Source organism: Pseudomonas sp. MF08817 (genome assembly GCF_059862705.1).
In genome coordinates this window covers 1-57,671 of the sequence record NZ_JCBCUY010000011.1, presented here as the reverse complement: position 1 = coordinate 57,671, position 57,671 = coordinate 1, and the positions used below count along the sequence as shown (strand labels likewise).

The following is a 57,671-nucleotide window of genomic DNA, read 5'->3' as shown; positions in this document are numbered from 1 at the left end:
AAGATCGAGCGCCCGCGCTTGCCGACGATGTTGACGATCGCCCCGGAGGCCGGCAGGGCCGCGCTGAGGATCGCCAGCATGCGCTCCTTGCCGTCGAGTTCCTTGCCGGTCATCCAGTCGCGGCCGGTGAGGGCGCTGTAGCCGTTGACGATGTTGGAGATCACCGGGATGGTTTCCACCACGTCCTTGAGGGCGCTCAGGCCAATGACTTTCCAGTCGAAACCGCCCTTGGGTTCACAGGGCAGTTTTTCGCCCTTGGCCTCGCTGGCCAGGCCCCATGCGGTATCGGGCAGCGTGCTCAGGGGCTCGAGGGCTTTTTTGGTGGCGTCTTCGAGTTTCTCGCTGTATTTGCTGGCGTGCGGGTCTGGATAAATCGTGGTCGGCACCAATGGGCCGATACTCAGGCGCTGGCTCGGCCGGTAGCCTTTGCTGGATTTGCCATCGTCCACGGTGCTGAGCACGTAGTCGCGGCCGACGAACTCCAAGGGCTGGCCGGTGGGGTTGTGGATCACCACCTGGGAGTTGCTGGCGCCGCCGTCGTGGTTGTTTTTCACCGCCAAACCGTTCTCGGTCAGGCTGTAGTCGGCCAGGCTCTGGCTGTTGTCGCCCGCCTCGGCAGCCATGCGCTCGCCCAGGACGTTCATCGCCGCCAGGGAGGCGTCCACCGCTTTGTCGTCGATGCTGGCCGGAATCAGCGCACGGCTGATGTTGGAGTCCTTGAGCAGCGGCACCGCGGACTTGAAGTACGGGTTGTTGAGCAGGTCGGATTTGCCGCCACCCAGCTTCAGCCCGGCGGTCTGGGCCAGCTCCAGAGCGCTGCGTGGGTCGCTCAGGTCGGCTTCAAGGAAGGCTTCGGCTTTCTGCTGCAGGCCGTTGGCCTGGGCCATCACGCTGTTGGCCTTGCTCAGCATCGAGGCGGCGTTGCCAGGCAGGTAGTTCTTGGCGTGCTCCAGGGCTTGCTTCTTGAACTTGTCGCCCACGCAGAACGACGACAGCTCGGCCAGGCCGCCGGGGTGGGCGGCTTCGATGAGTTTTCTCTGGGTGTCGCTCAAGCGGTCCGGCTCGCACGGGGTGTCGCGCAGCCACCAGACCAGCCCTTGCATGGCGTAGTGGGCCTGCGGGTTGACCGCGGCGTACTTGTGCAGGTCCTGGGACAGGGGTAGCAGCGCCGGCGGCATGTAGTTGGCGGCCGGGCGCAGGCTCATTTTCGAGCCGCGCCACGGGGCGGCCAAACCGTGGTCGTTGCAGTAGGTGAGAATCGCCGCGCCGACAGTCATACCGGGCGGGATGACGATGCTGTCCATGCCGTTCTTGTTGCGGGTCATTTTCAGCGCGGCTTGCTTGCCTTCGCGGTAGGCGCGGCTTTTAGCGATGTAGCGCACCATCGGCACCACGGTACGGCTGACTTCGCGCAGTTCGTCGGCGCTCAGTTCGGTCTTTTGCCCGTACTTGGCCAACAGGGCCTTGACCTGGTCGCCGTAGCGCTGCACTTCGCCGGGTTTGGTCGGGTCGTACACCGGCAAGTCGTCCAGGGGTTGGCGCTCGATCAGTTTCTTGGCGGCCAGGGCGCGCTGCTGGTCCTGCTCGCTCCAGCTGCGAAAGTCCATGCCTGTGCGCCCGTTGCTGCTCAGGCCCAGGCTGGCGGCGGTGTCGTTGGCCATGCCGGTGACCGAAGACAGCGAAGCCAACAGCGAACCGGAGGCATTGCTCAGGTCGCTGGCGGAACCGGGTGTGGTGTCGTTGGATTTGAGGTTGCCGGGCAAACAGCCGACGAGAAAACTGCACAGGGTGATCGCCGCGCTGGCCCGAAGAAACCGCGACGACCGTAACTGCATGATGCTCATAGCATTTCCATTGGCTATTCGAAGAGTGATGCCATATTAATGGCACGGCTTCGCATCGCACAATGCGCCTAGCGAAATCGGCTTGCTACACAAACAGGCTTACTTGGGCGCTGATGCCCATTATTTGTCCCAGGTGGCCGGGCAATCGGTACAGCCTTCCATGTTGCTGTCCTGGAAGTTGGCGTAGTGCTGGCGGGTGCCGGTGAGGGTGGCGTGTTCCAGGTTGCTTTCGCCGAACTTGGCTTCTTGCAGGTTGGCGTCGCTGAGGTTGGCGCCTTTGAGGTCGGCTTTGCTCAGCCAGGTCATTTCCAGGTCGGCGGCTTGCAGGTTGGCGTTGTGCATTTTCGCCCCGGAGAGGCGGGCGAATTCCAGGTAGGCGCCGGTGAGGTTGGCGTCCTTGAATTGGGCGCCCTGGGCAAACATGCCCCAGCCCTGCACGGCCAGCAGCTTGGCGCCGCTGAAGTCGGCCAGGCGCAGGTTGGTCTGTTGCAGGCTGGCGCGGGTCAGGTTGGCGCCTTGCAATTGGGCTTTTTCCAGGTTGGCCAGGTCCAGGCGCGCGTGGCGCAGGTCGGCACCGCGCAGGTCGGCGCCACTGAGGTTCATTTTGCGCAGGTCCTGGTTGCTCAGTTTGGCGTTGCGCAGGTCGGCGCCAGGGCATTGGCTGGATTCGGCGATCACGCAACCGTTGATGGTCAGTGCGCTGTCGCCACCGTCATCGTCCGTGGCGGCGAGGGCCAGGGGGGCGGTGAGGGCGAGGATCAGAGGCAGGTAGTTCATGACGCAGGACTCCTGGGGTGAAGGCTTGGGGCCGTTGGGCTGTGCCTGTATGGGGGCGGGCAAGCCCGCTCCCATAAGTGAAACAGACCCACGGCCACCTCGTGGCAGCCGTGGGTATCGGCTTACTTCTGGGCGACCTTGCTGTCCCAGCTCGGGATCTTGAAGACCCAGAACGAGCCGCCCTGTGCCACCGGTTTGGTCAGCTCGGCCATGTCGCCGCCCCACAGCGGTACCGCGCCGCCGTAGCCGACGGTGACACCGATGTACTGCTCGCCATCCTGTTCCCAGGTGATCGGCGGGGAGACGATGCCGCTGCCGGTTTGGAACTTCCACAGTTCCTTGCCGGTTTTCGCGTCGAAGGCCTTGAAGAAGCCGTCGCCGGTGCCGGTGAACACCAGGTTGCCCTTGGTGGCCAGTACGCCAGCCCACAGTGGCAGTTGCTCTTTATGCTCCCAGACCACCTTGCCGGTGGTGGGGTTCATGGCGCGCAGGGTGCCGACGTGGTCGTCGTACATGCGTTTGATGCGGAACCCCATGCCCAGGTAGGCCGAGCCTTTTTTGTAGTTGACCTCTTCGGTCCAGTATTCCTCTTTCCACTGGTTGCCCGGGATGTAGAACAGGCCGGTGTCCTGGCTGTAGGCCATAGGGTTCCAGTTCTTGCCGCCCAGGAACGGTGGCGAGACCTCGACCGGTTTGCCCTTGGTTTCACCAGGCAATGGTTTGGCCGGGCGCTGGCCTTCGTTCTCTACGGGGCGGCCGGTTTTCAGGTCGATGTGGCTGGCCCAGGTGATGTTGTCCACGAACGGGAAGGCGTTCTGCAATTTGCCGTTGTTGCGGTCCACCACATAGAAGAAGCCGTTGCGGTCGGCGTGGCCGGTGGCCTTGACGACCTTGCCGTCCTTGTCCTTGTAGTCGAACAGCACCAGTTCGTTGTTGCCGGAGAAGTCCCAGGCATCGTTGGGGGTGTGCTGGTAGAACCACTTCACTTCGCCGGTGCTTGGGTCGACGCCGACCTGGCCGGAGGTGTAGAGGCTGTCGTAGTCGTGGGGGTTGCCGTCCTTGGCGGTGCGCGCCCAGGTGTTCCACGGCCCTGGGTTGCCCGCGCCAACGATGATGGTGTTGGTTTCGGGGTCGAAGCTGGCGCTCTGCCAAGGGGCACCGCCACCGTGGCTCCAGGCTTCGACCTTGCCGGTTTCGGTGGTCGGGTCGTTCGGCCAGGATGGCGCCTTCACGTCGCCGGTGGGGGTGCTGTCCTTGCCGTTGAGGCGGCCCATGTGGCCTTCGACGAAGGGCCGCATCCACACTTCTTCGCCGGTGTCCGGGTCGCGGGCGTAGAGCTGGCCGACCACGCCGAATTCATCGCCGGAGCTGCCGTGGATCAGCAGCACCTTGCCGCTGGTCTTGTCTTTAATCAGCACCGGGGCGCCGGTCATGGTGTAGCCGGCGGCGTGGTCGCCGAATTTCTTGTTCCACACCACTTTGCCGGTGTTTTTGTCCAGGGCGATCAGGCGCGCATCCAGGGTGCCGAAGTAGATTTTGTCGCCAAAGATCGCCGCGCCCCGGTTGACCACGTCACAGCAGGGGCGAATGTTGTCCGGCAGGCGATGGTTGTAGGTCCACAGGCGCTTGCCGGTTTTGGCGTCAAGGGCAAATACCCGCGAGTAGGAACCGGTGACGTACACCACGCCGTCGTTGACGATGGCCTGGGACTCCTGGCCGCGCTGCTTTTCATCACCGAAGGAGTACGACCAGGCCGGGGTCAGCTTGAATACGTTCTTGTCGTTGACCTGGGCCAGGGGGCTCCAGCGCTGGGCGTTGGTGCCCATGCCGTACTGCAGCACATCCTTGGTGGTCAGGTGGTCGTTGGCGATGTCTTCCCAGGTGACGTTCTTGGTGGCAGGGGCAGCGGTAGTGGCGGCAGTGGCACCGGCCGACAGCGACAGACTGCTCACTAGCAGGAAGGCCTGCACGGCGAGGGTCAGCGGGGAGAGGGCGGGTAACGATCTTATTGTCATGGTTGCGGTTCCCAGTGGAGGTTTTGGCCCGACTAAGATGGAACGCCAACGCCTGGGCAGATACGGAAAAAGTCCCGCCCTTGCCGGGAAAACTTCCCGGGCGGGACCTGATTTGGGCCCTCGCCACAAGGCCTGCTACCAAGGGAGTAGAACGCGGCCACCAAAGCAGCATACGGGCCTGCGCAAGCGGTTCCTAAGATGAGCCACGACCTCTGTAGCCAGGGGTAGCGTGCACTCTTGAGGACCTAATAATGACAACAACCCCACGTAATGCCTTGCTCCTCGCCAGCCTGTTGGCCGGCCTGATGGGCGCAGGTTCGGTGATGGCCCACGGCAATGTGGTGCCCCAGGCGGTAGAAACCAAAGGCCTTACGCCGATCAAGGATGCCGGTGTGGCGCTCGATGGCGACGGTTGGGCGGCGGTCAACCCCTACCGCACTACAGGCGAGCGCGAGAAAGCCGTGGAAATCGGCTCCTCGGCCTACAACCAGAACTGCGCCGCGTGCCATGGCCTGGAAGCCAAATCCGGCGGTATCGCCCCAGACCTGCGCATGCTCGACGCCGGCGAGGTCGGGGACGAGTGGTTCGTCGAACGGGTGCGCCACGGCGCGGTGCGTGATGGCCGCGTGTACATGCCCAAGATGGCCGACTACTTGAGCCAGGAAGCCTTGTGGGCAGTGCGCACCTACCTGGACAGCGTGCACGTCGAGGAATAAACCCTGAGCCCGCTCGCCGTCTTAAACGCTGCACGAACCCACAGGAGTGGTCGATGAACTGGCGAGCGTATTGCCTGTTGGCCTGCTGGCTGCCTTTGGCGGCCGTGGCCGAACCCGTGACGCCGGGCAAGGACCCGGTGCCCTCGGTGATGTGGGCCTTCTATCACAAGCAGATTCTCAACGACGCGCCCTTCGTTTTCGATGAGCGGGTCAAGTTGTTGGCGCCGCCCTTCGCTGAAGACGCGCGGCAAGTGCCCCTGGAAATCGACGCTCGGGCCTTGCAGGGTGAAGTGGTGAAGATCCTCGCCTGGGCCGAACTCAACCCTTTGCCCCGGATCGTCGATTTCGAGCCCGGGGAGGGCGTGTTGCCCTGGTTGTCGATCCGTATCCGCATCGAGCAGGCCACGCCCTTGCGTGCTGCCGTGCTGACCCGCGATGGCCTGTGGCACGTGGGTTCGACCCTGATCGACGCCGCGGGTGGCGGTTGCACCGCGCCCAGCGTGGTGCGCAGCCAGCCCGGCTGGGAAGACCACATCGGCGAAGTGCTGGGCGGGCGCTACCCGCGCGGCGAGTTCAGCCGCTTGCGCCTGCAAGTGGCGCACCCGATGGACAACGGCATGGTCGGCGGCATCCCGGAATTCTTCCTCAACCACGCCCAGTTGCAGGACAGCGCCGGCAAGGTCCTGGTCAACCTGACGCTGTACCCGGCGGTGAGCGAAAACCCCAGCCTGGGCTTTGACGTGGCGGGGGCCGGGCAGACGCGGCTGGTCCTGCGCGATAACAGCGGCAATCAATTCGATGCGGCGATTCCCTGACGATATAAGGAGCGCGCCATGCGCTGGATGCTGCTGTTGTGCCTGGCCGTCAGTTGTGCAGCCACGGCGGACCTGGACTACCACCTCAAACCCCGGCAGATCGCCGAGCACACCTGGCTGCTGGAGGGCAGCACCGCCAACTTCGCCAAGGACAACGGCGGCAATATCGTCAACACCGGGTTTATCGTCACCGAGGCGGGCGTGGTGGTGATCGACACCGGACCCTCCAAGCGCTACGGCGAAGCCCTGCGCGCGGCGATCGCGACGGTCACCGACAAACCTGTGGTCGAAGTGCTGCTGACCCACCACCACCCGGACCACGTATTGGGCAACCAGGCCTTCGCCGGCGTGCCCATCAGTGCCTTGCCGGGCACCGCCGAGCTGTTGCAGCAACAAGGCGATGCTATGGCCGAGAACCTGTACCGCATGGTGGGCGATTGGATGCGCGGTACCGAAGTGGTGCTGCCCAACCGCTCGGTGGAACCTGGCGTGCGCACGGTGGGCGGCCATCGCCTGCGCCTGCTGGGGCTGCATGGGCATACCGGCGCGGACCTGGCGATCCTGGACGAGCGCACCGGCGTGCTGTTCGCCGGCGACCTGGTGTTCTACGAACGCGCCCTGACCACCCCCAACACACCGGGCCTGGAGGTGTGGCGGGCGGACATCGCCACCTTGCAGGCACTGCCCTGGAAAACCATCGTCCCCGGCCACGGCCCGCTGGCCACAGACTCCAAGCCGTTCGTGCAGATGGACGACTACCTGAGCTGGCTCGACCTTCTCATGCGCGACGGCGCCGCCCAGGGCAGCGACATGGCCGAGATGATCCGCAGCCCCATCCCCGAACGCTTCGCCGCCATCAGCCTGAGCCGCTACGAACTGATCCGCAGTGTCAGCCACCTGTACCCGCGCTACGAGCGCGAGCGGATGCAGCGGGTGGACGACCAGCGGCCGTGAGGACGGTGGCCGCGCAGTTCGCCCGGGTGGCGATCCGGCGCTGGCGATCGAGCGGCCGCCATTTAGGTTGGATGTTGCACAGCCATCGCCTGTAGTAAGCGGGCTTGCCCGCTTACTACTAAATAACGAGGAGCCCCCCTGCCAACGGCGCATTCGTCTGGAGGGCGGGGCTCTCTACCATCGATTCATCGCTTGCCCACCCGGCAGGCATCGACCCAACCGAGGCCCTACATGATCTACGCCCAACCTGGAACACCTGGCGCCGTTGTGACCTTCAAGCCACGCTACGGCAACTTCATCGGCGGTGAGTTTGTCGCCCCGGTCAACGGCGAATACTTCACCAACACTTCACCGGTCAACGGCGAGGTGATCGCCGAGTTCCCCCGTTCCAGTGCCGCCGATGTCGAAAAAGCCCTGGACGCCGCCCATGCCGCCGCCGATGCCTGGGGCAAGACCAGCGCCCAGGACCGCTCCCTGGTGCTGCTGAAAATCGCCGACCGGATCGAGCAAAACCTGGAAATCCTCGCCGTCAGCGAAACCTGGGACAACGGCAAAGCCGTGCGCGAAACCCTCAATGCCGACGTGCCCCTGGCCGCCGACCATTTCCGCTACTTTGCCGGGTGCATCCGCGCCCAAGAGGGCGGCGCCGCCGAAATCAACGAACTGACCACCGCCTACCACTTCCACGAGCCGCTGGGCGTGGTGGGGCAGATCATCCCGTGGAACTTCCCGCTGCTGATGGCCGCATGGAAACTCGCCCCGGCCCTGGCCGCGGGTAACTGCATCGTGCTCAAACCCGCCGAACAGACGCCGCTGTCGATCATGGTGTTCGCCGAATTGATCGCCGACCTGCTGCCACCGGGCGTGCTCAACATCGTCCAGGGCTTTGGCCGCGAGGCGGGCGAGGCCCTGGCCACCAGCAAACGCATCGCCAAGATCGCCTTCACCGGTTCCACCCCAGTGGGCGCGCACATCATGCATTGCGCCGCCGAGAACATCATTCCCAGCACCGTGGAGCTGGGCGGCAAATCGCCGAACATCTTCTTCGAAGACATCATGAACGCTGAGCCCGCGTTCATCGAAAAAGCCGCCGAAGGCCTGGTGCTGGCGTTCTTCAACCAGGGTGAAGTGTGCACCTGCCCGTCCCGCGCCCTGGTGCAGGAATCCATCTACGAGCCGTTCATGGCCGAGGTGATGAAGAAGATCGTCAAGATCAAGCGCGGCAACCCGCTGGACACCGACACCATGGTCGGCGCCCAAGCCTCTGAGCAGCAGTACGACAAGATCCTCTCGTACCTGAAAATCGCCCAGGAAGAGGGCGCCGAACTGCTCACCGGCGGCGCGGCGGAACGCCTGGAAGGCGACCTGGCCAGCGGTTACTACATCCAGCCCACGCTGCTCAAGGGCCACAACAAAATGCGCGTGTTCCAGGAAGAAATCTTCGGCCCGGTGGTGGGTGTCACCACGTTCAAGGACGAAGCCGAAGCCCTGGCCATTGCCAACGACAGTGAGTTCGGCCTGGGCGCCGGCCTGTGGACCCGCGACATCAACCGCGCCTACCGCATGGGCCGGGCGATCAAGGCCGGGCGCGTGTGGACCAACTGCTACCACCTGTACCCGGCCCACGCCGCGTTCGGTGGCTACAAGAAGTCTGGCGTCGGCCGGGAAAACCACAAGATGATGCTCGACCACTATCAGCAGACCAAAAACCTGCTGGTGAGCTACGACATCAACCCGCTGGGGTTCTTCTGAGTCACCCCACCTCGGGGTGCCAACGGGTGTAGCAGCGGGCTCGCCCGCGCTGGAGTGCGAAGCGCTCCCCTGGGGTGGGCCTGCCTTGCCACCGACCAGGGCCGCTGCGCGCCCCGGCGCGGGCGAGCCCGCTTGCTACGCCGTACCCTGTTAGCCCGGCCTTTTGGTATCTCCTACCAACGCACCGCCCAAGCTCCTTCCAAAGTAGCATTCGGCCCCGCCGCGGCCCGTGTGTTAATGCCTCTACCGGAATCGCCCGGCACAAGAAGAGGACTGCCCCATGTGGACTAAACCCGCGTTTACCGACCTGCGCATTGGCTTTGAAGTGACCATGTATTTCGCCAATCGCTAAGGGACCGCCCGGCCAGCCGTGGGCTTGGTCGGGCTTGTTTCGCGGAGCCTGCAACCATGCATATCAGGATTCTCGGTTCTGCCGCCGGTGGCGGTTTTCCGCAGTGGAACTGCAATTGCCGCAACTGCGCCGGGGTACGCAATGGCAGCCTGCGCGCGCAGCCGCGCACCCAGTCCTCGATTGCCCTGAGCGACAACGGCGTCGATTGGATTTTGTGCAACGCCTCGCCGGACATTCGTGTGCAACTGGCCTCGTTCCCGGCCCTGCAACCGGCCCGCCGCCTGCGCGACAGCGCGATTGCCGGCATCATCCTGCTGGACAGCCAGATCGATCACTGCACCGGCCTGCTGAGCCTGCGCGAGGGCTGCCCGCACGCGGTGTGGTGTACCGAGATGGTGCATCAGGACTTGACCCGCGGTTTCCCGCTGTTCCCCATGCTCAGCCACTGGAACGGCGGCCTGCAGTGGCAGCCTATCGCCTTGGACGGCGCGCCGTTTACTGTTCCCGCATGCGGTCATCTGCAGTTGCGCGCCATTCCCTTGCGCAGCAGTGCGCCGCCGTACTCGCCCCATCGCGGCAACCCGCACCCGGGTGACAACATCGGCCTGTTTATCGAAGACCTGCGCAGCGGCGCTAGCCTGTTCTACGCCCCGGGCCTGGGCCAGGTGGATGAAGCCTTGCTGGGCTGGATGGGCCGGGCCGATTGCCTGCTGCTGGACGGCACCCTGTGGCGCGACGACGAAATGCGCCGCTGCGGGGTGGGCGACAAACTGGGCAGCGACATGGGCCACCTGCCGCAAAGCGGCCCCGGCGGCATGCTTGAGGTGCTGGAAGGCTTCGGCGCGCAGCGCAAGGTGCTGATCCACATCAACAACACCAACCCGATCCTGGACGAAGACTCCAGCGAACGCGCCCTGTTGACCCAGCGCGGTATCGAAGTGGCGTTCGATGGGATGGATATTCACCTGTAGCCCCGTAGTGGGCGGGAGAGGGCTGTGGAGGCGAACCTGTGTGGCGCGGGGCTTGCCCGCGATGAGGCCGGTACAGCCACCGCATCTATGGCGGTTGCAATGTAGCTATCGTGAGCAGGGCTCCCACAGAGCAGCCACACCGGCCACACGGGGCCGCGCAGCCCAACCCTTTGGTCTGATTGCATTCGTAACAAGATGCTTTAGGCTGGCCGGTATCTTCAAAACAATAAAAAGGCTTTCCATGAGCCAGCACCTCAGCCAACTGCGTAAGTTCGTTTCCCCTGAAATCATCTTCGGCGCCGGTTGCCGGCATAACGTAGGCAACTACGCCAAAACCTTCGGCGCACGCAAGGTGCTGGTGGTCAGCGACCCGGGCGTGATCGCCGCCGGCTGGGTCGCGGATGTCGAGGCCAGCCTGCAAGCCCAGGGCATCGACTATTGCCTGTACAGCGCGGTATCGCCCAACCCACGGGTGGAGGAGGTGATGCTGGGCGCCGAAACCTACCGCGAGAACCATTGCGACGTGATCGTCGCCGTGGGCGGAGGCAGCCCGATGGATTGCGGCAAGGCCATCGGCATTGTGGTCGCCCACGGGCGCAGCATCCTTGAGTTCGAAGGCGTGGACACCATCCGCGTGCCGAGCCCGCCGCTGATCCTGATCCCGACCACCGCTGGCACGTCGGCGGACGTCTCGCAGTTCGTCATCATCTCCAACCAGCAGGAGCGCATGAAGTTCTCCATCGTCAGCAAGGCCGTGGTGCCCGATGTGTCGCTGATCGACCCGCAAACCACCCTGAGCATGGACCCGTTCCTGGCCGCCTGTACCGGCATCGATGCGTTGGTGCACGCCATCGAGGCGTTCGTCTCCACCGGCCACGGCCCGCTCACCGACCCCCATGCGCTGGAGGCCATGCGCCTGATTAACGGCAATTTGGTGCAGATGATCGCCAACCCCACGGATATCGAACTGCGCGAGAAGATCATGCTCGGCAGCATGCAGGCCGGGTTGGCGTTTTCCAATGCGATCCTTGGCGCAGTGCACGCCATGTCCCATAGCCTGGGGGGCTTTCTGGACCTGCCCCATGGCTTGTGCAATGCGGTGCTGGTGGAGCATGTGGTGGCGTTCAATTACAACTCGGCGCCGGATCGTTTCAAGGTCATTGCCCAGACCTTCGGCATCGACTGCCGTGGCCTCAACCACCGGCAGGTTTGTGCGCGCCTGGTGGAGCACCTGATTGCCCTCAAGCATTCCATTGGCTTTCACGAAACCCTGGGCCTGCATGGCGTGCGCACCGCCGACATTCCGTTCCTGTCCCAGCACGCCATGCACGACCCGTGCATCCTCACCAACCCGCGCGAATCGAGCCAGCGTGACGTCGAGGTCGTCTATGGCGAAGCCCTCTGAGGAACAGCAACGGGCCCTGGCCGGGCTGCTGGGCCTGGGCAGCCATTCGGCGCGCAAGAGCCACTACCCGGAACTGGCGGCACGCCTCGATGACCTGGAAACCGAACGCAACCGCTATAAATGGCTGTTCGAGCATGCGGTACATGGGATCTTCCAGGCCAGCCTGCAAGACGGCATGCGCGCCGCCAACCCGGCCCTGGCCTGGATGCTCGGCTACGAGACGCCCCAGGACGTGCTGTTTTCCCTGACCGACCTGGCCAGCCACCTGTTTGTCGGCGGTGCCGAGGAGTTGCAGGCCATCGGCGCGCGTCTGCAACTGCAACGCAGCCTGCTGGGCTACGAAACCCAGTTGCGGCGCAAGGACGGTAGCCAGCTCGACGTGCTGATGAACCTGTTGCTCAAGCCCGACCAGGATGGCCTGGTGGAAGGCTTCGTCACCGACATCACCGATCGCAAACTGGCCCAGCAGCGTTTGCAGCAGCTCAACGATGAGCTGGAGCAACGGGTCACGGCGCGCACCGATGAGTTGCTCGAAGCCAACCGCAACCTGCAACAGCAGATCGAACGCCGCGAGCAGATCGAACGGGCCCTGCGCGATGCCCGCGACGCCGCCCAAGCGGCCAACCGCAGCAAGGACAAATACCTCGCCGCTGCCAGCCACGACCTGCTGCAACCCCTCAACGCCGCGCGTTTGCTGATTGCCACTTTGCGCGAACGGGCGCTGCCGGAGGCGGAGCACACACTGGTGGAGCGCACCCATCAGGCGTTGGAAGGTGCCGAAGACCTGCTCACCGATCTGCTGGACATCTCCAAACTCGATCAAGCGGCGGTCAAGCCGGATATCGCCCTGTATCGCCTCGATGAACTGCTCGCGCCGCTGCTCTCGGAGTTCCAGTCCGTGGCCCAGGCCTCGGGCCTGGAGCTGCGTGGCCGGGTCGGCGACTTCGCCATCCTTACCGACCTGCGCCTGATGACCCGCATCCTGCGCAACTTTCTCAGCAATGCCTGCCGTTACACTGAACACGGCACCATCCTGTTGGGCGCCCGGCGCCGGGGCGATGTGTTGCGGGTGGAGGTCTGGGACACCGGGCGCGGCATCGAGGCCGAGCGTTTGCAGTCGATCTTCCTGGAGTTCAACCAACTCGACGTCGGCCGCGCCGCCGACCGCAAGGGCGTGGGCCTGGGCCTGGCCATCGTCGAGCGTATCGCCAAGATCCTCGACTACCGGGTGCGGGTGCGCTCCTGGCCGGGGCGCGGCTCGATGTTCAGCATCGATGTGCCCATCTCCCGCGAAGTACCCATGGCCCTAAACCTGGCCGCGCCCCAGGCAGGCACCGGCAACCCACTGCCGGGGCGGCGTTTGCTGGTGTTGGACAATGAAGTCAGCATCCTGCAGAGCATGAGCGCGCTGCTGGAGCAATGGGGCTGCGAGGTAGTGACCGCCACCGATGAAGTGGCGGCGCTGCTGGCCCTGAACGAACGGGCGCCGGAACTGATCCTTGCCGATTTCCACCTGGATCACGGCATCGTCGGCTGTGACGTGGTGCGCCACCTGCGCGAGCACTTTGGCCTGCGCATCCCGGCGGTCATCGTCACCGCCGACCGCAGCGACCCGTGCCGCCGCGCCCTGAAAAAACTTGGTGCGCCGCTGCTCAACAAACCGGTCAAGCCCGGCAAATTACGCGCGGTGCTCAGCCAGTTGCTGGGGTAGGGCTGCTCACCCCTGCGCACCGCGCGCCTGAAACAACGCCACCTTGCCGCAAAGCACGACCTGCACCTCACGAAAGTGCAAGCACAGTTGCTGCTCAAGCGCCTGCTGGGTGTCATTGCGATTGCCGAAGATGCCCTTGCGGTTGTACAGCGCCATCAGTTTTCGGCCCAGGGCGTTATGGTTCGTGCTGTCGCCCAAGATGGTCGCACCATAGATCACGCCGTCAGGCGCAAGGTGCGTCTTGAGGTGTTGGAACACCACCCCCTTGTCCATCAGGGTGCCGGGCAAGCAATGCAGCAGGTAAAAGAGGGAAATCGAATCGAAGGCCCCCTCGGGCTGGGGAGGCAATGGCGTCATTACATCGTGCTGAATCAACCGCGTGTCTGCGCGCCCCAGTCGATGACTGGCGGCGTGCAGGCTGTTGGCGTTCAGGTCCAGCAAAGTGAGAGGCCCCTGCGCGCTGGATGCGGCGTGGCGCAGGTAGTAACCGGTGCCGACACCCACGTCCAGATGCCGCGGGCCCATGTGCTGCCTGAAGAAAGGTAGGAGCACCGTGGGTGTAGGGCAGCGCCAGGCAAACCGGTTGGACAGGCCCAGTACCCATGCGTCATAGAGTTTGAGCATCAAAGGGGAATAAACGGCGGCGCCTTTTTCTGTGGAATGGGGCATGGTCGGGCCTCTGTCTGAGTGATAACGCGGGCACGCTAGCACAGCCAAAAGCCTGGCTTAGGCCAGTGTCACTACCGGATGTAACGACACTGAACGATTGTGATCCGCGCTTTGACGCCTATTTTTGCGCGGTCATCACGCGGCCTAGGGCTACGATTGACGTAGCCCGCCTGCGGCTGCGCTCTCAAAACTGCGCGGCGTCCAGGCCGAACAGTGAGGCGCTGCCGGCACGAATGGATTGCTCCAGGCTCAAGATGCGCGGCAGCAGGCGCTGGATGTAGAAGTTCGCGGTGGCGACTTTGGCGCCATAAAAGCCTGGGTCTTGGGCCAGCTTCTGCTCGGCGACCTGCGCCATGCGCGCCCACAGCCAGGCGTAAGCGACATACCCGAACAGGTGCAGGTACTCCACCGACGCCGCGCCGACTTCGTTGCGGTTGCTCGCGGCCTGGGTGTGCAACCAGCCGCTCAGGTCCTCCAGGCGCTGTACCGCGTCGAGCAACTGCGCGGCATAGGGGGCGTTGGGTTGCTGGGCGAACTGACGGATTTGCGCGGTGAACTGGCGCAACGCGGCGCCGTTGTCAGGCAGCACCTTGCGCCCCAGCAGGTCCAGCGCCTGGATGCCGTTGGTGCCTTCGTAGATTTGCGCGATGCGCACGTCGCGCACCAATTGTTCCTGGCCCCATTCGCGGATGTAGCCATGGCCACCGAACACTTGCTGGCCGTGGATGCAGCTGTCCAGGCCGGTGTCGGTGAAAAACGCCTTGGCGATGGGTGTCAGCAGCGCGACCTGGCCCTGGGCGATATCGCGCTCCTGGGCATCGTCGGAGAATTTCGCCAGGTCCAGTTGTTGCCCGACATAGCTGGCGAAGGCGCGCCCGCCCTCGGTCATGGCCTTCATGGTGAGCAACATGCGCCGAACATCGGGGTGCACGATGATCGGATCGGCCACCTTATCGGCCGCGACGGCGCCGCTCGGCGCGCGGCTTTGCAGGCGCTCGCGGGCGTAGGCCACGGCGCTTTGATAGGAGGCTTCGGCGCAGCCAATGCCTTGAATGCCGATGGACAGGCGTTCGTAGTTCATCATGGTGAACATCGCCGCCAAGCCTTTGTTGGCTTCGCCCACCAGCCAGCCACTGGCGCCGTCGAAGTTCATCACACAGGTGGCGGACGCCTTGATACCCATCTTGTGCTCGATGGAACCGCAGCTCACCGCGTTGGGCTGGCCCAGGGTTCCGTCGGCATTGACCAGAACCTTGGGCACCACGAACAGCGAGATGCCTTTGGGCCCGGGCGGGGCGTCGGGCAGCTTGGCCAGCACCAGGTGCACGATGTTTTCCGTCAGGTCATGATCGCCGCCGGTGATGAAGATCTTGCTGCCGGTGATGCTGAAACTGCCGTCGGCGCGGGGCTCGGCGCGGCTGCGGATAAGCCCCAGGTCGGTGCCGGCATGGGCTTCGGTCAGGCACATGGAACCGGCCCAGCGGCCTTCGTACATGGGCGGCAGGTAGAGGTTTTTCAACGTCTCGCTGGCGTGGGCGTCCAGGGCCAGGCAGGCACCTGAGCTCAAGGCCGAGTACAAGGCGAAGCTGGAGTTGGCGGCGTAGAGCATTTCTTCAAACTGCACGGCAAGCATCTTGGGCATGCCCATGCCGCCGTATTGGGTGTTCCCCGACAGGCCCACCCAGCCACCTTCGATGTACGTGGCATAGGCTTGCTTGAAACCGATGGGGGTGGTGACTTGGCCTTCCTGCCATTGGGCGCCTTCTTCGTCGCCGCTACGGTTCAGGGGCGCGATCAGGTGCGAAGTGACTTTACCCGCCTCTTCCAGGATGGCGTCGGCGATACCCGCATCGATGTTCTCGGCCAGGGCCGGCAGGCGCGCCCACAGGGCCGGGGCGTCGAAGACTTCATGGAGGACGAAGCGCAGGTCGCGCAGAGGGGCGTTGAACGGGGGCATAGGTGAACCTCGACAGAACGGTTGTGCGGTGGCAGCGGCGGGGCAGATGCCGCCGCCGGCCAGTTGACAGAGGGGGCGGGTTACAGGGCCTTGGCCCAGTCGCGCAGCATGTACTTCTGGATCTTGCCGGTGGAGGTTTTGGGCAACTGGGTGAACACCACCGTGCGCGGGACTTTGAAACCCGCCAGGTGCTCGCGGCAGAAATGGAGGATGTCGGCTTCGCGAACATCCTGATGATCGGCCTTGAGGGTGATGAAGGCGCACGGCGTTTCGCCCCACTTTTCATCAGGGCGGGCGACCACGGCGGCTTCCATCACGCCGGGGTGGCGGTAAAGCACGCCTTCGAGCTCGATGGTGGAAATGTTCTCGCCACCGGAAATGATGATGTCTTTGAGGCGGTCCTTGATCTCGACATAGCCATCGGGGTGGCACACCGCCAGGTCGCCGGTGTGGAACCAGCCACCCTCGAAAGCCTCGGCGGTGGCCGTGGGGTTCTTGAGGTAGCCCTTCATCACCGTATTGCCGCGCATGAACACTTCGCCGATGGTCTGGCCGTCGCGAGGGGTTGGCTCCAGGGTCTTGGAGTCGCCGACCATCACGCCTTCCAGCGTGGGGTAGCGCACCCCCTGGCGGGATTTGATCTGGGCGCGCTCGTGCAACGGCAGCGCATCCCATTCGGCATGCCAGGCACAGAGGGTCACGGGGCCATACGTCTCGGTCAGGCCATAGACGTGGGTCACCTTGATGCCCATCTCTTCCACGGCACCAATGACCTTGGCCGGTGGCGCCGCGCCGGCCACCATGGCGCTGACTGGGTGGTCGATGGCCGCTTTTGCCGATTCCGGCATGTTCACCAGGGCATTGAGCACGATCGGGGCACCACACAGGTGCGTGACCTGGTGTTCGCGGATCAGGGTAAGAATTTTTTGCGGGTCGACCCGCCGCAGGAACACATGCACCCCGGCCAGAGCGGTGATTGTCCAGGGGTAGCACCAGCCGTTGCAGTGGAACATCGGCAGGGTCCAGAGGTACACCGGGTGATTACCCATGGCCCAGGTCATCTGGTTGCCCAGGGCATTGAGGTAGGCGCCGCGGTGGTGATAGACCACGCCTTTGGGGTTGCCGGTGGTGCCCGAGGTGTAGTTCAGCGAGATGGCTTGCCACTCGTCGAGTGGCCATTGCCAGGCGAACGCCGGGTCGCCTTCTGCCAGCAGCGCTTCGTAGTCCAGGTCACTGACAGCCTGGCCCTCACCGTACTCCGGGTCGTTGACGTCGATGACCAGCGGCGGGTGATCGAGCATGCCAATGGCGGCGTGGATCACGTCGTGGAATTCCCGGTCGGTGATAAGCACCTTGGCTTCGCCGTGCTGCAGCATGAAGGCGATGGCTTCGGCATCCAGGCGCACGTTGAGTGGGTTGAGCACGGCACCGATCATCGGCACGCCAAAATGAGCTTCAAGCATTTCGGGAATGTTGGGCAGCATCAAGGCCACGGTGTCGTTCTTGCCGATGCCGCGCCCGGCCAACGCCGACGCCAGGCGGCGGCAGCGCTCGTAGGTTTGTGCCCAGGAGCGGCGGATCGAACCGTGGATCACGGCGGGGTAGTTGGGGTAAACGCTGGCGGTACGCTCCAGGAAGCTGAGCGGAGACAAGGCGATATGATTGACAACCGAAGGGCTTAGCCCTTGTTCATAGATGGACATATGCGGGTACTCGATGGCTGATTGTTAGCTCTATTCGGTGGCGCTTGAGCATCGTTGCCGTGGCCACCGTTGATATCCGGGGTGCTTTATATAACAAGCGCCTCTTGATATGGAAGTACAACCTATGGCGTATAGTATATGTGCTATATGCGGCTCGTCTGAGGCCAAATGCTTGCAGCCAGCGCGCCAGGGCCGATATATCCTTGGCGCCCCCCACGAAGCGGACCCGTAATGACCCTGACCCCCGTTCGATTGCACAGCTGGTTGCGCCTGCAGCGTGAGGGCGTGCCGTTGGCTGCGCGGGCCGATGCCTTGTGCCGTGCGTTGCAGGATCGCCCGCAAGTGCGCCGCGCGGTGTATTTGAGCTGGCAACCCCAGGCCGGGATCTACAGCCATGAAGGCGCCGCCCAGCATTTTCCGCCGGGCCAGGGTGATCCCTCGCAGGCCAGCGACCACGTGTTGTTCGAGCGCTTGCTTGAGGCCGGGCGTTTGGACCTGGACCAAGTCCGGCAACTCGATTGCTGGTTGGCCGGCCGCTTGCGCCGCGCCGCCATCAGCCATGGCCAGGTCATGGACTTGGCCTTGCAACCGGGCCAGGACGGGTTGCTGCTGGTGCACTTGCGCGAAGGCGTCGATGGCGCCTGGCTGGGCGGGGTGCAGGACTGGCTGGCGACCTTGCTCCACAGCGTCAACGACATGCTGCGCGGGTCGCCGCTGCTGGGGCACGACCCGCAGCCGAGCCTGCTGCTCGACGCGCAAGGTCGGCCCCAGGAGTTCAATGCGGCCTTGTTGGCGCTACTGGCGGAGCAACCGCTGAGCGAGGCGCTGGACTTTCTACCGATCAACCATCGGATGCTGGTGCATGCGTGCCTGGACCAGCAGCGGGCCATCGAAGAGGTCGAAGCCCCGTTCCACGGCCGCATCCTGATCTGGACGTTCATCCCCGCCCCTCAAGACAACCGCGTGCTTGCCCGTTGCCGCGACGCCACCACGCAAGTGTTGGCCGAACGCGAAGCCGCCAAGGCGCGGCGGCTGTACCGGCTCATCATTGAGAACACCACGGACCTGATTTCCCGGCACACCCCCCAAGGCTGCTTTCTCGATGCTTCGCCGGCCTCCTGGACGTTGCTCGGCTACTGGCCCGAAGAGTTGCGCGGGCAAATGGCCCAGGGCTTGTTCCATGGCCAGGACCTGGCCAGCCTGGTCCACAGCGCCCGCGATGCGTTGGAGCAGGAGGGTTACCACACGATGACGTACCGCATCCGCCATCGGCAGGGGCATTACCTGTGGTTCGAGACCGCTTGCCGGGCGATCCGTGAAACCTACACCGGAGCGGTGGTCGAGGTGGTCAGCGTGTCCCGCGACGTGACCGCCCGGGTGCAGGCCGAAGAGAACAAGCGACGCCTGGCGGCGGTGGTCGAGGCCAACACCGACCCGGTGCTGTTCATCGACCCCGAGGGCCAGGTCACCTACCTCAACCCCGCGGCGCGGCGGGTGCTGGGCATCGACGAGCAACAACCCATGCCCACCCTGGCGCAGTTGTTCGCCAGCGCCGACCTGGCGCGGCTACAACGCGACGGTTGGAGCGGTGCCGAGCGCGATGGGGTGTGGAGCAGCGATGCGCGGCTGCAACCCCTGGGCCCGGGCGCTTCTGTGGCGGTGTCGCTGGTGCTGCTGGCGCACCGCTCGGCGGGGGGCGAACGCTACTACTCCCTGGTGGCGCGGGACATGACCGAACGGGAATTGCGCGAAGCGCAACAGCGCCGCCATCAGGACGAACTGGCGCACACGGCGCGCCTGGTAACCCTGGGTGAACTGGCCTCCGGCATCGCTCATGAGATCAATCAACCCCTGGCGGCCGTGGTCAACTATGCCAATGCCAGCCAGCGCTATTTACAGACGCTGGACTCCAACCCCCAGGCCGCCGCTCGGGTGGCCCAGGGCCTGGAGCGCATCACCCATCAGGCCACGCACGCCTCGCAAGTGATCCGGCGCCTGCGGGCCTTTTTACGCAAGGGGCAGCGGCGCACCCAGGCCCTGGACTTCGCCGAGGTGGCCCGCGAAGCCGTGCGTTTGTGCGCCTGGGAGGCGGGCACGTGGCAAGTGACAATCGAGGACCGGCTGCCCGATAATCTGCCGCCGGTTTATGCCGACCGGGTGCTGCTGGAGCAGGTCCTGCTCAACCTGCTGCGCAATGCCATCGACGCCAATCGCGAACAACACCCCGGCCAACCCTCGTCGATCGTGCTGAGCGCAGGGCAGGGCGGCGCCGCTGCCGTGGAAATCCATGTACGCGACCAGGGCCCGGGCGTGAGCGAAGCTGAACTGGAGCAGATGTTTACCCCGTTCTATACCAGCAAGGCCGATGGCCTGGGGCTTGGGTTGTCCATGAGCCGCAGCATCATCGAAGGCTTCGGCGGGCAACTGCAGGCCCGGCGCGAACCGGTCGGGCTCACGATGGGCTGTCGCTTGCCGCTTGCCGGCCCCACAAAACAACAACAGGAATAATGCAATGGCGGGTGTCGCGGAACACGTGGTGTATGTGGTCGATGATGACCCAGGCATGCTCGATTCAACGGTCTGGCTGCTGGAGTCGGTGGGCCTCAAGGCCTTGCCCTTTACCAGTGGCGTGGCGTTTCTCGAGGCCTGCGATGCCAGCCTCGAGGCTTGCGTGCTGCTCGATGTACGCATGCCCGGCATGGGCGGGTTGAACGTGCAGGAAGAAATGCGCGTGCGCGAACTCGACCTGCCGATCATTTTTGTCAGCGGCCACGCCGATGTGCCGATCGTGGTGCGTGCGTTCAAGGCCGGCGCCCATGACTTCATTGAAAAACCCTACAACGAGCAGTTGCTGCTCGACAGCGTGCAACAGGCCCTCAGCCATAGCGCCGCCAGCCGTTCGGGCAGCCTGGGCCACGACGCCTTGCGGGCACGCTTGCTCACCCTGACCCCCCGTGAACGGGATGTGTTGCTACCCCTGGTGCAGGGCTACACCACCCGGGAAATTGCCGAGCAGTTGGGGGTCAGCGCCAAGACCGTCGACCTTTATCGCTCGCGGGTGATGAAGCGCATGCAGGCCAACACCTTGCCCGACCTGGTGGGCATGGCCATTGCGGCGCAACTGGTGGACCCGCTGAAGCTGCGTTGAACCTTTGCCTGCACATGAAAGAGCCCTGATTAATCAGGGCTCCAGGGCGCCGGGGGAACGGCTAATGGACCAGGGCCCCCGAGGGTAGGGGTGTTTCGTGAGGCGCCAACGCTTGCACTTGAACATCGCTGACGCCATGGGCCTCCACCATGTTCCTCACGGCGTGGCAGAGCATGGTGTAACCCTGCGCATCGATGTAGCAAAGCCCCAGGCTGTCGGCCAGGTACTTCCAGGCATCGGCCTCGTGCATTTCGGGGGCGGCGATATTGAGGGTGCACTGCTGCCCGCAATAGGTGTAGCTGATTTTAAAGTCGGTAAACCTAGGCATGATTTCACCTTGCTGTATGGGTGACGACTCTCAAGAGCAACCGCAAACGCGCCATCCTAGGTTTTTTTAACCTTGAAGCGGCTCAGTTCCTGTTGCATCAAGGCCGCCCGCGCCGAAAGGTCCCGCGCCGCTACCGCGCAATCTTGTGAGTTGGCCTGGTTCTGCTGGGTCACCGCATCGATTTGCTCCAGGCCGATGCTTGCCTGTTGCAACCCTGATGCCTGCTCGCTGGATGCCTGGTAGATCAGCGACACCAGGCTGGAGACCGAACTGGTGCCGCTGACGATGCTTTTGAGCGACTCGGCGGTGCGGCCCGCGATAATCATGCCCCGTTGGGTCTTGGTCGAAGAGTCGGCGATCAGTGCGGCGGTTTGCTGTGCGGCTTCGGCGCTGCGGGCGGCCAGGCTGCGGACTTCGTCGGCCACCACGGCAAAGCCGCGGCCCAACTCGCCGGCCCGGGCGGCCTCGATGGCGGCGTTCAGGGCCAGGAGGTTGGTTTGCGCAGCGATGTTGTCGATGGTGGTGATGATGGCGGTGATGTCCTTGCCCGCGTTGTCGATCTCGGCCATGGCGGCGATCAACTCGCTCATCAGTTTGTCGCTTTCCCCGGCATCGGCCCGCGAGGCGAGGGATTGCTCATCGGCTTTCTTGGCATTGGCCGCGTTATCGGTGGTCTGGGCCGCCATTTGCGTCATCACGGCGCTGATCTGGGTGATGGAAGAGGCCGAGTTGGACGCACCGTCCGACAACGACTGGCTCAGGTCGGTCACCTGGGCCGAACTGCCGGTGATCTGAGTGGCGCTGAGCTGCACCTGGGTCATCAGGTTGTTGAGGTTGCTGACCATTTTCTCCAAGGCTTTGCCGAGGGTGTCCTGGGGTGACGATAACTGCACTTGCAGATCCAGGTCGCCTTCGGAAATGCGCTCGGCTACGCGCACTTGGCGTTGCAGGCTTTCAGACATGTCGTTGAGGGCCAGGGACAGTTGGCCGACTTCGTCCTCCGATTGCTGGACCAGGCGCCGGGAGAAATCCCCCAGGCTGATGCTGGCCGCCAACGCCGCGGCTTCGCGGATCGGGCCGACGATTTTGGCCGCGGCAAACCACAGGGCCACCAGGGCCAGCAACGAAATGGCCAACCCTACGCACACCTGCCAGATGCTGTTGTGCAAGCTGCGCTGTTGCAGCTCATGTTCCAGGGCAATGGCTTGGGCCATGACCACCGCTTTGGGCAAACGAATCATCACCGCCCAGGGCTTGCCGGTGCGCCCCAACTGGATGGGCATCAGCACTTCAATGTCTTGGGTCTGGGGGTTGAGCAGGCTGTCGCCGCGCCCGCTTTGGATATTGCCGAGCACTTTTTCCCAGGATTGCGGCAACAGCGCCTTGATGGGCTGGCCGATCAGGTCGGTACGCTGACTGTCCGCCACCACCAGCCCCTGGTTACTCAGGATCGACACCGACCCCTTGCCACCGTAAAGGTCGGCAGACATTTGCTCGCTGAGCTTCTGGATGAAGGCAATATCGAAATCAGCCCCGACCACGCCATAGAACTTGCCATCGGCCACGATCGGCACCGAGAGGGTGGTGAGCCACACCTGCTTGCCTTGGACGATATATGGGATCGGGTCGAGCACGCTTTCCTTGAGGGTGGTACGTGGCCCGCTGTACCAACCGCCCTTGGGCACGCCGTTGGGGTGGCGGTCGGGGGAGTCGTATTCCACCAGTGGCTGCACCGCGATGTGGTTGCCGGCACTGCGCGTCCAGTAAGGCGTGAAGCGCCCGGTGGTCGGGTTGCTGCCATCCGAGGCGTTGCGAGAGGCCCCATCTTGGCCATCCAACGCCTCTGGCTCCCAGCATGAATAGGTGCCGTTGAAGTCCGGGTTGTCCTTGAGCACGCTGAGCAGCACGTTGTTGATTTGCTCGCGGCCCATGGCCAAGGGGCTTTGTGGGGTTTTACTCGCAGCAAAGGTGTTGGCCATGGTCCGTGCCGCATCCAGGGCATTTTGCAACTTGGCCTGAATAGCGTTGGCGCGGGATTCAGCCAAGTTTTGAATTTCTCGGATAGTTGATTGTTCAACTAATTTTGCAACTTCGGCGGAGACATATTGCTCATTGGCCCGCGTGCTGAACAACCCGTAAATCACCAGGCTGGCCGAGGAGACAAACAGGCATATACCTGCGGTCACGCAAATGCGTGCTTGTAATGACTTAAATTTCATATAACCCCCTGCCCACTATTCTTTCGCCCAACTTAAAGGGCGGCATCTTATTTTTTTGCACGACACGGCGAATGCTTATCAAATCGTTTGCTGTTTACGCCCTCTGGCCAGTCAGAGTGCGATACCGCTATTTATTGCAAGGGCTCATAACTTGGCGCAATCGCCGTGCCAGAGCGCTTGGGTATTGATGAAGCCATATTGTTTTGCCAACACGCGCTCGACGATTTTTTCAGTCTGCGGATGCTCGCTGATGTTGATGATTGTCGGGGTGATGTAGGCATTCAGGTGGGTTGAGAAAAACACTTTGACTTTGGGTGCCAACAACAACCCCGGAACTTGTTCGGTGACCACGCCAATCAGCCCGCTGCCCAAACGAACCAGCGAACCTACGGGGTAAATACCCACCGACTTTACAAACGCCTGAAATACCACGGTGTCAAAGTGATGCTTCCATTCCGACATTTTTTGCAGGGCGATGGCAGGGTCCCAGGCTTCGTTGTAGGGGCGGTCCGAGGTGACTGCGTCATACACATCGCAAACGGCTGCAATGCGCGCGAACAGGCTGATCTGCTCACCGGCCAATTGATCGGGATAGCCGGAACCATCGACCTTTTCGTGATGATGCAGGCACACGTCCAGCACCAACTCGCACACAGGAACCGAGGTACGCAACAGTTGTGCGCCTAACTCGGGATGCTGACGAATGATGGCGAATTCATCGGCCGTCAACTTGCCGGGTTTGTTCAGCAATGTGGCGGAAACCGCCAACTTGCCCACGTCGTGCAGCAAGCCAGCGAGGCCGGCCTGGTGCACCAGTTCTGGGGAAAGTTCCAGTTGTTGGGCCACGGCAATCATCAGGGCGCAGACCGCAACGCAATGCATGTAGGTGTATTCATTGGCGTTTTTGAGCCGCACCAGGCTGATGAACGCATTGGGATGACGGGCAATGGACTGGCGTATGTCATCGACCAAGGTGTCTGCTTTATCTACCGTTATCGCGCGGCCCATGCGCGCATGGCTGAACATTTCCAGCATGGCCGAGCGCGATTGCACATAGAGCTTTTTGGCCGTGGCCAACTCTTCTTCCAGTGTTACCGGCGCTATGTGGCACGGCTCAGGCGCCTCGCCCGCAGCGGTGCTCGATTCAGGGGTAGGGCGCTGTTGGCCCTGCCAATAGGGCGATTCGGAACACGAGTCGCACCGTTCACCCTTGGGTATCCCTTGGCATGGGTCACTGAGCTCTTTGAGTTTCAACATGGCACACCCCCGGTGTGTTCGCGTCCCTGTTCCCCTTTAAAACGTCCTTGGTTTCAATTGAAGTTGAGTATTTACGGCTGAGTGGTTTCGCGGATGCGGGCAACGACCCGGCCGGCCAGATCGTCGGGGCGGAACTTGGCGAGAAAGTCGCTGGCCCCCACTTTCTTGACCATCGATTGGTTGAAGCTGCCCGACAGCGAGGTGTGCAAGACGATGTGCAAACCCGCCATGCGCGGGTCGCTGCGAATCTCTGCGGTGAGCGTGTAACCGTCCATTTCGGGCATTTCGATGTCCGAGATCATCATCAGAAACTCTTCTTCGGGTTTGCGCCCCTCATCCAGCATCGCCCGCAGGTAGTTCAGAGCCTGTCGACCATCATTTAATGCGACGACCTCAACCCCGACGGTTTCCAGGCAACGGGTGACCTGCTTACGGGCCACCGATGAATCGTCCACGGTCAGCACCCGCAGTGTGCGCGCCAGTTCGGTCACGGCGGTATTGACCACGCCTTCTGAAATTTCTTCGCTGGTAGGGGATATCTGGGCCAGCACTTTTTCGACATCGATGATCTCGACCAATTGATCGCCGCAGCGGGTCACCGCCGTTAGGTAGTTGTCGTCGCCACTGCCCTTGGGTGGCGGATGGATATCCTCCCAGTTCAAGTTAACGATATGTTCTACCGCATACACCAAAAAGCCCTGGGTACGGGTGTTGTACTCGGTAATGATGACGAACGCCGATTCAGGGTGTTCTACGCCCGGTAACCCGGTGGCCATGGCCAAGTCCATGATCGGTATCGAAGTTCCCCGTATATTGGCTACGCCACATATGTTGGGGTTCGACTTAGGTAGTATGGACAGGCGAGGGCAACGAATAACTTCGCGAACTTTGAATACATTGATTCCATATAACTGATTCGCATTAAACCGGAAAAGCAGGAGTTCCAGGCGGTTCTGGCCTACCAGTTGTGTACGACTGTCGATTGACGCCATCACCCCAGTCATATGTTCCCCTCGCTTTAGGTAGCCAACATACATGGCACATTGAAATCATAGTAAGCGAGATGTGAAAACGCCGTGAAGTAAATTTTTACATTTTCTTCTTCGAGTACCTTTGGTCGTTTAAGTAAGCGGGTAACGATCAGGACTAATTATTGTGTAGCTAGCTAACTTACCTAATGTTTTTTAATGGCCGCCGGGTAAATAAACGCCCGGCGCCATTAAGCTCGATCTAGGCCCGAGGAAAGGCCAGGGTCGCGCGCAGGCCCGTGCCAGAGCGGTTTTCCAACGTGACCTGGCCCCCCATGCGGTCGGCAATGGCCTGCACTATCGTCAGCCCCAAGCCCGCGCCTTCGTCATTGCCCCGGCTATAAAACCGCTCGAACAAGCGTTCGCTTTTCGATTCATCGATGCCCGGTCCCTGGTCCTCGACCGTAAGTTCAAAGTGGTCGTTGTCCTGCTTGAGCGTGACGGTGACCACCCCTTGTTCAGGCGAGAAGTTGGCGGCGTTGGTCAGCAGGTTGTTCAGTGCGATGTCGATGGCGGCTGCATCGACGTGGGTCAGATAGGTGCCGTCCTGGGCCTCGAACTCCAGCTCCAACCCTTTGCTCAACAGCCAAGGGGTCATTTGCACCAGGCTGTCGCGTATGGAGGCCTTAAGGTCGATGCAGGGCAGGGAGGTGGCACTCGCGGCTTGTGGTTCGAGGCGGGCCATGGTCAGTAATTGGTTGACCAGGCGACTGGTACGATCCACGCCACTGATTAGGTGCTGCAATGACTCGCGGCGTTCTTGCTCGGTGCCTGCTTCCAAAAGGTTCTGCGCATGAACCCTCAGCACCGCCAGTGGCGTGCGCATCTCATGGGCCGCGTCAGCGATGAAGCGATGCTCGCGGCCCAGCACTTCCTGGATTTGCGCGAGCATCCGGTTCAGGGCCGCTTGCATGGGTTCAAGTTCTGTCGGCAAGGGCATCAGGTGCAATGGCTCCAACGAACCCGAGTGACGGGCGCGCAAGGTGGCCGCCATATCCTCCAGGGGCTTGAGGCCCCAGCCGATGGCCAGCCAGACCATCGCCGCCAGAATCAGGCTGCCGAGTATGTTGGGCCACAGGGTATGGCGCACGATCCGGCCCACCAGGTCCGAGCGCACATCCTCACGCTCACCGACCCAGATGCGCAGGTTGTTGCTGCTGTCTTGCAGCATGAATGCGCGCCATTGGCGCTGGTGTAAATCCACAATGTCGCTGAAGCCCGCTGTCGCCGGGGGCGAAGTGAAGGTGGGGGCGCTGGCGGTATGCACGAGGACTTCGCCTTGCAGGTTCCAGACCTGGAAGGCGATTTTGCTCTCGTAGGGGTGGCCGTTGACCTTGGGCGCCGCCTCGCTCAGCGCTTTATTGAACGCCTGATACAGTTCGGCGTGCTCCTTGCCGGCCAGCGGCATGCGCATCACCCCTTGCAGCAAACGGGCGTTCTGCGCCAATTGGGCGTCATACACTTCGGCGATTTCGTGATTGCTGTCGTGCAGGTTGAACACGCTGAGGATCAACAGGCCGGTGAGCATCAGGCCAATCATCAGCGTCAGGGTGCGGCGCCGAATGGAGGTCACGGGCGCTCCTCCACCAAGTAGCCAACACCGCGCACAGTGCGGATCAGATCACTGGCGAATTTTTTGCGCAGGTTGTGGATGTGCACTTCCAAGGTGTTGCTTTGCGCCTCTTCATTCCAGCCATACAGCAGTTGCATCAAGCGCTCGCGGGTCATTACCCGCCCTGGCGGCGACAGTAATTCGTACAGCAGTTGATATTCCTTGGGGGTCAGGACCACGGCCTCACCCTGGTAGGTGACCTGCTGGGTGCTGGGGTCCAGGCTGATGCCCCGATGTTCGATGAGCACCCGTGCTCGCCCGGCACTGCGCCGCAGCAGCGCCCGTAGGCGGGCTTTGAGCTCGGCGAGGTCAAAGGGTTTTATCAGGTAATCATCGGCGCCGGCATCCAGCCCGGCGATGCGGTCATCGGTCGCATCGCGGGCGGTGAGGATCAGCACCGGTAAGTTGGAACCGCTCTGGCGCAAGCGGCGCAGTACCTCCAAGCCGCCCATGCGTGGCAAGCCGAGGTCGAGCACCGCCAGGTCGAAGGTTTCACTGAGCAGCGCGTGCAGGGCGCTGCTGCCGTCCTTGAGCCAGTCAACGGTGTAGCCCTCGCGCCCCAGGGCCTGATGCAGGCCTTCGCCCAGGGCTACGTCGTCTTCGATCAGTAATACGCGCACAGCAGCTCCCGTCAGTTGAGTTTTGCGTTGACGTCCATCAGCAACGCCTCGATCTCCTTGCGCCGCCCGTTGTCGGCGGTTTCCCGGCCGGGGCGTGGCGCTGCCTGCAACGCCTTGAGTAGGGCCGCCTTGGCCTCGCTGTAGCGCTTTTGACGGTAGAGGTGATCGCCCCAGAAGTACAGGCTGTCGATGCCATCGGGGTTGAGTTGCAACGCTTGCTTGAGCAACTGCTCGGCTTTGTCGGCGTCCCCAAAACCGATGGGCCAACCGGGTACGCGGTCGTACAGCGCGCCCAGGCTGGTGTAAGCCGAACCTTGCAGGGCTTTTGGGTCCAAGGCCAGAGCGTGCTCCAGGTCGGCCCTGGCCGCCTTGACTTTGCTCAGCGCGCCCAAGCCGCCCTGGGCGCCGGCCCAGCTACTGCGAACAATGCCCGACCAGATCCACGCTGGCGCGGCGCACTGGCGCTCCTGGGTAAATGCCAAGGCTTGGTCGGACAGTTGCTCGAAGGCCTGGGCTCGCTGCTCGGCGGGCAATTGGTATTGGATGTGTGCCCAGCGTTGCTGGATGTTGTCCAGGCGCTGTTGACAGGCGCTGTCCAGGGCCCAAGCGCCCTGGCTCAGCGCCCCCAGCAGTAAACACGCGACACGTTTTTTCATGGCTTGAGGTTCTCAGGGTCGGTTTTATGGCTCAGGTGGCGGATGAGCGGCAATTGCTTGCGCAAGCCGCGGTCCACCAACTGGGGTAGCAAACTGTTTAGGCGCACAAAGAACCGTTCCGGCCAGCCCAGGTACAGTTCGCGACGATCACCGCTGATGGCATGGATCACGGCGTTGGCCACGGTGTGCGGGTCGTCGACATTGGCTTTGAGGGCTTCGTTCAAAGCCCGGGCCGCCGCGCCGTTCATGCTGGTACGAGTGGCGCGCGGGGCGACATAGAGCACATTGACCCGGGTATCGGCCAGCTCTCGGCGCAACGCCTCGGAAAACCCGCGCAGGGCGAATTTGGTGGCGCAGTAGGTGGCGTAGCCGGGATAGCCGATGGAGCCATAGGTGGAACCGACATTGACCACCATGGCGCTATCGGCCTCTTTGAGCAGCGGCAGCAGGAGCCGGGTGAGGCAGATCGGGGCGCTGACGTTCACCGCCAGCAGGGTGTTGATCTCGCTGTCCTCCAGCTGTTCGAGCATGGCGAAATGGTTGACCCCAGCGGCGTTAATCAGCAGGTTGATGCCGCCAACGGCCTGGGCCGCGCTCAGTACCTTGCGTCGATCGGTAAGCTGGGTCAGGTCGGCGCTGACCCAGCACAAGTGCTGTGGGTACTGCTCGATCAACGGCGCCAGCGCTTCCCCGCGCCGCGCCACCGCCAGCACGCGGGCACCACTGGCACACAGGGCGGCGGCAATGGCCACACCGATGCCGCCGCTGGCGCCGGTCAGGATGACTCGGGCTTCACACAGGCGCATGGTGGTGCTCCCCATCGTGCGGCAGGCCACGGAACATATCGGCGTACAACCGGTACACCACTTTGCTGGCATGGATCACGGCGGCCTGGTCATCCGGGTCCTCGAGCCTGTCCATCAGGCGGCGGTAGGTCTGCATATGCTCGATATCCAACGAGCCATGGGAGCTGAGGTAGCTGAACGCGGTGGGCGGCAAATCCAGGTGTTTGGCGATGCTGCCTGCCGCGTGGGTGGCCAGGGCGATACTGGTGCCTTCGAGCACATTGACCATGCCAAACAGGCCCACGGGGTTGTCCCGGGCGATGAGGTCGTAAAGGAAGCTGACCATCAGCTCGATCGGCAGTGACGGGCGGCCATAGCGCACGGCATTGCGGTCACCGCCGCACACGACGATGTCATCGAGGATCCATTGCTCATGGCCGTATTCGTCCTCGATGTAGTCGCATACCGCTTTGCGCAGCCATTCCAGGTGCGAGGGCAGGCGCGCGCCACAGGCCATCATCAACGGGACGGTATGACGCACGTGGTAGTAGGCCTGGGCCAGAAACGCCCGATAGCTGTGCAGGCTGACCTTGCCCTCCAGGGCGTCGCGGATGATGGGCAGGTTGAACAGCTCATGGCGTTCGTGGTGGGTGGCTTCTTGCAGGGTTTCAAAAAAACTCATGATGGAAATTCCTCGTTGAGGGTCAAACAAGTGAGTTGGGCGTGGTAACGCGCCACGATGGCGTCGCGGCGTGGCCGCCCATTGGCAGTGAGCAGGCCGTTGCTTGCGGTGAACGGTTGATCCAGGCGCGTCCAGCGGTGGACTTGGGCGTAATCGGGTAACCCCTGATTGGCCCGAGCCACGGCGGCGTCCATCTGGGCATCGCTGCAATCGGGACGATGGGGCCAGAGCAGGGCGTGGTTGTGGGGCATGGCTTCGCCGTAGACGAAGGCTTGCGCGATATGGCGGCCCTGAGTCAGTTCGGCCTCGACCCACTCGGGGTTGACGTTGCGCCCGAAACTGGTGACGAACTGGTGCTTCTTGCGCCCTTTGAGGTAGAGAAAACCCTCGGCGTCGAACTCGCCAAGATCGCCACTGGGCCACCATTCGTCGGTATGGGGAGGCTGGCCCAGGTAGCCGAGCAGCGCCGAACCCTTGATGAGCACTTCACCGTCTTCGGCCAGTTTGACTTGCAGGTGCGGTAATGGCCGCCCGACGCTGCCGGGCCGGCAAGCCTGGGGTCGATTCAGGCAAACCACGGATGCGCACTCCGACAAACCGTAGCCTTCATATACCGGCAGGCCGACTTGCTGGGCACGGGCCAGGAGTTGCGTGGATACCCGCGCGCCACCGACCGCGACAAAACGCAACGAGCGAGGGTTGAAGGCGTTTTGTTCGGCGGCGCTGACCAGCAGCAACAGCAACTGCGGCACCAGGATCATGCTGTGCGGTGCGCGGGCGGCCAGGACACCGAGCAGGCGAGGCACATCGACGCCACTGGCGCCCTGGATGCCCAGGGTTTTGAGGCCGGGCACGCTCACCGTGGCGCCGGCCAGCAGCGCTGCGTAGCAACCGAGGTTTTCCAGGAGGATGGCCAGTGGCAGCAGGGTCAGGTGATGCTGGGGTGCGGTGGGTTGGCTGGCCTGTTCCAGCTCACGCACCACACGCAGCAGGCTGTGGGCGCTTAGGCACACGCCCTTGGGCGTGCCGGTGGTGCCAGAGGTGAACGTCAGCTTTGCCGTGCCGGCGGGGACCTGCCCGGGGCCGGCGCGATGCTTGCGCCACAACCCGCCAAGGTTGACGTAGCCCGCAGCCTGCAGTTCGGCATCGAGTGCCGGTTCGCCGATCACCGTATCGGCCTGGCTTTGGTGCAGGCAATGGCTGCGTTGGGCGGGGCTGAAAAAGGGCGGCAGGGGCAGGCACGTCAGCCCCTCGAACAGTAGCGCGAGGTCCCAAAGCAGCGCGTCCACGCCATTGTCCAGCGCCAGTGCGACCACGTTGGCCTGCTGCGCGCGTAACTGCTGTTGGCGCGAGATGACTTCGGCGTACAGGGTGGCGTAGTCCAGTTTCAAGTCATCGCCCCACAGTGCCGTCGTGTTGGGCCGGTGCTCGGCATGGTTGCGCAGCACCTGTTTGAAGCGTTCCAGTTCAAGCGACATGAGAGGCCTGCGCGGTGGCGGTCGGCAAGCCGAGGCGGTTGAACAGGCCAGTGCTGCGCAAGTGCGCAAAACCGGCGCGGATATTGCCAACATGCACCTGTGGCTGGCTCTCGTAGTAGCTGCCCCAGGCGTGGCGCTCATCGCCCAGACGCATCGGGTCGGCGGCACAGAGGGTGATGGGCTTGAGGCCCAGGCGTAGAAAACTGTTCACCAGGCCAATGCTGCCGGTGAACGCGACCCACTCCAGGCCTCCCATCGCCAGCAGATACGTGATTGCGATGATGCTCAGGCGCGCGCTACCGGTATCGGCGGCGGCGAGGTTGCCGACTTCCACAATGGACTGGCGGCCGACCGGCTGCCCGTCTGCGGCGCTGATGAGCTGTTCTATGGGGGCGTCCAGGTAGCGCTCCAAAAACAACGCCTCGGTGCCGGCCAGGCGTACGCCGGCCACGGCACACAGCCCATCCGATGGGCTGCTGACACCGAACAGGTGCGGCATGAAGTGCTGGATCTGCGCGCCATGGGCTTTGTGAAAACGCTGCCGGATAAACGCTTCGTAGACAGGCCGCAGGCTGTCGCCCGGCATGGCGCTGGCCAGGCTCAGGGGTGAAGCCTCTGCCTGGCCCAGGTGCAAGGGCAGAGGGATGTTCCAGTCAAAATCGGGCATTGGACGGTGCCTCCCAAGGAATGTGTTGGGGGCAGTATTGGAGGCGATTCTTAATGGAGTCTGAAGATCGTCCAAATGATTCGGGACAGGGGCGATGGATCTGAGGGGCTGTAACGATCAATCATTATTTATTTTCATATAATGTGTTTTTGTATTAGGATCGCCGCCAAGGTGATGGAATCGAGGGCTTGGCCATGGATATACAGCAACTGCGCAGCAATGCCGAAGCCGCGGGGCAACTGCTCAAGGCCCTGGGCAATCCCGAGCGGCTGCTGTTGTTATGCCAGTTGAGCGAGGGTGAGCGCAGCGTCAGCGAGCTGGAGCGTTTGCTTGATATCCAGCAACCGACCCTGTCCCAGCAACTGGGGGTTTTGAGGCGTGAAGGGCTGGTGGCCACGCGGCGTGAGGGCAAGCACATTTTTTATCGCATCGACAGCCCGGCCGCTTTGGCGGTTATCAATACGCTGTACCAACTGTTTTGTGCGCAGGAGCCTCAATGATGATCGATTGGGCCAGCTTCACCCCCTGGACGTCACTGGCGGGGGGCGCGTTGATTGGGCTTGGCGCCAGCCTGTTCGCCATGATGAATGGCCGCATCGCCGGCATCAGTGGGCTGCTGGGTGCCGTGCTGGAAAAGCGGGGCGAAGGGCGCGGCGAAAAAGCACTGTTTCTCCTTGGCTTGATGCTGTCGGCCGCGCTGTGGTGGAGCATCGCCGGGCGCCCACTGGTGCAGTTTCAAAGCGGTTGGGCCGGGCTGTTGCTGGCCGGCTTGCTGGTGGGCGTGGGAACCCGCTATGCCTCAGGCTGTACAAGTGGCCATGGCGTGTGCGGGTTGGCGCGCCTGTCCAAACGCTCCTTTGCCGCGACGCTGTGTTTTATGGGCGCCGGTTTCGCCGTGGTGTTCATTACCCGTCACTGGATAGGAGCCTGAGCATGCGTGGGTTGATGGCGTTGTGTGCCGGGGTTCTGTTCGGCCTGGGGTTGCTGCTGTCGGGCATGATCAACCCGGCCAAGGTGCTCGGTTTTTTGAACCTGGCGGGGCCGTGGGATCCCTCCCTTGGGCTGGTCATGGTCGGCGCGATCGGGGCGGCCCTGGTGCCGCTGCAATGGAGTGCCCGGCAAACCCGATCGCTGCTGGGTTCACCGATGCGCATGCCTTTGGCACGAACCCTTGATCGGCGTTTGATCGGCGGCAGCCTCGTCTTTGGCATCGGCTGGGGCATCGCCGGTATCTGCCCCGGGCCAGCGATAGCGCTGCTATTGAGCGGCCACTGGCAAATCCTGCTCTTCGTCCTGGCGATGATGGCGGGAATGGCGATGTACAACGGCCTGGAACGCTGGGCGTCACCTTAGAAAATAATGGCTATCTGCCACATGCGTTCTCACATAAAATAGCTTGCGCAGGGATGCAGGTTAGCCATCACCCAGGGAGGCGCCTTTGTCGGGCCGGTGTTTTCGTCACCCTACCTGCGAGCCAGAGATTACTTGGGCCGCTATTTCTTGCGCTCTATTGGAAATGCCCCAAATGTCGTCCCGGCCCGTCCCTAAGTGCAATTTGCGCACCCTGATCCTACTGTTCTCGTTACTGGCCAGTTTTGTCACCCTGTTCAATGACCTCTACGCCACCTACCGCATCCAGCGCGAGGCTCTGGTTCGTAACTCCCTGGAAGCCAACCGGGCTTATGCGGCCAAGGTGGCCCTGTCCATTGGCCAAAACCTGGGCGCCGACCTCGACCGGTTGAATTACAGCGCCAAGGTTTTAGGCCAACAGTTCTCATCCGAAACGATTCGCAGCGAGGAAGTGCGGCGGCTGATCGAACAGGATCAAAGCTTCAATACGACGGTCGTCGCTAACGCCCAGGGCGAGGTGTTGGCCGCCTTTCCAAAATTGCTCAATGTCAAAGGCCAAACCATCCGTTTCAAGGAAGCGCTGACCCGCAGGCAAGGCATGATTAGCCCGGCCTTCAATTCCCTCGCCGGCAATTTGATCGTGTTTATCTCCCAGCCAATCTGGGGGCCAGGCGGGGAGTACCTGGGGCTGGTCGGCGGGACCATTTACCTGCGTGAGGCCAATGCCCTCAGCGAGGTCGCGAGCCGACATTTCCAATGGGACAATTCCCAGGTGTATCTGGTGGACGATAAGCGTCACCTGCTGTTTCACCCGGACGCGAGCAGGATTGGCGAGGTCGTGGGCGCCAACCCCGCCATCGATGCCGTGCTCCGGGGTGAAAGTAGCGCCGCGCACATTGTCGACTCCAAGGGCGTGGAGATGCTCGCCGGTTATGCGGCGGTGCCTAAAAGCGGGTGGGGCGTGGTCTCGCAACAGCCCATGAGCGTCCCGGCCGCCGCGTTGCGCGAGCTGATGTACCAAGTGGTATTGAGGGTTATCCCGATGAGCCTGGTGGGTATTTTCCTGCTCTGGTGGGCCGCGGCACGCATCAGCCACCCCCTGAAGCGGCTGGCGGACCTGGCAGAGAACATGGATAACATCCAGGACATCCGCAAGGTGCGGGCCTGGTATTTCGAGGCGTGGCGCATCCGCCGGGCCATGATAATGGGCAGGCTGCTCACCCAGGATCGCATCGGCAAGCTCAATCACCAGGCGTTGAGCGACCCCTTGACGGGGTTGGCGAACCGGCGCGTGCTGGAAGATTGCCTGCGCGATTGGGAACTGCTGGATAAAAGCTTCGCGGTTATCAGCATGGATATTGACCACTTCAAGCGGGTCAACGATGAGTTTGGCCACGATGCCGGCGACAAGGTGTTGCAGGCATTCGCCAGCCTGCTGCGCCAGAACTGTCGCGACCATGACGTTCCCTGTCGCGTGGGCGGCGAAGAGTTCATCCTGCTGCTGCCATCGGCCACGCTGGCTGAGGCTACGGAGGTCGCGGAACGGATCAGGCGTTCGATGGCAGAAACGGTGTTCCCTCCCGCGGGCCATGTCACGCTCTCACTGGGCGTCTCGTGTTGGGTACCGAGTCAGCAGGATGTTCATGCCGCGCTTAAAGAGGCTGATGAGCTTCTTTACCGAGCGAAGCAGAGCGGCAGGAACCGCGTCATGTGTCAAGGCACGGCGGCTTCGGCGACGACAAGCTGAGGATGGCGCAAGACACCTGTGTCATACGCCATCCACTGTTGGATAACTCAGGTCAGACCTTGAACCGCCCGACCAACCGGTTCAGTTCAATAGCCAAGTTGGACATCTCGCCACAGGCGCTGGCGGTCTGACTGGCGCCCGCCGCACTCTGGATAGACAACTCGCGAATACTGGTCAGGTTCTGGTCGGCTTCACGGGCAACCTGGGCCTGCTCTTCAGAGGCGGTGGCGATCAGCAGGTTGCGCTCGTTGATCTGGCCAATAGCCTGGGCGATCTGTTTGAGCGACGCATCCGCACTCTGCGCCACCGTAATGGAGTTGTTGGCCATCCCCGCACTGGTGCTCATCGCGCTGACCGCTTGGGATGAGTCCACCTGAATGGCGGTAATCATCTGCTCGATTTCCTGGGTCGATTGCTGGGTGCGGTGGGCCAACGCTCGAACTTCATCGGCTACCACGGCAAACCCACGGCCTTGCTCACCGGCGCGGGCGGCTTCGATGGCGGCGTTGAGTGCCAACAAGTTGGTTTGTTCGGCAATCGCGCGGATCACTTCCACCACTTTGCTGATGTCTTGAGCCCTGGTGGACAACGCCTTGACCTGCTCACCGGTGCTGGCCACGTTTTCAGCCAAGCCTTCGATGGCCTTCAAGGTTTGCGCCACGTTCTCGATGCCGGAATGGGTGAAGGCCATGGATTCTCGCGACGATTGCGCGGCGGCTTCAGCATTGCGCGCCACCTCGTCTACCGCAGCACTCATCTGGGTGACCGCGGTGGCGGCCTGGTTGACCTCATCGTTCTGGCGCACCAGGCCTCGGCTGGCATCCTCGGTCACGGCGGTCATTTCCTCCGAGGCCGAAGCCAGTTGCGTGGAAGAGTCGGCGATCTGCGAGATGGTCAGGCGCAAGTTCGCCTGCATTTTCGACAGCGCGGCCAACAAACGGCCGGCTTCGTCACCGCCGTCGACTTGAATGTCCTTGGACAAATCGCTGCTCGCGATGCGCTCGGCGACCGCCAGGGCAACGCTGATAGGTGAGGTGATGCTGCGGGTCAGCAGCGTGGCAAGTACGACGGTCAGCAGCACGGTCAGCGCGAGGAGGGCGCCCACCAGCGTCACGCCACTGGTATAGATAGACGTGGCATTGACCCCAGCAGCCTTGGCGCCCTCGGAGTTGAAGTCCGACAGTTTAATCATCTTCTCTTGCAGCGAGTTGGTGAACGGGCTGATACGGGTATTTATCAACGTGACAGCGGCGGCGTTGTCGCCGCTTTGCAGCAGTGGCTCCAGGACGTCCAGCAGTTTGAAATATTCCTGCGTATCCGCCGCCACCGCGTCATACAACTCACGCTCCTGCGGCCCCGTAATCAGAGGTAAATAATCGCTGACGCTGCTGGCCAGCGCCTTGCGATAGCCACTCAATGCAGCCATGCGGGCTTGGCGCTGTTGCTCATCCACCGTGGCGGTGATCCGCAGGCTTTCCAGACGCAGGCGCAGAGTACCGGCCTCCATCTTGCCAATCTCGCGCATGCTGGGCATCCAATTGTTTTCGACATCCTGTTCGGTCTCTCGCAGCTTGCCCATTTGCAGCACGGCAACGATCCCCAGGGCAAAAACCACCAGGACAATGAGAGAGAAAAATACGGCTGACCTTGGGGCAAGGTTCAATGTCCTGATGTTCATGTGTAGGCCTCTTTTTTATAGCATCGCCAGATAATGGCGATTCAATATCACTGTAGACCTTGGCGTGTCGTGAAAACATCCTATCGATGTGAAAATGTTGTTGCCCCACTGGACACGCCCTGCATCCGACGGGCGGCACAGACGCAGGTCTTGAGCTTGGCCTTCGGGTCCGGTTTGGGTGCTTAAACAACGTCGTCGATGAGTATGTGGTACGTCCCCCGGCTGCATTGCTCGATACGCGCCTGGACCTTATAGACGCTGCGTAGCATGTGCTCGGTGATGACCTCGTAGCAGGGCCCGCTACCTGGGCTGGTGCCATCAGCGATGACCAGCACTTGGTCTGCAAAGCGCAGCGCTTGGTTCAGGTCATGGATGGCAATGAACACAATAGCTTCCTGTTGGCGCGCGAGTGTGCGCATAAAGCTCAGAACCTGCACTTGGCGATGCATGTCGAGGGCGCTGGTGGGTTCATCCATCAATAGGATTTCTGGCTCGCGCACCAGGGTTTGCGCGATGGACACCAATTGCTGTTGTCCGCCACTGAGTTCACCCAGGTTGCGAAAGGACAGGCTGCTGATGCCCAGCGCAGCCAGAATCTCATCCACCCGCTTCAACTCGTCATCGTCAACCGCCCATCCCGACGTCAACTGTTTGCGCGCCAGTAACACCGACTCGTAGACCGTCAACCGCGCACTGGCATTCAGGCCCTGCGGCATGTAGCTGATGGCGGCCGGGCCCTTTTTCGAGCCCTGCAAAATGACCTGCCCGGGGCCGTCGATCAAACCGGCCATGCGTTTGAACAGCGTCGATTTCCCTGCGGCGTTAGGCCCGACTACCGCGACGACCTGACCGCCGAAAAACATCGCCGTCGATACCTCGCGAATGATTTCGCGCTGGCCGTAACCGGCACCGAGGTTCTCCAGTTGCAGCGTCACCATGAGTTTTTCTTCCCGCCGAGGATTAAAGAGATGAAGAACGGCACGCCGATCAATGACGTGACCACGCCAATGGGGAAGATCGCCCCTGGAATCAAGGTTTTGCTGACCACGGAGCTGGCCGACAGAATCAGCGCGCCGGTCAGCAACGAGGCGGGTAGAAAGAAGCGTTGGTCTTCACCGATAAGCATGCGCGCGATGTGAGGGCCGACCAGGCCGATGAAGCCGATGGTGCCCACGAACGCCACGGGAAACGAAGCGAGCAGGCTGACCATAATCAGCGTCTGAAAGCGTAGGCTGCGCACATTGATGCCGAAACTGGCCGCCTTGTCATCGCCAAGGCGCAAGGCCGTCAAGGCCCAGGCGCGTTTGGCAAAAATCGGCAGCGTAATCAGGATCACCACGCAGATCACCCCCAGTTTCGGCCAAGTGGCTTTGGTCAGGCTGCCCATCGTCCAGAAGACCACCGCAGCCACGGCTTGCTCAGTGGCGAAGAATTGCACCAGGGCTAACAGCGCGTTAAAGGTGAACACCAGCGCAATGCCAAGCAGCACAATGGTTTCGGCCGTGACGCCGCGCCGCATGCTGAGGAAATGGATCAACAGCGCCGAAAGCATGGCCATGATGAAGGCATTGAGCGGCACCATGAACTGCGCCGCCAGTGGGAACAACGCCACACCAAACGCCAGCCCCAACGCGGCGCCGAAACTGGCCGCGGCAGAGATGCCCAGGGTGAAGGGGCTGGCCAACGGGTTGTTGAGGATGGTCTGCATCTGCGCGCCGGCCAAGGACAGTGCCGCACCGACGGCGACGGCCATCAGCGCGACCGGCAGGCGAATATCCCACATCACCACGCGCACCTGGGGCGAGGCGCTGTCCGGGGAAATCAGTGCCCCGACGACTTCGCCCAGGCTATAACTGGCCGGCCCCAGCGCCAAATCGAGTAGTACGCTGCATAACAACAAGAGCACCAGCCCAGCCAGGATCAAGCGCTTGCGCGTCACCAGGCGACGATAAGCCTCGCGCTGGACAACCACGGCCTCAGTCAACGAGCTCATGGTTTGCCCCCCGGTTCGCGCAAGCTGACAAAGTAGCCGCCCGCATACGGCACTGGCAGGAAGCGCTCATGCAGTTCGCGAAATGACGCATCCGGGTCGAGATCGGCAAACAGCTCGGGGTGAAACCATTTCGCCAACTGCTGGATGGCCACGAACTGATATGGGCTGTTGTAGAACTGATGCCAGATGGCGTGAAAAGCTTGAGGCTCCTGGGCCTTGATACCGGCGTAGGCAGGACGCTGGGTGTACCAGGCGAGCTTCCTGCGTGCCTGATCCATGTCCGCGCCCGGACCGACACCGACCCAGTGGCCGCCAGGGGCAAAGGCTTCCCAGTTGGCGGTGGTGACCACCACGTGAGCCGGGTTGGCGACGATCACTTGCTCGGGGTTCAACTGGCCGAACGTGGTTGCAATCATGCGCCGGGCGATGTTGTTACCACCGGCCATATCGACGAACAGCCCGAAGTTCTCGTTACCGAAACTCAGGCAGCAATCATCGGTATAGCCGCCGATACGCTCGATGAACACGCTGGGGCGCGGCGGGTGGTGTTTTTCGATGACGTCGGTGACGCGGTGGATCTGTTGGTTGCGAAAGTCGATGAAAGCCTGCGCCCGTTGTTCCTTGCCCAACAGTTGGCCGAACAGGCGCATGGTCGGCTCGGTGTTCTGCATCGGGTTGTTGCGAAAGTCGACGTACACCACCGGGATGCCCAGCGCGTCGAGCTTTTCGATGTAGCGGGCATCTTCAGTGGCGTGTTGCGCCTCGACGTTGAGGATGATGACGTCAGGGCGCTGGGAGATTGCCTGCTCGAGGTCGAAGGTGCCGTCTTCAAAACCGCCGAAGGTGGGGATTTTGGCGATGTCGGGGAATTTGCGCAGGTAGGCGTTGTAGGTATCCGGGTCGGACTGAATCAAATCCTTGCGCCAGCCCACGATCCGTTCAATGGGGTTATGGGTGTCCAGGGCCGCCACCAGGTACAACTGGCGACCTTCGCCCAAAATTACCCGCCTGACCGGCAGGTGAACCTTGACCTTGCGCCCCAGTAGGTCGGTCACCTCGGTGCGTGCCGTGTCCACCTCGGTGGCGTGAGCGGTGCGCGCTAGACCTAGCAGCCCTACCAGTAGCAGCGCAGCCAAGGCGTAGCTGCGTCGATTAAAAATCACCATGGTCAAAGCCTTTGTAGAGTCAGATCGGCCAGCAGTCCACACCGCCACCGGGCTGAACGTTTTAGAAATCGACAGTTGCCGACAGTAATAAAGTGCGCGGTGAGCCTTGAGAGAACGCGCCATAGGAAGCGACGCCCGACCAGTACTCGTGGTCCAACACGTTCTGCACGGTGGCGCGAAACGTGGTCGCCCGTTCGTCGATGCGCGTGGTGTAACGCGCGCCGACATCGAAGCGAGTCCAGTTGTCGAGTTGCTGCGTGTTGGCTTGGTTGACGTACTGGCTGGCGGTGTGGATCGCACCACCGGTCAGCGTCAGCCCCTCGACCCATGAGGTGTCCCATTCGGCCCACAGGTTGGCTTGCACGTCGGGAACACCGACCGGTTTATTGCCCCGGTTACCCGCCACCGAGGTTTTGCTCAGTTGTGCATCGAGCAGGGTGACGCCACCGAGCAGGCGAGTACCGGGAGCGACGTCGCCAAACAGGCTCAATTCCAGGCCACGGTTGCGCTGTTCGCCCTGTACCGAAAACACCCCGCGGGCCAGTTCACCGCTGGGTTTGGTGATCTGGAACAGGGAGAGGGTGGCACTGAAAGTGCCATAGTCGGCCTTGACCCCGAGTTCGTGCTGACGGGAAACGTAAGGGGCAAAGATCTGCCCGGCATTCGATGCCGTGGACGGCGCAATCTCGCCCTTGCTCAGGCCTTCGATGTAGTTGTAATAGAAGGAAATGTGGTCCCAGGGCTTTAACACCGCGCCATACAGCGGCGTGATGCGGCCATCGTCGTAGGCGCTGGTGACCACACCGGCGGCGCTGTAGTTATCGGACTTGATGTTCTGCTGGCGCAGGCCCAAGGTCAGTAGCACCCGATCATCGAGCACCGACAGCGTGTCACTTAGCGCCACGCCAGTCAGTTCGCTCTCGGAGACTTTCGGTGTGGCCGGCTCGGGGATAGAGGGCTTTGGGCGGTCCACCGGGCGATAGATATTCGACAGGATCGGTGCGCCGGAGTTGATCCCGCGCGACAGCACGTCGTGATAACGGCTGGCTTGCAGGGCCGTGCTGTGACTGACCGGCCCGGTGTCGAATCGCAGCCGTGCGCCAGCGTCGAGGGTGTAGCGCGCGACTTCAAACTTGTAATAGCCGGGAACCGACGAGGTATCGCCCGCAGCATTGACGATGGTTGGCGTCTGGTCGGACACCCGCGCGACGTCCGACTTGCCACCGCCGGCATGGGCGAAGACCGTCAGGGCATCGTTCACGTCGTATTCGCCACTGAGCAGGGCGGATTTGTCCCGAGTACGCGACCAGCCCCATTGCTGACTGACATTGATATGGCCGTTGGCCGCCGAGGGAATGTCCATGTCCGGGGCGATCAGAAAGGGCCGCGAGGCAGCGTCGAACCGTTCTTCCTGGTTGAGCCAGTCGAGGCGGATGCGCAGGCGTTCACCTTGATAATCCAGGGCCAGGGCACCGATATCGACATGGCGCGATTGATCGTCGATCACGGTATCGCCCACCTGTGTGCTGCCATTGAGGCGTATGCCGAACCGGCGTTCCTGGCCAAAGCGTCGGCTGACGTCGAGGTGGCCGCCCAGTTGCGCGTCCATGGCGTAGCTGGCGGTGAAACGGGTCAGGTCTTGCTCCAGGGAGCGCTTGGGCACCACGTTAATCACACCGCCGACCGCGCTATTGGGCGACATGCCATAGAGCAGGGCACCGGGGCCCTTGACCAGTTCGATGCGCTCGGCGTACTCGGTGAACACCCGGTAGTTGGGCGCCACCCCGTAGACGCCGTCGAACGCCAACTCACCCAGATTGCCCTCGCCGACGGGAAACCCACGCACAAAAAAGGAGTCGACGATGCCCCCGGTCTGCCCCGTGGAGCGCACCGAGGAGTCACGCTCCAGTACATCGGCGACAGTGACGGCCTGTTGATCTTTTATCAGCGCCGAGGTGTAGGTACTGACGCTGAAGGGGGCATCCATCACATCGGTATTGCCGAGGACGCCCAGGCGCGCGCCGCTGGCCACTTGGCCACTGGCATACACCGGCGGCAAGGCATCGCTGCGTTTATTGGTGCCAATCACCGCCGTTTCACCCAGTGTCAGCCGGTGCTGGACCAGGGTGTAGCTGCCATCGCTGCGCAAAACCATGGCCAGGCCGCTGCCTTGCAGCAGCCGATCGACAGCCTCCTGGGTCGAGAACCTGCCAACCAGCGCAGGGCTGCTCAGGCCGTCGGTCAGCGAGGGCTGAAATGACAAGGCAATGCCGGCGCCCACGGCGAAACTCGACAGGGTCGCGCCGAGCGGCCCTAAAGGAATGTTGTAGGTACGCACCGCCAAAGCGTCCAGCTGCATCGGCCCGTTGGCCAGGGCAAACGGGCTGACGCTTGCGATCAGGACAAGGCTGAGCAACGCACTGCAAATGACTGGTTTGAGCTGGCGATCCGGACGCAGAGGGCGTGCAGCAGGCATGAATGGGTGAACCTATGAACAGGACGGTTAAAGGTCTTCTTCCTAGTAGCCAGCCGAGAGCAAAAAAAGTATCAGTGCTGCGGCGTTTTTTTTTTCGCCAGCTCTTTTTCGCCGGTTCAGGCGGGAGACAGCATGACCCAGAAGCCGTCCAGACGGCCGCTGACCAGGATCGGGTAGGTTTGCGCGAGCATGCTCAAGGTGCGCTGGGTATCACCGATGGGGTAGGCGCCGGAAATACGCAGGCCAGCGATTGCCGGGTCGAGGCGCACAAAGCCACGGTGATAGCGCGCCAACTCGTCGACGAAATCCGCCAGGCGCATCTTGTCGGCCATCAACATGCCTTGCGTCCAGGCGCCGACATAGCGGTCGGCGGCGGTGACCTGGCCAAAGGTGTGGGCAGAAAAATCGGTGCGCTGCCCGGCGCTGACGATCAGGGGTGTTCCCTGGCGCTTGTCTGCCAGGTGCACCTTTACCGCACCTTCGAGTACGGCAAGGTGAGTGCGCGGTTGCCGTTCGCGAACCGTGAAGCGCGTACCTAGCGCTTGCATTCGACCCTGGCGGGTGCTGACCAGAAAGGGCCGCGGCGAGGGTGAGGGGTCCGGTGCGGTCTGCACCAGTATTTCGCCTTCGCGCAAATGGATGAGGCGTTGGCGGGTGTCGAACAGCACGTCGATGGCGCTGTCGGTGTTGAGGGTGATTGTCGAACCGTCCGCCAAGGCCAGCTCGCGGCGCTGGCCGACAGCGGTGCGATAGTCTGCCGACCATTGCTGGGACTGCGCCAGCTTCCAACTGCCCCAGCCAGCGGGCAGGATCGCCAGGATCATTGCCAGTTTGCCCAGCGCGGCCCGGCGTTGCGGGCTGTTTGGGCGGTCGAGCGCGGACATCGCCAACGACGGCGGAAGCCCGCCTAGCTTGCTCTGCAGCACCTGCGCCCGCGCCCAGGCACGACTACGCTCGGGGGTGCTGGTTTTCCAGTGTTCCCACTCACCGCGTTCCGTGTCACTGAGTTCGCCCTCACTCAGGCGGATCAGCCAGTCGGCGGCTTCTTCGAGGGCCTGCTGAACGGGGGGCGACGTATTGCGCTGGGTGAGCATTCACTCCACCAGCAACAGGCACTGGACGAAGGCTTGTTTCATGTAGCGTTTGACCGTAATCAGCGAGACACCCAGTTGCTCGGCAATGTCGTCGTATTTCAGGCCGCTGATCTGCGACAGCAGGAACGCACGTTTGACCGGCGGCGGCAACGCGTCGAGCATTGCGTCGATTTCGTGCAGGGTCTCCAGCACCATGAAGCGCATTTCCGGCGAAGGCACCTGGGGTGCAGGCAGATGCGCGAGGGCGTCCAGGTAGGCGCGTTCCAGAGCCTTGCGTTGATACCAATTGACCAGGATGCCCTTGGCCACGCAGCTCAGGTATGCCCGGGGCTGCTCGATGACGGTGACGCGGGAGGCGAGGATGCGGGTGAAGGTATCCTGCGCCAGATCCGCCGCATCCATGGCGTTACCCAATTTTTTTCTCAGCGTCGCGTACAGCCAGCCATGATGGCCGCTGTACAGGGCTTCGATCGCGCGCAGGTGATTGTCGTTATTCGCGGGAAGGGTTTGGCTCATGGCTGCAGATTTTTATGCAATTGAGAAGTATTCCCAATGCTAGTTTACAAACCGACTGCGACGCAAGCGCGGATTGGTGTCGCCATCAGACGCTCGGCAGACCGTCAAGTGCCGCGATCATCGTGTCGATTTCCGTTTCGGTGTTATAGGCATGAAGGGACGCGCGACTGACCTCCCGTAAGCCCCTGTGCTGCATATCGAGCAAGGTCGAACGGAACGTCGAGGTCGTCACGTTGATGCGCTTGTCCTGTGCCGCCAGCCACTGCTGTATCTGCGTGGCGCTGTTGCGCTGATGAGTGAATGTGACGATGCCCGAGGTGAGGCTGCCAGTGTCGCGCAGTGTCACGCCCGCAAGATCCGCCAGGCGTTGGCGCAGGTAGCCGGCCAGGTGTTGAATCCGTAGCCACATTGGCTCAATGCCTTGAGCCAAGGCGTATTCCACGGCGCAACCAAGCCCCAGCTTGGCGGCGACGTTGCACTCCCAGTTCTCGAAGCGGCGGGCATCGGCGCGGATCATGTAGGTATTGCTGGTTTGCAGCGAGGCGGCATGCAGGTCGAGAAACACCGGCTCCAAGTTCTGGCACAACGATCGTTCCACATACAAAAAACCCATGCCGCGCGGTCCGCGCAGGTACTTGCGGCTGGTGGCGGCGAGCATGTGGCAACCGATTTTGTGTACATCGATCGGCATCTGCCCGACAGCCTGGCAGGCATCCAGCAGAAACAGCACACCGGCAGCGCGGGCGAGGGCGCCGATCTGTTCGATCGGTTGTACCGGCCCGCCGTTGGTGGCGATGACCGGCAAAGAGATCAATGCGACACGCTCTTCCTCAAGCAGGGTCTTCAAGGCCGGCAATGACACCTGGGCGTGTTCGTCATTGGCAATGACGCGCACTTCAATACCGCGCTGTTGCTGCATTTGCAGGTAAGGAATGTAGTTACCGGCATACTCGGTGGACGAGGTCAGCACTACATCACCGGGTTGCAACGGCAATGAATAGAAGGCCATGTCCCAAGCCCGAGTCGCGTTCTCGATCACGGCAATTTCGTCCGGCTGGGCGTTGATAAGCCGCCCTATGGCGCCATACACGTTCTCCAGTTCGGCGGCGCATTGCCCGGCCGCTTCATACCCGCCCAGGCTGGCTTCGAGCTGAATGTGGCGGGTCATGGTTTCGATCACCGGCGCCGGCATCAGTGCGGCGCCGGCATTGTTGAAGTGGATCAGTTGCGCGACAGCGGGCGTATCGGCGCGCAGTTGTTCAATGTTCAAAGCACAGGCTCCTGGATCAATCCCCGGGCGGGGCATGGCTCGGTTGCATGGCTGCCGGCCAGTAGCGCAGCGCGATAATCGGGAGCAACGCCACCCCGTAGGTCAGGCAAACGAACAGGTAGGTGTATTGCAAGCCGTAAACCTGGCTGAGCAAGCCACCCGCCGAAATCCCCGCGATGGAGGCAAATTGCGCCGTGCCTTGGGCAATACCCAGCACGTGACCTTGTTGCGAGCTATCGGCGGTTTTCGAGACCAGCGCCATCAGCACCGGTGTCGTCGCGCCGAGCAGCACGCCCCAGATGAAGTAGGCGGCAACGAACACCACTGGATTACGCGTGACACCCGCCACAGCCGTCAGGGCGATGCAGCCAAGCACCACGTAGGTCATGCGATGCAGGGTGTCCTGCTGGCTGCGGTGCTCGAAATAGCGCGACCACGCCGTGGCCGAAAGAATGAACCCCAGTGCCAGCAACCCGTAGCACAGGCCGACCACCGTGTTGCTGACCTCGAACACCGAGCTGACATACAGCGAGAACGACGTTTGCGGCAGCATCCGCGCCAACAACAGAATGCCCATCACACCGAGCAGCGACAGCAGGGGCGAGCCTTGCCAGAGACTGCCTGGGCGCTCGGCAGGCATCGGCTTGCCGGCGGCGGCCGGGGCTTTCTTCACCGGCGGTACGTCCGGCAAGGTCACGGCGGCGATCACGGTGCACACCGCACACAATGCCGCGGCAATGATGTTGATCCAGAAGAATGTCGCGTAATCGAGGATCACCCCCCCGACCACAGCGCCCAGCAACGAACCGACATTGGTCGAGATCTGCAAAATGGCGAACAATCGCGCCCGCCGCGAAGGGGCCTCGATGCTCACGCCATAAGCTTGCGCCGGGGCGATGTAACCGGCGAACGCGCCTTGCAAGAAGCGCAGGATCAGAATGACCCAGATATCACTGCACAAGGCCAGCCCAAGTTGGGTCAACGACAACCCGGCGAGCGCGCGGATCATCATCAACTTGTGGCCATAACGGTCGCCGATACGGCCCCAAAATGCGCTGGTCAGAATAATGCCCAGCATCGGGCCGACATACACGGCGACGCTGGCGAAGCTGAAAACCGACTCTGAAGGGGTCAGCCCACGCAGGTGGACAGGCCAGAACGGCCCGCTCATTTCCATTGCACCCATCGATACCAGCTGGATCGCAAATAGAAGATAAATCAGGATTCGTACTCTCGAACCCTGGATGACGCCTGCATGGGACATGAGTCAGCCTCGGTTAAACGCTAGCGAGCGGGTTGGTCAGGGTGTGTTGCAAACGATAGTTGCTGTATTGCATCAAGTGCATGCGCAGCAACGACCGGGTCGGCCATGGGTCTTCGACGAACGCGTGGTGTTCGGCCTCCCACAACGCCGGCTCAACGCGGTCGCGCACGGCCTCGAAGGCCAGGTCGGTTTCTTCGCGCAATACTTGCCACAACCTGGTGTTGTTCAACCCGTACTCCTTGGTCAGCCACAGCGCCATCTCGTGCAGGTGGGTGAGGTACGTGGCATCCAGCACAAACATGCGCACCGGCTCGATATCACCCGAAAAAACCGTCGGCAGGATACCCGGCTGCACGTGTGGTTGCAGGCTATAGCCGCGCGCTTGCAGCAACGGCGCGTAGGTGCGGCCATCGCCAAAATCACGAATCAGCAGGCTGCGTGCCTGGCCGTCCGGGGAGAACAGCACCATGGTGTTCTGTTGATGCGCTTCAAGGCCGATGCCATACAACAGGTAGATCGCCACCACCGGTTGGGTCACGACTCTTGCGTATTCGCGGTACCAGTTTTCCACCTGGCCCGCTTGGGCCCGCACGCCGTCACGCTCGATCAAGTCCGTGAACAACGGACGGCCATTGCCCGGCAAACGGGTAAACAATGAGGCCACGGTAATGGGCAGGCGATCGTCGTGGCGCTCGAATGCCGCTTTGCTGGCGCGATAGACCACCGACAAATGGCGGCCTGGATGATCGTCCTGAGTTACCGCGTTCTTGTAACGCACACCGATTTCTTCGGCAAAGATCTCCAGGCGTTGAGCGAAGCCGTTTTCCTCTTCAAGAATGCTGCTTATCACCGTGCTGATGCGCGGCCCCATGTGAATCGACTTGGCTTGCAGGCTGCGCAGTTCACTGGTCATCCATACGGCAATCGGCAGTTTTATCAGCGGCGCGCAGTGGTCCAGCACCGGCATCATGGTGCGATAGGACATGGTCGGCAGTGTGGTAATGTCCGGGCCGTCGGTAATCAGGATGCCTTCTTCGATTTCCACTGCGAACGTCTTCAGAACGTAGGCTTGCAGGTGCCAGGTGTGAATCGGCAGCGGCAGCCACTGGCTCTCGTCCAGGCCTTTGCTGTTGAGCGAGGCTTTCCACTGTGCCCATTGCGCTGGGAAGTTGCTGGCGAACCAGTCGGGGTAGCTGCGCACGTTGGGCATGCTTTCGCTTATCGCGTGGTCGGCACGCAGGGAGGCGATACGCAGCGGCACTTGGGCGTTGAACTCGGGAGACAGTTCCTCGACTTCGGCATCGGTCAGCCCCGGGCGCGATTTCCACGTCGGGTAGTACGGATGCCCTTCCAGCGAGCCCCACTGGTCGAGCAGGATCGCGGCGTCCTTGGTTTTTGCATGTTGGCGTAGGTAGTCGGTAAAGCTGTCGAGGCCCTGATCCCGGGCGGCCTGTTGCAGGCGGGCGTTCCATTGCTGGCGATGCTGGCGGGCGTGGGCATCGTTGGTCAGGCTGTTTTCCATGTCTGACTTAAGCCCGGCCACACCTTCATCGGTAGGCTCGAAGTCGAAACTGTCGCGCAGCACATCCAGCATGTCTTGATGGTGGGTGATGACCTGGCGTGTACCTTCGTGGGTGAGCAGTACCACCTCACCGTCGTTGACCAGGGTGTCCGCCGGGCCTTTGGCGATCTCGCAAAACACCAGATGAGCGCGGCCACCCTTGAGTGGGTAAGTGGCCTGGTTGCCCTCGGCGGCGAAACTCAGGGCCGAACGGTCGAGGATGTTTTCGGCAAAAAGGCAGCGAATCAGGCGTCGCAGGGCGTTTTTGCGGGAGTAGGCGATCAGTGTCTTGAAGTCATCCATATCTGCGGTCTGCTCGTCGAAAAATCTGAATAAAGGGTTCAGGCCGCAGCGGTTGCGGGGCGTGGCCATTGGTGTGGGAAGTAGTCGAGCGCGCAATCGCCCAGGCCTTGCATGTAGCCAATGCTCCAGTTCAGGACTTCTTCCATATAGGGCACCTTGAAGTCCAAGCGCCTGGCCATTTCCACCAGCAGCACCAAACCGTAAGCAATGTCTTCGTTGAAGGCACGGCTCTGGCGCTCGATCACATAGCCGGCGCGGTTGCCGGGAGCGGGCACCATCGGCGCGAGGATATTGTTGTAGGCCTGATTGGTGCGCAGGATTGAGAGCATGCTGCTCGGGTCGCGGATCTGCTCGCCGTAGGCTTCGACGATTTCCTGTTTCAGCGACTTGACCGATGACAAGTCAACGCCCATGCGCTGGCTGATGGCCGCGCACAACCCCTGGCTTTCCTGATCCATGCGTTCGAGGAAATAGGCACCCAGCTCCGGGCACTCGCTCCACCAACACAGGGGCTGCGCAAAGATCTTGCGATGCCATTGGCCGTAGGGGCCGATCAGCCCATAAATGACCGAGCTGTGCATGATCGGGTTGCCTGGCGTCAGCGTAATCTCCAGGTAATCATCCAGCATCGTCACGCAAGGCCCGTACAGTCGGGTGAGAATTTTTTCTAGCTGTCGTTGTGCCGACTGCGGCTCCCTGGCATGGGTGGCCACATACAGCCGGCTCTTGCCGCCGCCCATTTTGATCGACCGCCCCGGCGTCAGCTCGAACGCGGTATGCGGGACATCCTTCATGCCCCAGATCACCAGGTTCGGGCGGTCGGGCAGGGTGGCTTCAGCCAGCCAGTCGAAACCGCAGAAGCCCGGAATCGCGCCGATGTAAACCGGTTTGCTGGTAGTGAGGTGAGGCGCGATGTCTTTCAGTGTTTGCGCTCGGGCATGGGCCGGCACGGTGATGATGACGATGTCGGCATCTTCAACGGCCGCCCTTGCATCGGTGCTCACCCGGTCCAGTCGGGCCTGCACAGTGGAGCCGTCGGGCAACAGCGCCTGCATCGGCACCTGCAGGGCGTGTTGTTCGATGATGCTGCGATTACGAGTGAGCATCGAAACCTGAACATGGGGCAGCTGCTTGAACAGGATGGCGTTGAGGTGGCCAGTCCTGCCACCCCCACAAATGGCAACTTTCAACAGATTCATCGAGAGGCGTTCCTGTGTGAAGGGTAGGGTCATGCGACGCTCAGTTGCAGCGGCGCGGAAACGGCGTCCAGCCATTGGGTCTTGCCCAGCCAGGCATCCAGTTGGGGGGCGATGCTGGGGTCGATCAGGTCGCGTTCCTGCAGCCATTTATCGTCGAACACGGTGTGCAGGTACTTTTCGCCACCGTCGGCAATCGGCACCACCACGTTGCCGCTCAACACACCTTTGTGGATCAGTTCCAGCGCCTTGAAAATCGCCCCGCCGGTTGAGCCGCCAACCAGTAAGGCGAGGTTGCGGGCGATATAGCGCGCAGTTTCGAACGCTTGGGAGTCGGTGACTTGCACGCCCAGGTCGATACAGCTGTAGTCGAGCACCAAGCCGACGGTGTCCCCGGCCGGCGTGCCGGTACCCGACTGGTAGTAGGGGTAGCCAGGATGACCAAAGACAATCGAGCCGGCAGGCTCCACCGCAACGGTCACCGTGTCGGGGTTGTGTAGCTTCAGGCCGCGAGCGATGCCGGTCATCGAACCGCCGGTGCCGACACAACCGACGTAGGCACCGATAACGCCTTGGGCCTGGCCAATGGTCTCGCGCACGAAATCACTGTAGCCGCCAGCATTGGCCGCGTTGTCGGATTGATTCATGAACACGGCACCGGGAATCTGGCTGGCCAGTTCTGCGGCAAGTCGTTGGCGCTCGACCACCGCCACTTCATCTTCGCGGTAGGTGCCTTTGACGAAGCGAATGTCGGCACCGAGGGCCTTCATGACCGCGATCTTGTCCTGGGCGGCGTGGTGATCCACCACCGCAATGAAATGCAGGCCGAACTCGACGGCAGCCATGGCCAGGCCGATCCCGGTGTTGCCAGAGGACGACTCGACGACCACGCCACCCGGTTTGAGGCGCCCGGACTTGAGTGCAGCCAGCACCATATTGCGCGCCATGCGGTCTTTGATACTGCCCCCGGGGTTGTTCTTTTCAATCTTGAGCAACAACCGCGCGTTAGTGCCGGGAACATCAATGCCTAAGATGGGCGTATTACCAATAAGGTCCGAGACTTTATTCAATATCATTACAGTCATTCCCTTTAGTAGTCAGGTGAAAACCTATAGTTACCTTGCGTACAACAGGTCGCCGTCAACCGGCGGGGCAGGGGGTGGCGATGAAATTCGTTCTCCAGCAAGTCCATTTGATAACCGGCGGTATTGACGTAAACCAATAAATCACCGGGCTGTGGTGTAGTGGAAAAGTTGATTAGGCGATGGGTGATGACATCATCATCAAGACAACTGTGGCCGGCGATGTAAGCTTGCGTCGCAGTGCATGGCAGGCCCGGTGAGCTGATTAATAAAGGATCAACCAGATACTCGGAGCCGAACCAGGTTTCACACGCACTGAAACTGCTGCCCTCAACAAAAATAACGGCTTTGTTGTCGGCAAGTTTCTTGGTGCGGGTGACGCGAAATATTGAAATCGCCGCTTGATCGACCAGACTACGGCCCGGCTCCAGGGCCAGGGTGATGTGTTGTTGCTTGAAATAACGGGCGATGGATAACCCGGGCGAAAATTCAGCATCCAGTAATAAGCCAAGCCATTGTGATGCGCTCAGTTCGCCGCCGTATGGGTAATAATCGCCTGGAACTTTCTGGTTGTAATAATGACTCGGCTTATTATCGTTCTCAAAAAAATGGGCGTAGGCGTGCGGCTCGACATAACGTACCGGCAAGCCGCCACCGATATCGATCATCCGCGGGTTCAAGCCCATCTCCCGAGCCGCCTCGACGAACCCGCCGACCTCTCGCACCGCTTGTGCACGGGACTCGAACCCATAGCCGCCCAGATGAAAATGGAAGCCCTCAAAATTGAAAATATCGGTGTGTTTCGCCAGCTTTTGAAGGCCTTCAAGCAAGTCGGCCGTGCCCATGCCAAAGCGGCTTTTGGGGCTGTTTGTGGGCCTGTAACGCAGTAATACTCTGGCTTTGCTGAAGGGCGACTGTGCTTGCAGTACACCTTGCAGGTGACCTAGCTCCTCCAGCGAGTCGATGCAGATGAGCGATCCAGCATCCACCAAGGCCTGATGAAATACGGCGGTTTTGGCTGGGCCCGTGGCGCAGATTTTCGCAGCACATGCACCTGCCCGCAGCGCCGCATGCAGTTCGTGGATGCTCGATACATCGATGCCGATCGCTGACTGCGCTGCCGCTTCCAGCAGGCTTTGTGACTTGTTGGCCTTGGCACCGTAGAACATTTCGTAAGACAGGTTGTGCTGTTTCAATACGGCCAGCAATGCCAGGGTATTTAGCTCAAAGGCATGCGGCCATACCAGATTCAAAGGCGAGCCATGGAACTTGACCAGTTCCGTAAGTATCCCCGGGGATTGGTTGATAAGCGTGGAAATTATTGGGTCGATCAGCGGCTTTAACATGCCTGGCTGGTGAACTTCGGCTGCTTGTTCGGCAGGCATTGAATTTATTGCATGCATAGTTGCCCCTTGGCGTCGAAAACAATCTCGCCATTGATAGTTCGACAACTTCTCGTTATCGATAGATAGCGGTTTTGGCTCGTTAAAAACGAGGGCCCACGCAACTCGGAGGCGGGCGCCAGGCGATATCTAAAGTTGGATCCATCGCGCCGATTGCAATAAATGATTCACAAAATAATTGCATGACAACCCCATTCCATAAGGTTTGTACGGATGTTTCGACGGGCCATTAGTTGATGGCCAATTCCCGGTGATGGCACGGTGGCGGGGATTCAAATGACATCACCGCCATGTACTTACCGAGGTGCAAATTGCGTGTTTAGAAACTCGGGTAGTTCCCCTTGACGGCGTGAACAATATTGCGAACGGGAATGATTATCAAGTAAGATTTTCAGGTATTTTTGAATAAAGACCTGCGCAAGGCGAATCAATGAACGTGTATTTACACGCTCAAGGACGCGTTCGCCCGCCGATTAAAAAACCCTTTAATACCTTGAACAACAAGGTGTTGGCGGTTGTTTCGAGAAGGCCCGGACAGGCCCGCAAATGGGCTGCCCGAGGCCCCGTAAATGTGTCAGTAACCACGACTGTTTCACGCCTAGGAGCTATGCCATGCAATCCGATCGATTCAGCAGCACGACCCCACTCGCGATCAGCTACCTGTTTGTACCGGGCAATCGGCCCGAACGGTTTCCCAAAGCGGTCGGGGCAGGGCCGGACGCAATTATTCTCGACCTCGAGGACGCCGTTCACCCACAGAGCAAAGCCGCCGCCCGCGTTGCCATCGGGAGCTGGCAGGAGGGCGCCGAGACCGTTTCCTGCGAACGATACATCCGCCTGAACAGCATCAGCAGTGCGCTGTTTCGCCAGGATCTGAGCTGGCTCTGCAACATGCGGCATCCCCAGCGATGCGATGGCATTTTCCTGCCCAAGGCCGAGTGCCCCGAGGCGCTGGCGCGGGTGGTCGAGCATCTGCTGGAATGGCAACCCGGGTTGAAAATCATCGCAATCATCGAGACCGCCAAGGGGTTGCAACAGGTGGAATCGATCGCAGCCGTTACGGGTGTGGCACGGCTGGCATTCGGCTCGCTGGACTTCTCCCTCGACATCGACTGCAGCCAGACGCCGGAGGCGTTTCTATTCGCCCGCAACCGCATCGTCCTGGCTTCGCGCACGGCTGATCTGCCGGCGCCGATCGATGGGGTTACCCCGGCGATCAGCGATTTGGCGGTGGTCACCAAGGACTCGCACTACGCGCGTTCACTGGGGTTCGGCGCCAAGCTGTGCATCCACCCCGCGCAATTGAGGCCGGTGCAACGGGCCTTCCTGCCCGATTCACGGCAATTGGCCTGGGCCGGCCGGGTGATGAGGGCGGTCGCGTCGGGCAGCCACGCGGTGCAAGTGGATGGCGAAATGGTCGACCTGCCGCTGATCGAACACGCCCAGCGCCTGCTTGAGGTCGCCCGCCGACACGTGCCGGTGTCTGGCGCCGATGCCTGCTGAAACCGGGCCAATCAGGAGGTTGACCATGGAACACGCTTATCAGATCGCGTTGCGGCCGTTGTGCGAAGTTGTGCAGTCGGAACAGGTCGATCCGGCCAATGTCACGCTGCTGCGCGAATCGATCGCGCGGGCAGGGCAGTGGCTGGAACCCATCATCGTCGAGCGCTCGCAAGGCATCGTCATGGACGGTAACCACCGTTTCAACGCGGCGTTGCAGTTGGGCCTCAAGCGCGTGCCGTGCATCCAGCTCGATTACGCCGATCCGCGGGTGTGCGTGTGGCACTGGCGAACCGGGCAGGCGTTCGATGTGGCACGGATTTTCAGCACCATCGCCCGGGGCGAGATCCTGGCGTACAAGACCACCCGACACGCGTTTGAACCCGCGTTACCGGTGGTCGCCATCCCGCTGGAATGCCTGTACGGCTAGGTTTGGCGGGGCTCGATGAAAAAAAACGCTTTCGAAGGTGATACTTTTTCGCAGACCGACTGGCAATAGGAGTGATTAGCATTTTCCCTTGTTGAAAAGGATCCTCACGTCATGTCTGTTGTCAGTCTTCCCAGCGGTGAGCGCTTGTTAACACTCGCCATCCGTACCGCGCTGTTGAATTTTGTTCTGGTCGCAGGAAGCGCCAACGCCTGGGCTGCAAGCCCCGAGCAACAGGACGTTGCCGCCGACAAGTCATCCAATAACCCAACGGCGACGGGCGAGCGCAGCGATGCGCTGGAACTCGACACCACCCACATCAACAGCCGCTACAACGGCCCGACCGCATTGACGCCGGTGATCGCTGGCGGACAGGTTGCCCGCGGTGCACGGCTGGGCATGATGGGCAACAAAGACGTGATGGACACGCCCTTCAGCGTCACCAGTTACACCGCCAAGACCTTGGCCGACCTGCAAACCGTGACCGTGGCCGATGCGCTGGAGCGCGATCCTTCGGTGCGCTCGACCGGGCAGACAGGAGGCATCGTCGATTCATTTTTCATTCGTGGCTTCCCCATCGGCGAGGGCAACCTGGGTGAACTGGCGTACGACGGCGTATACGGCGTGGCACCCAACTACCGGGTATTCACCGAATATGCCGAACGTGTCGAAGTGCTCAAGGGGCCGGGCGCATTGATGTACGGTATCTCGCCGAACAGCGGGGTAGGCGGGGTCATCAACATCGTGCCCAAGCGGCCGCTGGACGAAGACCTGACCCGGGTCACCACTTCTTACGCATCCGACTCCCAAGTGGGTGGCCACTTGGACCTCAGCCGCCGTTTCGGTTCGCAAAACCAGTTCGGTGTGCGCTTCAACGGCAACCTGCAGGGCGGTGATACCGCCATCGAGGATCAACAGCGGGATCTGGGCGTTGGCGCCATCGCCCTGGATTATCGCGGTGAGCGTTTGCGCCTGAACCTGGACTACATCAGCCAGAAGGAAAGCTGGGAGGGTGCTTCACGGCCTTTCACCATTGCCCCGGGCGTTGAGGTTCCGTCTGCGCCCAATGGCCGCACCAACCTGCCGCAGGCCTGGGGCTGGTCGGACACCAAGGAGCAGTCGGCGTTGCTCGGCGGTGAATATGACGTGAGCGACAGCCTGACCGTGTTCGCCCATGCCGGTGGCGGCAAGTCGGACGTCAAGCGCCTGTCCGACCAGGTGCCGCGCATCCTCAACGCGGCGGGGGATACCAGCAATACGCCGGGTTACTACAAATTCAACGTCGACCGTTCGACCGCCGATATTGGCGCCCGTGGCATGTTCGCCACCGGGCCGATCACCCATACGACCACGCTGATGGCGACCCAGTATCAGGATGAATTGTCCCGCGGGATCAACAGCGGCACTGAAATCCACTCGAACATTTATCACCCGATCGATGTACCCAAGCAGCACATCCGCTCACCGAAAGTGTTGCGTGTTTCCGAGTCGGACCTGTCCGGCGTTGCGTTCACCGACACGCTGTCCATGCTTGACGACCGCTTCCAACTGACCCTTGGCGTACGCCGGCAGCAGATCGAATCACGCAACTACAATGCCGCGGGTTCGGTCAGTTCAAAGTACAACGACAGCGCCACGACCCCGCTGGTGGGCGTGGTGGTCAAGCCCTGGGAAGACGTTTCCCTCTATTACAACTACGTAGAAGGCTTGAGCAAAGGTGACATTGCCCCAGGCACGGCTGCCAACGCCGGCGAGACATTCGCGCCTTACGAATCCAAGCAGCATGAGCTAGGCGTGAAATACGAACACGGCACATTCATGACCACACTGGCGTTGTTCCAGATCGAGAAACCCAGCGGTGAGATCGGTTTGGGCAACGTGTTCTCGGTACAAGCCGAGCAGCGCAACCGCGGGATCGAATTGAGCCTGTTCGGCGAAGTGGCGCCGGGTACGCGCTTGATGGGGGGCGTAACGGTGCTGGACGGCAAGTTGACCGATTCGGCCACCGCCGCCAACCGCGGCAATAAACCGGTCGGCGTACCGGACGTGCAGGCCAATCTGTGGGCTGAATGGGATACGCCATGGCTGGAGGGTTTCACCCTGACAGGGGGTGCGATCTATACCGACAGCCAGTACGTCAACCAGGCCAACGCCCAGGCGTTGGATGCCTGGACCCGTTTCGATGCCGGCGCACGTTATGCAACGAAGATCGAGGGCCGGCCGACGACACTCCGCGCTACGGTGCAGAACGTGTTTGACCGTGAGTATTGGTCGGGTGTCGCTTCATATGGCGCGTTCTCGCCGGGTTATCCGCGCACCTTGCAGTTGTCCGCAACGGTCGATTTCTGATGCCCAAGGGCAGGCGCGGCCTAGTTGCTGCTGCCCGCCCGAGCATTGGTGGCTGGGGAGTGTCTAGGTAACCAGAGGCGATCTACGGGTTTAGGGTAGAGCTACATTTTTTCAACTTTGGCATCGGGCCGCATCATGGCAGCTGGTTTCTGAAAGAGATCGGAGCACAGCATCAGGCATCAAATCGCGGCGCTGAATGTGGGGTTTTTGGAGCGGTAAAAAAATAATTAATAGAACAGGGCTGGTTCAGGTAGTTACATTTATTGGAGCAAGGGCCGTTTTTATCAATAACGTTCAGTTCAACGCCACTGCCGGTGAATTCACACTCAGTCCGGGCTTCGGTATCGCTTTACGCTATACCGGAGCGCCGTACTGGCAGTGGCTCGCTGTGAGATGACCTAACGCCAGTATGGTTTATAGATGTCCATATACTGGTAGATAGAGTAGGCGGATGCTAATAGCGGAATAACTGTTACCCATACGATAGACCGCTCATTGGCCGAAATTGCCTTTCGCCCTATTGAGTAAATCAGCAGGCCGATAAGAAATGCCCACTTCAGTCTGTCGAACGTATAAACAATGGCGTGTTCAAGCATTAGTGCATTTTCTAAAAGAATAAATGCTGATACAGCTATTAAGGTGGCTGGAATATTTGTATTGCTATCATTTTTTCGATATGTAAATAGCTCGATTAGCAAGAGGCCGATGGCAGCAATCCATGGGCCAAATGATTGCATCAGAGATAGAAGCCAGTCCCCCCAATTGTAGTATGAGACAGCGGCGGATCTACTGGTAAATCTTTCTGTTAGTGACCGGAAATATGGTTCTATTCCGACGAGTTGCCAGTAATAAGCAAGAACGGAAAGTCCTCCTAGGAGTGTAGTTATTGAAAATATAGTCACGTTTTTTAGTTGGCTGTCTTTTTCGGATTTTACTACTACGACAAAGAAGCATGCTATGCAAAGCAGGTACGCTGTCCACTCGATCCAGCAAGCGACGAAGCACAGCGTTCCCAGCGCAATAGCTCTACGTGTCGTCATCCTCCCCACCTGAATTCAACACATAAGTGCAACGCTCACCCCTGCATAAACTTCGTACGGCGTCTTCCAGCCCAGGCGTTTTCGCGGGCGTAAATTGATCTTCGTTACCACGCGACTGACCGCCTCGACGGTCAG

Annotated in this window: 48 protein-coding genes and 2 pseudogenes (1 of these 50 running past the window's edge); 17 read left to right on the top strand and 33 right to left on the bottom strand. The window is 61.6% G+C overall.

The genetic code is table 11. The annotated features are described in order from the left end of the window. The 3 genes from AC19YR_RS08850 to exaA all read right to left on the bottom strand — a co-directional run. Positions 1–1,844, bottom strand: partial view of a pre-toxin TG domain-containing protein gene (locus AC19YR_RS08850; RefSeq protein WP_500598036.1) — the 5' portion only. It extends 367 nt beyond the left edge of the window; only the first 1,844 of its 2,211 coding nucleotides appear in the window; its start codon is at positions 1,842–1,844; its stop codon lies beyond the left edge, outside the window. Positions 1,845–1,964: 120 nt separating this feature from the next. Continuing rightward, the gene (locus AC19YR_RS08845; RefSeq protein ID WP_500598034.1) at positions 1,965–2,621 is read right to left on the bottom strand and encodes a pentapeptide repeat-containing protein; all 657 of its coding nucleotides are present in this window, start codon (positions 2,619–2,621) and stop codon (positions 1,965–1,967) included. A gap of 122 nt (positions 2,622–2,743) precedes the next feature. Then, positions 2,744–4,636, bottom strand: a complete 1,893-nt coding sequence (gene exaA / locus AC19YR_RS08840) for a quinoprotein ethanol dehydrogenase (protein WP_095108414.1) — start codon at positions 4,634–4,636, stop codon at positions 2,744–2,746. Between the two features lie 251 nt (positions 4,637–4,887). Between exaA and pedF the strand changes: the two genes are divergently transcribed. The 8 genes from pedF to AC19YR_RS08800 all read left to right on the top strand — a co-directional run bounded on the left by pedF (position 4,888) and on the right by AC19YR_RS08800 (position 13,312). After that, entirely contained in the window at positions 4,888–5,352 is a 465-nt protein-coding gene (gene pedF, locus AC19YR_RS08835; protein ID WP_095108413.1) for a cytochrome c-550 PedF, read from the top strand. Between the two features lie 53 nt (positions 5,353–5,405). Continuing rightward, positions 5,406–6,167, top strand: coding sequence for a quinoprotein dehydrogenase-associated SoxYZ-like carrier (locus AC19YR_RS08830; protein ID WP_500598032.1), 762 nt, complete (start codon positions 5,406–5,408; stop codon positions 6,165–6,167). Between the two features lie 18 nt (positions 6,168–6,185). Next, a complete protein-coding gene (locus AC19YR_RS08825) occupies positions 6,186–7,121 on the top strand; it encodes a quinoprotein relay system zinc metallohydrolase 1 (protein WP_500598030.1) in 936 nt (311 codons plus the stop codon). Between the two features lie 231 nt (positions 7,122–7,352). Next, a complete protein-coding gene (gene exaC / locus AC19YR_RS08820) occupies positions 7,353–8,873 on the top strand; it encodes an acetaldehyde dehydrogenase ExaC (protein ID WP_095108410.1) in 1,521 nt (506 codons plus the stop codon). Positions 8,874–9,153: 280 nt separating this feature from the next. Further along, complete coding sequence (pqqA, locus tag AC19YR_RS08815) at positions 9,154–9,225, top strand: pyrroloquinoline quinone precursor peptide PqqA (RefSeq protein ID WP_003253598.1); 72 nt, start codon at positions 9,154–9,156, stop codon at positions 9,223–9,225. A gap of 56 nt (positions 9,226–9,281) precedes the next feature. After that, positions 9,282–10,196, top strand: a complete 915-nt coding sequence (pqqB, locus tag AC19YR_RS08810) for a pyrroloquinoline quinone biosynthesis protein PqqB (protein WP_095108409.1) — start codon at positions 9,282–9,284, stop codon at positions 10,194–10,196. Positions 10,197–10,437: 241 nt separating this feature from the next. Next, complete coding sequence (ercA, locus tag AC19YR_RS08805; protein ID WP_095108408.1) at positions 10,438–11,601, top strand: alcohol dehydrogenase-like regulatory protein ErcA; 1,164 nt, start codon at positions 10,438–10,440, stop codon at positions 11,599–11,601. Further along, positions 11,585–13,312 (top strand): PAS domain-containing hybrid sensor histidine kinase/response regulator, encoded by a 1,728-nt coding sequence (locus AC19YR_RS08800; protein WP_500598027.1) that lies wholly within the window; start codon positions 11,585–11,587, stop codon positions 13,310–13,312. Before ercA ends, AC19YR_RS08800 begins: the two co-directional genes overlap by 17 nt. Before the next feature lie 6 nt (positions 13,313–13,318). On the opposite strand, the gene AC19YR_RS08795 is transcribed toward AC19YR_RS08800, so the two are convergent. The 3 genes from AC19YR_RS08795 to AC19YR_RS08785 form a co-directional block, all read right to left on the bottom strand. Continuing rightward, positions 13,319–13,981, bottom strand: a complete 663-nt coding sequence (locus AC19YR_RS08795; RefSeq protein ID WP_095108406.1) for a class I SAM-dependent methyltransferase — start codon at positions 13,979–13,981, stop codon at positions 13,319–13,321. A gap of 184 nt (positions 13,982–14,165) precedes the next feature. Beyond that, a complete protein-coding gene (locus AC19YR_RS08790) occupies positions 14,166–15,938 on the bottom strand; it encodes an acyl-CoA dehydrogenase C-terminal domain-containing protein (protein ID WP_500598025.1) in 1,773 nt (590 codons plus the stop codon). Between the two features lie 80 nt (positions 15,939–16,018). After that, positions 16,019–17,641: an acyl-CoA synthetase gene (locus tag AC19YR_RS08785; RefSeq protein ID WP_095108404.1), complete on the bottom strand. Its 1,623-nt coding sequence runs from the start codon at positions 17,639–17,641 to the stop codon at positions 16,019–16,021. A gap of 231 nt (positions 17,642–17,872) precedes the next feature. Here AC19YR_RS08785 and AC19YR_RS08780 point away from each other — a divergent pair, with 231 nt between their 5' ends. Both AC19YR_RS08780 and AC19YR_RS08775 read left to right on the top strand, forming a co-directional pair. Continuing rightward, entirely contained in the window at positions 17,873–20,149 is a 2,277-nt protein-coding gene (locus tag AC19YR_RS08780; RefSeq protein ID WP_500598023.1) for a PAS domain-containing sensor histidine kinase, read from the top strand. A 4-nt stretch (positions 20,150–20,153) separates the two neighbouring features. Further along, positions 20,154–20,789: a response regulator transcription factor gene (locus AC19YR_RS08775; RefSeq protein ID WP_095108402.1), complete on the top strand. Its 636-nt coding sequence runs from the start codon at positions 20,154–20,156 to the stop codon at positions 20,787–20,789. Between the two features lie 61 nt (positions 20,790–20,850). Here the strand turns inward: AC19YR_RS08775 and AC19YR_RS08770 are convergent, their stop codons facing one another. The 11 genes from AC19YR_RS08770 to AC19YR_RS08720 form a co-directional block, all read right to left on the bottom strand. Beyond that, positions 20,851–21,117: a DUF6555 family protein gene (locus tag AC19YR_RS08770; protein WP_095108401.1), complete on the bottom strand. Its 267-nt coding sequence runs from the start codon at positions 21,115–21,117 to the stop codon at positions 20,851–20,853. A 56-nt stretch (positions 21,118–21,173) separates the two neighbouring features. Further along, complete coding sequence (locus tag AC19YR_RS08765) at positions 21,174–23,336, bottom strand: methyl-accepting chemotaxis protein (protein WP_095108400.1); 2,163 nt, start codon at positions 23,334–23,336, stop codon at positions 21,174–21,176. A 144-nt stretch (positions 23,337–23,480) separates the two neighbouring features. Then, complete coding sequence (locus tag AC19YR_RS08760) at positions 23,481–24,593, bottom strand: cyclic di-GMP phosphodiesterase (protein WP_095108399.1); 1,113 nt, start codon at positions 24,591–24,593, stop codon at positions 23,481–23,483. A 71-nt stretch (positions 24,594–24,664) separates the two neighbouring features. Continuing rightward, positions 24,665–25,597 (bottom strand): chemotaxis protein CheV, encoded by a 933-nt coding sequence (locus AC19YR_RS08755; RefSeq protein ID WP_095108398.1) that lies wholly within the window; start codon positions 25,595–25,597, stop codon positions 24,665–24,667. 226 nt (positions 25,598–25,823) lie between these two features. Continuing rightward, the gene (locus AC19YR_RS08750; protein WP_500598021.1) at positions 25,824–27,194 is read right to left on the bottom strand and encodes a sensor histidine kinase; all 1,371 of its coding nucleotides are present in this window, start codon (positions 27,192–27,194) and stop codon (positions 25,824–25,826) included. After that, entirely contained in the window at positions 27,191–27,853 is a 663-nt protein-coding gene (locus tag AC19YR_RS08745) for a response regulator (protein WP_095108396.1), read from the bottom strand. Before AC19YR_RS08745 ends, AC19YR_RS08750 begins: the two co-directional genes overlap by 4 nt. Positions 27,854–27,864: 11 nt before the next feature. Then, positions 27,865–28,509, bottom strand: a complete 645-nt coding sequence (locus AC19YR_RS08740) for a tetratricopeptide repeat protein (RefSeq protein WP_500598019.1) — start codon at positions 28,507–28,509, stop codon at positions 27,865–27,867. Further along, positions 28,506–29,315, bottom strand: a complete 810-nt coding sequence (locus AC19YR_RS08735; protein WP_095108394.1) for an SDR family oxidoreductase — start codon at positions 29,313–29,315, stop codon at positions 28,506–28,508. Before AC19YR_RS08735 ends, AC19YR_RS08740 begins: the two co-directional genes overlap by 4 nt. Next, entirely contained in the window at positions 29,302–29,976 is a 675-nt protein-coding gene (locus tag AC19YR_RS08730; protein WP_095108393.1) for an iron-containing redox enzyme family protein, read from the bottom strand. The genes AC19YR_RS08735 and AC19YR_RS08730 overlap by 14 nt, the downstream gene beginning before the upstream one ends. Next, complete coding sequence (locus AC19YR_RS08725) at positions 29,973–31,454, bottom strand: AMP-binding protein (RefSeq protein ID WP_500598018.1); 1,482 nt, start codon at positions 31,452–31,454, stop codon at positions 29,973–29,975. Before AC19YR_RS08725 ends, AC19YR_RS08730 begins: the two co-directional genes overlap by 4 nt. Further along, the gene (locus AC19YR_RS08720; RefSeq protein ID WP_500598016.1) at positions 31,444–32,121 is read right to left on the bottom strand and encodes a thermostable hemolysin; all 678 of its coding nucleotides are present in this window, start codon (positions 32,119–32,121) and stop codon (positions 31,444–31,446) included. Before AC19YR_RS08720 ends, AC19YR_RS08725 begins: the two co-directional genes overlap by 11 nt. A 194-nt stretch (positions 32,122–32,315) precedes the next feature. Between AC19YR_RS08720 and AC19YR_RS08715 the strand changes: the two genes are divergently transcribed. From AC19YR_RS08715 to AC19YR_RS08700, 4 genes are all read left to right on the top strand, one after another. Next, positions 32,316–32,621, top strand: coding sequence for an ArsR/SmtB family transcription factor (locus AC19YR_RS08715; protein WP_095108390.1), 306 nt, complete (start codon positions 32,316–32,318; stop codon positions 32,619–32,621). After that, positions 32,618–33,052, top strand: a complete 435-nt coding sequence (locus tag AC19YR_RS08710; protein ID WP_500598014.1) for a YeeE/YedE family protein — start codon at positions 32,618–32,620, stop codon at positions 33,050–33,052. Before AC19YR_RS08715 ends, AC19YR_RS08710 begins: the two co-directional genes overlap by 4 nt. Positions 33,053–33,054: 2 nt before the next feature. Next, positions 33,055–33,474: a DUF6691 family protein gene (locus AC19YR_RS08705; protein ID WP_500598013.1), complete on the top strand. Its 420-nt coding sequence runs from the start codon at positions 33,055–33,057 to the stop codon at positions 33,472–33,474. A 202-nt stretch (positions 33,475–33,676) separates the two neighbouring features. Continuing rightward, complete coding sequence (locus AC19YR_RS08700; RefSeq protein WP_500598011.1) at positions 33,677–35,218, top strand: diguanylate cyclase; 1,542 nt, start codon at positions 33,677–33,679, stop codon at positions 35,216–35,218. Positions 35,219–35,270: 52 nt separating this feature from the next. Here the strand turns inward: AC19YR_RS08700 and AC19YR_RS08695 are convergent, their stop codons facing one another. From AC19YR_RS08695 to AC19YR_RS08630, 14 genes and pseudogenes are all read right to left on the bottom strand, one after another. Beyond that, on the bottom strand, positions 35,271–36,059 hold the full coding sequence (locus AC19YR_RS08695) for a methyl-accepting chemotaxis protein (RefSeq protein WP_500598116.1): 789 nt from the start codon (positions 36,057–36,059) through the stop codon (positions 35,271–35,273). A 69-nt stretch (positions 36,060–36,128) separates the two neighbouring features. Further along, a pseudogene (locus AC19YR_RS08690) lies at positions 36,129–36,896 on the bottom strand (MCP four helix bundle domain-containing protein); the annotation flags it as partial. 182 nt (positions 36,897–37,078) lie between these two features. Further along, on the bottom strand, positions 37,079–37,834 hold the full coding sequence (locus AC19YR_RS08685; protein ID WP_095108385.1) for an ABC transporter ATP-binding protein: 756 nt from the start codon (positions 37,832–37,834) through the stop codon (positions 37,079–37,081). Then, entirely contained in the window at positions 37,828–38,889 is a 1,062-nt protein-coding gene (locus tag AC19YR_RS08680; RefSeq protein ID WP_500598009.1) for a FecCD family ABC transporter permease, read from the bottom strand. Before AC19YR_RS08680 ends, AC19YR_RS08685 begins: the two co-directional genes overlap by 7 nt. Then, positions 38,886–40,055, bottom strand: coding sequence for an ABC transporter substrate-binding protein (locus AC19YR_RS08675; RefSeq protein WP_500598008.1), 1,170 nt, complete (start codon positions 40,053–40,055; stop codon positions 38,886–38,888). The genes AC19YR_RS08680 and AC19YR_RS08675 overlap by 4 nt, the downstream gene beginning before the upstream one ends. A gap of 61 nt (positions 40,056–40,116) precedes the next feature. After that, positions 40,117–42,531, bottom strand: a complete 2,415-nt coding sequence (locus tag AC19YR_RS08670) for a TonB-dependent siderophore receptor (RefSeq protein ID WP_500598007.1) — start codon at positions 42,529–42,531, stop codon at positions 40,117–40,119. A gap of 116 nt (positions 42,532–42,647) precedes the next feature. Then, entirely contained in the window at positions 42,648–43,625 is a 978-nt protein-coding gene (locus AC19YR_RS08665; protein ID WP_500598005.1) for a FecR domain-containing protein, read from the bottom strand. Continuing rightward, a complete protein-coding gene (locus tag AC19YR_RS08660; RefSeq protein WP_095108380.1) occupies positions 43,626–44,141 on the bottom strand; it encodes a sigma-70 family RNA polymerase sigma factor in 516 nt (171 codons plus the stop codon). A gap of 85 nt (positions 44,142–44,226) precedes the next feature. Beyond that, positions 44,227–45,411 carry an aminotransferase class V-fold PLP-dependent enzyme gene (locus AC19YR_RS08655; RefSeq protein ID WP_500598004.1) on the bottom strand — a complete coding sequence of 395 codons (1,185 nt, stop codon included), beginning with the start codon at positions 45,409–45,411 and terminating at the stop codon, positions 44,227–44,229. Between the two features lie 16 nt (positions 45,412–45,427). After that, positions 45,428–46,675 (bottom strand): MFS transporter, encoded by a 1,248-nt coding sequence (locus tag AC19YR_RS08650; protein WP_500598002.1) that lies wholly within the window; start codon positions 46,673–46,675, stop codon positions 45,428–45,430. Positions 46,676–46,688: 13 nt separating this feature from the next. Continuing rightward, positions 46,689–48,539, bottom strand: a complete 1,851-nt coding sequence (locus AC19YR_RS08645) for an IucA/IucC family protein (RefSeq protein ID WP_500598001.1) — start codon at positions 48,537–48,539, stop codon at positions 46,689–46,691. 38 nt (positions 48,540–48,577) lie between these two features. Next, on the bottom strand, positions 48,578–49,738 hold the full coding sequence (locus tag AC19YR_RS08640; protein WP_500598000.1) for an NAD/NADP octopine/nopaline dehydrogenase family protein: 1,161 nt from the start codon (positions 49,736–49,738) through the stop codon (positions 48,578–48,580). A 29-nt stretch (positions 49,739–49,767) separates the two neighbouring features. Next, the gene (locus AC19YR_RS08635; RefSeq protein WP_095108376.1) at positions 49,768–50,811 is read right to left on the bottom strand and encodes a PLP-dependent cysteine synthase family protein; all 1,044 of its coding nucleotides are present in this window, start codon (positions 50,809–50,811) and stop codon (positions 49,768–49,770) included. Between the two features lie 14 nt (positions 50,812–50,825). Further along, positions 50,826–52,202, bottom strand: a complete 1,377-nt coding sequence (locus tag AC19YR_RS08630; RefSeq protein WP_500597998.1) for a type III PLP-dependent enzyme domain-containing protein — start codon at positions 52,200–52,202, stop codon at positions 50,826–50,828. A 630-nt stretch (positions 52,203–52,832) separates the two neighbouring features. On the opposite strand from AC19YR_RS08630, the gene AC19YR_RS08625 reads away from it, so the two are divergent. The 3 genes from AC19YR_RS08625 (at position 52,833) to AC19YR_RS08615 (ending at position 56,496) form a co-directional block, all read left to right on the top strand. After that, complete coding sequence (locus AC19YR_RS08625) at positions 52,833–53,723, top strand: HpcH/HpaI aldolase/citrate lyase family protein (protein WP_095108374.1); 891 nt, start codon at positions 52,833–52,835, stop codon at positions 53,721–53,723. Between the two features lie 25 nt (positions 53,724–53,748). Continuing rightward, positions 53,749–54,150, top strand: coding sequence for a ParB N-terminal domain-containing protein (locus tag AC19YR_RS08620; RefSeq protein WP_095108373.1), 402 nt, complete (start codon positions 53,749–53,751; stop codon positions 54,148–54,150). A 111-nt stretch (positions 54,151–54,261) separates the two neighbouring features. Then, positions 54,262–56,496 carry a TonB-dependent receptor gene (locus AC19YR_RS08615; RefSeq protein WP_500597996.1) on the top strand — a complete coding sequence of 745 codons (2,235 nt, stop codon included), beginning with the start codon at positions 54,262–54,264 and terminating at the stop codon, positions 56,494–56,496. Positions 56,497–56,894: 398 nt separating this feature from the next. On the opposite strand, the gene AC19YR_RS08610 is transcribed toward AC19YR_RS08615, so the two are convergent. Together AC19YR_RS08610 and AC19YR_RS08605 are read right to left on the bottom strand one after the other, a co-directional pair. Beyond that, the gene (locus AC19YR_RS08610; protein ID WP_500597994.1) at positions 56,895–57,536 is read right to left on the bottom strand and encodes a hypothetical protein; all 642 of its coding nucleotides are present in this window, start codon (positions 57,534–57,536) and stop codon (positions 56,895–56,897) included. A gap of 15 nt (positions 57,537–57,551) precedes the next feature. After that, positions 57,552–57,671, bottom strand: a pseudogene (locus tag AC19YR_RS08605) (IS30 family transposase); the annotation flags it as partial.

Coding starts and splice junctions, on each gene's coding strand:
- AC19YR_RS08845 (WP_500598034.1), bottom strand. CDS start 2,621: ATGAACTACCTGCCTCTGATCCTCGCCCTCACCGCCCCCCTGGCCCTC.
- exaA (WP_095108414.1), bottom strand. CDS start 4,636: ATGACAATAAGATCGTTACCCGCCCTCTCCCCGCTGACCCTCGCCGTG.
- pedF (WP_095108413.1), top strand. CDS start 4,888: ATGACAACAACCCCACGTAATGCCTTGCTCCTCGCCAGCCTGTTGGCC.
- AC19YR_RS08830 (WP_500598032.1), top strand. CDS start 5,406: ATGAACTGGCGAGCGTATTGCCTGTTGGCCTGCTGGCTGCCTTTGGCG.
- AC19YR_RS08825 (WP_500598030.1), top strand. CDS start 6,186: ATGCGCTGGATGCTGCTGTTGTGCCTGGCCGTCAGTTGTGCAGCCACG.
- exaC (WP_095108410.1), top strand. CDS start 7,353: ATGATCTACGCCCAACCTGGAACACCTGGCGCCGTTGTGACCTTCAAG.
- pqqB (WP_095108409.1), top strand. CDS start 9,282: ATGCATATCAGGATTCTCGGTTCTGCCGCCGGTGGCGGTTTTCCGCAG.
- ercA (WP_095108408.1), top strand. CDS start 10,438: ATGAGCCAGCACCTCAGCCAACTGCGTAAGTTCGTTTCCCCTGAAATC.
- AC19YR_RS08800 (WP_500598027.1), top strand. CDS start 11,585: ATGGCGAAGCCCTCTGAGGAACAGCAACGGGCCCTGGCCGGGCTGCTG.
- AC19YR_RS08795 (WP_095108406.1), bottom strand. CDS start 13,981: ATGCCCCATTCCACAGAAAAAGGCGCCGCCGTTTATTCCCCTTTGATG.
- AC19YR_RS08790 (WP_500598025.1), bottom strand. CDS start 15,938: ATGCCCCCGTTCAACGCCCCTCTGCGCGACCTGCGCTTCGTCCTCCAT.
- AC19YR_RS08785 (WP_095108404.1), bottom strand. CDS start 17,641: ATGTCCATCTATGAACAAGGGCTAAGCCCTTCGGTTGTCAATCATATC.
- AC19YR_RS08780 (WP_500598023.1), top strand. CDS start 17,873: ATGACCCTGACCCCCGTTCGATTGCACAGCTGGTTGCGCCTGCAGCGT.
- AC19YR_RS08775 (WP_095108402.1), top strand. CDS start 20,154: ATGGCGGGTGTCGCGGAACACGTGGTGTATGTGGTCGATGATGACCCA.
- AC19YR_RS08770 (WP_095108401.1), bottom strand. CDS start 21,117: ATGCCTAGGTTTACCGACTTTAAAATCAGCTACACCTATTGCGGGCAG.
- AC19YR_RS08765 (WP_095108400.1), bottom strand. CDS start 23,336: ATGAAATTTAAGTCATTACAAGCACGCATTTGCGTGACCGCAGGTATA.
- AC19YR_RS08760 (WP_095108399.1), bottom strand. CDS start 24,593: ATGTTGAAACTCAAAGAGCTCAGTGACCCATGCCAAGGGATACCCAAG.
- AC19YR_RS08755 (WP_095108398.1), bottom strand. CDS start 25,597: ATGACTGGGGTGATGGCGTCAATCGACAGTCGTACACAACTGGTAGGC.
- AC19YR_RS08740 (WP_500598019.1), bottom strand. CDS start 28,509: ATGAAAAAACGTGTCGCGTGTTTACTGCTGGGGGCGCTGAGCCAGGGC.
- AC19YR_RS08735 (WP_095108394.1), bottom strand. CDS start 29,315: ATGCGCCTGTGTGAAGCCCGAGTCATCCTGACCGGCGCCAGCGGCGGC.
- AC19YR_RS08730 (WP_095108393.1), bottom strand. CDS start 29,976: ATGAGTTTTTTTGAAACCCTGCAAGAAGCCACCCACCACGAACGCCAT.
- AC19YR_RS08725 (WP_500598018.1), bottom strand. CDS start 31,454: ATGTCGCTTGAACTGGAACGCTTCAAACAGGTGCTGCGCAACCATGCC.
- AC19YR_RS08720 (WP_500598016.1), bottom strand. CDS start 32,121: ATGCCCGATTTTGACTGGAACATCCCTCTGCCCTTGCACCTGGGCCAG.
- AC19YR_RS08715 (WP_095108390.1), top strand. CDS start 32,316: ATGGATATACAGCAACTGCGCAGCAATGCCGAAGCCGCGGGGCAACTG.
- AC19YR_RS08710 (WP_500598014.1), top strand. CDS start 32,618: ATGATGATCGATTGGGCCAGCTTCACCCCCTGGACGTCACTGGCGGGG.
- AC19YR_RS08705 (WP_500598013.1), top strand. CDS start 33,055: ATGCGTGGGTTGATGGCGTTGTGTGCCGGGGTTCTGTTCGGCCTGGGG.
- AC19YR_RS08695 (WP_500598116.1), bottom strand. CDS start 36,059: ATGACCGCCGTGACCGAGGATGCCAGCCGAGGCCTGGTGCGCCAGAAC.
- AC19YR_RS08685 (WP_095108385.1), bottom strand. CDS start 37,834: ATGGTGACGCTGCAACTGGAGAACCTCGGTGCCGGTTACGGCCAGCGC.
- AC19YR_RS08680 (WP_500598009.1), bottom strand. CDS start 38,889: ATGAGCTCGTTGACTGAGGCCGTGGTTGTCCAGCGCGAGGCTTATCGT.
- AC19YR_RS08675 (WP_500598008.1), bottom strand. CDS start 40,055: ATGGTGATTTTTAATCGACGCAGCTACGCCTTGGCTGCGCTGCTACTG.
- AC19YR_RS08670 (WP_500598007.1), bottom strand. CDS start 42,531: ATGCCTGCTGCACGCCCTCTGCGTCCGGATCGCCAGCTCAAACCAGTC.
- AC19YR_RS08665 (WP_500598005.1), bottom strand. CDS start 43,625: ATGCTCACCCAGCGCAATACGTCGCCCCCCGTTCAGCAGGCCCTCGAA.
- AC19YR_RS08660 (WP_095108380.1), bottom strand. CDS start 44,141: ATGAGCCAAACCCTTCCCGCGAATAACGACAATCACCTGCGCGCGATC.
- AC19YR_RS08650 (WP_500598002.1), bottom strand. CDS start 46,675: ATGTCCCATGCAGGCGTCATCCAGGGTTCGAGAGTACGAATCCTGATT.
- AC19YR_RS08645 (WP_500598001.1), bottom strand. CDS start 48,539: ATGGATGACTTCAAGACACTGATCGCCTACTCCCGCAAAAACGCCCTG.
- AC19YR_RS08640 (WP_500598000.1), bottom strand. CDS start 49,738: ATGAATCTGTTGAAAGTTGCCATTTGTGGGGGTGGCAGGACTGGCCAC.
- AC19YR_RS08635 (WP_095108376.1), bottom strand. CDS start 50,811: ATGATATTGAATAAAGTCTCGGACCTTATTGGTAATACGCCCATCTTA.
- AC19YR_RS08630 (WP_500597998.1), bottom strand. CDS start 52,202: ATGCCTGCCGAACAAGCAGCCGAAGTTCACCAGCCAGGCATGTTAAAG.
- AC19YR_RS08625 (WP_095108374.1), top strand. CDS start 52,833: ATGCAATCCGATCGATTCAGCAGCACGACCCCACTCGCGATCAGCTAC.
- AC19YR_RS08620 (WP_095108373.1), top strand. CDS start 53,749: ATGGAACACGCTTATCAGATCGCGTTGCGGCCGTTGTGCGAAGTTGTG.
- AC19YR_RS08615 (WP_500597996.1), top strand. CDS start 54,262: ATGTCTGTTGTCAGTCTTCCCAGCGGTGAGCGCTTGTTAACACTCGCC.
- AC19YR_RS08610 (WP_500597994.1), bottom strand. CDS start 57,536: ATGACGACACGTAGAGCTATTGCGCTGGGAACGCTGTGCTTCGTCGCT.